This is a genomic window from Erysipelothrix anatis (genome assembly GCF_009828745.1).
Lineage (GTDB): Bacteria > Bacillota_I > Bacilli_A > Erysipelotrichales > Erysipelotrichaceae > Erysipelothrix > Erysipelothrix anatis.
Window position 1 is genome coordinate 57,332 of record NZ_WTSX01000003.1, and the last position, 57,671, is coordinate 115,002.

General features: G+C 39.1%; 53 protein-coding genes (2 of these 53 running past the window's edge). 15 read left to right on the forward strand and 38 right to left on the reverse strand.

The window, feature by feature from the left end:
• The 3 genes in view from GVV19_RS02845 to GVV19_RS02855 are tightly spaced (at most 32 nt apart) and all read left to right on the forward strand, a layout consistent with a single transcriptional unit that may run on beyond the window.
• Positions 1-59 carry the 3' end of a PTS sugar transporter subunit IIC gene (locus tag GVV19_RS02845; RefSeq protein WP_159635796.1) on the forward strand. It extends 1,249 nt beyond the left edge of the window, so the window shows 59 of its 1,308 coding nt (coding positions 1,250-1,308); the start codon falls outside the window, past its left edge; it ends in the stop codon at positions 57-59.
• 32 nt (positions 60-91) lie between these two features.
• Positions 92-994 carry an ROK family protein gene (locus GVV19_RS02850; RefSeq protein WP_159645363.1) on the forward strand — a complete coding sequence of 301 codons (903 nt, stop codon included), beginning with the start codon at positions 92-94 and terminating at the stop codon, positions 992-994.
• Positions 981-2,297, forward strand: coding sequence for a 6-phospho-beta-glucosidase (locus tag GVV19_RS02855; protein WP_159645365.1), 1,317 nt, complete (start codon positions 981-983; stop codon positions 2,295-2,297). Before GVV19_RS02850 ends, GVV19_RS02855 begins: the two co-directional genes overlap by 14 nt.
• 338 nt (positions 2,298-2,635) lie before the next feature.
• Here GVV19_RS02855 and GVV19_RS02860 read toward each other — a convergent pair whose 3' ends face one another.
• From GVV19_RS02860 to gnpA, 5 genes are all read right to left on the reverse strand, one after another.
• Entirely contained in the window at positions 2,636-3,679 is a 1,044-nt protein-coding gene (locus GVV19_RS02860) for a DUF1015 family protein (RefSeq protein WP_159645367.1), read from the reverse strand.
• On the reverse strand, positions 3,676-5,499 hold the full coding sequence (locus GVV19_RS02865) for an aminotransferase class I/II-fold pyridoxal phosphate-dependent enzyme (RefSeq protein WP_159645369.1): 1,824 nt from the start codon (positions 5,497-5,499) through the stop codon (positions 3,676-3,678). The genes GVV19_RS02860 and GVV19_RS02865 overlap by 4 nt, the downstream gene beginning before the upstream one ends.
• A 307-nt stretch (positions 5,500-5,806) precedes the next feature.
• The gene (locus tag GVV19_RS02870) at positions 5,807-8,101 is read right to left on the reverse strand and encodes an InlB B-repeat-containing protein (protein ID WP_159645371.1); all 2,295 of its coding nucleotides are present in this window, start codon (positions 8,099-8,101) and stop codon (positions 5,807-5,809) included.
• 207 nt (positions 8,102-8,308) lie between these two features.
• Positions 8,309-8,482, reverse strand: a complete 174-nt coding sequence (locus GVV19_RS02875; protein ID WP_159645374.1) for a DUF6903 family protein — start codon at positions 8,480-8,482, stop codon at positions 8,309-8,311.
• The gene (gene gnpA / locus GVV19_RS02880) at positions 8,460-10,640 is read right to left on the reverse strand and encodes a 1,3-beta-galactosyl-N-acetylhexosamine phosphorylase (protein ID WP_159645376.1); all 2,181 of its coding nucleotides are present in this window, start codon (positions 10,638-10,640) and stop codon (positions 8,460-8,462) included. The genes GVV19_RS02875 and gnpA overlap by 23 nt, the downstream gene beginning before the upstream one ends.
• A 172-nt stretch (positions 10,641-10,812) precedes the next feature.
• Here gnpA and GVV19_RS02885 point away from each other — a divergent pair, with 172 nt between their 5' ends.
• Genes GVV19_RS02885 through GVV19_RS02905 form a run of 5 tightly spaced genes read left to right on the forward strand, consistent with a single transcriptional unit; the run spans position 10,813 to position 14,391 of the window.
• Entirely contained in the window at positions 10,813-11,637 is an 825-nt protein-coding gene (locus GVV19_RS02885) for an AraC family transcriptional regulator (protein ID WP_159635859.1), read from the forward strand.
• Complete coding sequence (gene map, locus GVV19_RS02890) at positions 11,624-12,376, forward strand: type I methionyl aminopeptidase (RefSeq protein ID WP_159639579.1); 753 nt, start codon at positions 11,624-11,626, stop codon at positions 12,374-12,376. The genes GVV19_RS02885 and map overlap by 14 nt, the downstream gene beginning before the upstream one ends.
• A gap of 50 nt (positions 12,377-12,426) precedes the next feature.
• Positions 12,427-13,056 carry an ABC transporter ATP-binding protein gene (locus GVV19_RS02895; protein WP_159645378.1) on the forward strand — a complete coding sequence of 210 codons (630 nt, stop codon included), beginning with the start codon at positions 12,427-12,429 and terminating at the stop codon, positions 13,054-13,056.
• Positions 13,056-13,847: an ABC transporter permease gene (locus GVV19_RS02900; protein ID WP_159635868.1), complete on the forward strand. Its 792-nt coding sequence runs from the start codon at positions 13,056-13,058 to the stop codon at positions 13,845-13,847. The genes GVV19_RS02895 and GVV19_RS02900 overlap by 1 nt, the downstream gene beginning before the upstream one ends.
• The gene (locus tag GVV19_RS02905) at positions 13,837-14,391 is read left to right on the forward strand and encodes a glycoside hydrolase family 73 protein (protein WP_159639582.1); all 555 of its coding nucleotides are present in this window, start codon (positions 13,837-13,839) and stop codon (positions 14,389-14,391) included. The genes GVV19_RS02900 and GVV19_RS02905 overlap by 11 nt, the downstream gene beginning before the upstream one ends.
• 26 nt (positions 14,392-14,417) lie before the next feature.
• Here the strand turns inward: GVV19_RS02905 and GVV19_RS02910 are convergent, their stop codons facing one another.
• The 19 genes from GVV19_RS02910 to GVV19_RS03000 all read right to left on the reverse strand — a co-directional run bounded on the left by GVV19_RS02910 (position 14,418) and on the right by GVV19_RS03000 (position 34,554).
• Positions 14,418-16,175 carry an ABC transporter ATP-binding protein gene (locus GVV19_RS02910; RefSeq protein WP_159645380.1) on the reverse strand — a complete coding sequence of 586 codons (1,758 nt, stop codon included), beginning with the start codon at positions 16,173-16,175 and terminating at the stop codon, positions 14,418-14,420.
• 9 nt (positions 16,176-16,184) lie between these two features.
• Entirely contained in the window at positions 16,185-17,912 is a 1,728-nt protein-coding gene (locus tag GVV19_RS02915) for an ABC transporter ATP-binding protein (RefSeq protein ID WP_159645382.1), read from the reverse strand.
• Between the two features lie 239 nt (positions 17,913-18,151).
• Positions 18,152-18,859, reverse strand: a complete 708-nt coding sequence (locus GVV19_RS02920; RefSeq protein ID WP_159645384.1) for an MgtC/SapB family protein — start codon at positions 18,857-18,859, stop codon at positions 18,152-18,154.
• Positions 18,849-20,546, reverse strand: a complete 1,698-nt coding sequence (locus tag GVV19_RS02925) for an ABC transporter permease (protein WP_159645386.1) — start codon at positions 20,544-20,546, stop codon at positions 18,849-18,851. The genes GVV19_RS02920 and GVV19_RS02925 overlap by 11 nt, the downstream gene beginning before the upstream one ends.
• 8 nt (positions 20,547-20,554) lie before the next feature.
• On the reverse strand, positions 20,555-21,553 hold the full coding sequence (locus GVV19_RS02930) for an ABC transporter ATP-binding protein (RefSeq protein WP_159645389.1): 999 nt from the start codon (positions 21,551-21,553) through the stop codon (positions 20,555-20,557).
• A 22-nt stretch (positions 21,554-21,575) separates the two neighbouring features.
• A complete protein-coding gene (locus GVV19_RS02935; protein WP_159645391.1) occupies positions 21,576-22,589 on the reverse strand; it encodes an extracellular solute-binding protein in 1,014 nt (337 codons plus the stop codon).
• Between the two features lie 11 nt (positions 22,590-22,600).
• The gene (locus tag GVV19_RS02940; RefSeq protein ID WP_159645393.1) at positions 22,601-23,434 is read right to left on the reverse strand and encodes a glycerophosphodiester phosphodiesterase family protein; all 834 of its coding nucleotides are present in this window, start codon (positions 23,432-23,434) and stop codon (positions 22,601-22,603) included.
• 161 nt (positions 23,435-23,595) lie between these two features.
• Entirely contained in the window at positions 23,596-25,746 is a 2,151-nt protein-coding gene (locus GVV19_RS02945; protein WP_159645395.1) for an extracellular solute-binding protein, read from the reverse strand.
• 32 nt (positions 25,747-25,778) lie between these two features.
• Positions 25,779-26,375, reverse strand: coding sequence for a DUF2238 domain-containing protein (locus tag GVV19_RS02950; protein ID WP_159639586.1), 597 nt, complete (start codon positions 26,373-26,375; stop codon positions 25,779-25,781).
• Positions 26,372-26,938: a chromate transporter gene (locus GVV19_RS02955; RefSeq protein WP_159639963.1), complete on the reverse strand. Its 567-nt coding sequence runs from the start codon at positions 26,936-26,938 to the stop codon at positions 26,372-26,374. The genes GVV19_RS02950 and GVV19_RS02955 overlap by 4 nt, the downstream gene beginning before the upstream one ends.
• Positions 26,938-27,492, reverse strand: a complete 555-nt coding sequence (locus GVV19_RS02960) for a chromate transporter (RefSeq protein ID WP_159645397.1) — start codon at positions 27,490-27,492, stop codon at positions 26,938-26,940. Before GVV19_RS02960 ends, GVV19_RS02955 begins: the two co-directional genes overlap by 1 nt.
• 91 nt (positions 27,493-27,583) lie before the next feature.
• Complete coding sequence (locus GVV19_RS02965; protein ID WP_159645399.1) at positions 27,584-28,930, reverse strand: MATE family efflux transporter; 1,347 nt, start codon at positions 28,928-28,930, stop codon at positions 27,584-27,586.
• Between the two features lie 288 nt (positions 28,931-29,218).
• Positions 29,219-30,010, reverse strand: a complete 792-nt coding sequence (locus GVV19_RS02970; protein WP_159635901.1) for an ABC transporter permease — start codon at positions 30,008-30,010, stop codon at positions 29,219-29,221.
• Positions 30,010-30,963: an ABC transporter ATP-binding protein gene (locus GVV19_RS02975; RefSeq protein ID WP_159635904.1), complete on the reverse strand. Its 954-nt coding sequence runs from the start codon at positions 30,961-30,963 to the stop codon at positions 30,010-30,012. The genes GVV19_RS02970 and GVV19_RS02975 overlap by 1 nt, the downstream gene beginning before the upstream one ends.
• Positions 30,964-31,107: 144 nt before the next feature.
• Positions 31,108-31,767 (reverse strand): MBL fold metallo-hydrolase, encoded by a 660-nt coding sequence (locus GVV19_RS02980; RefSeq protein ID WP_159645402.1) that lies wholly within the window; start codon positions 31,765-31,767, stop codon positions 31,108-31,110.
• Between the two features lie 10 nt (positions 31,768-31,777).
• Entirely contained in the window at positions 31,778-32,185 is a 408-nt protein-coding gene (locus GVV19_RS02985) for a hypothetical protein (protein ID WP_159645405.1), read from the reverse strand.
• A gap of 96 nt (positions 32,186-32,281) precedes the next feature.
• On the reverse strand, positions 32,282-32,821 hold the full coding sequence (locus GVV19_RS02990; RefSeq protein ID WP_159645408.1) for an SAP domain-containing protein: 540 nt from the start codon (positions 32,819-32,821) through the stop codon (positions 32,282-32,284).
• A gap of 86 nt (positions 32,822-32,907) precedes the next feature.
• Entirely contained in the window at positions 32,908-34,098 is a 1,191-nt protein-coding gene (locus GVV19_RS02995) for a hypothetical protein (protein ID WP_159645411.1), read from the reverse strand.
• 39 nt (positions 34,099-34,137) lie between these two features.
• Positions 34,138-34,554, reverse strand: a complete 417-nt coding sequence (locus tag GVV19_RS03000) for a hypothetical protein (RefSeq protein ID WP_159639593.1) — start codon at positions 34,552-34,554, stop codon at positions 34,138-34,140.
• 149 nt (positions 34,555-34,703) lie between these two features.
• Here GVV19_RS03000 and GVV19_RS03005 point away from each other — a divergent pair, with 149 nt between their 5' ends.
• The gene (locus GVV19_RS03005) at positions 34,704-35,345 is read left to right on the forward strand and encodes an NAD(P)-dependent oxidoreductase (RefSeq protein ID WP_159645414.1); all 642 of its coding nucleotides are present in this window, start codon (positions 34,704-34,706) and stop codon (positions 35,343-35,345) included.
• Positions 35,346-35,361: 16 nt separating this feature from the next.
• On the opposite strand, the gene GVV19_RS10885 is transcribed toward GVV19_RS03005, so the two are convergent.
• Entirely contained in the window at positions 35,362-36,297 is a 936-nt protein-coding gene (locus tag GVV19_RS10885; protein WP_159645417.1) for a GNAT family N-acetyltransferase, read from the reverse strand.
• Positions 36,298-36,416: 119 nt separating this feature from the next.
• Between GVV19_RS10885 and GVV19_RS03015 the strand changes: the two genes are divergently transcribed.
• Positions 36,417-36,974 carry a TetR/AcrR family transcriptional regulator gene (locus GVV19_RS03015; RefSeq protein ID WP_159645420.1) on the forward strand — a complete coding sequence of 186 codons (558 nt, stop codon included), beginning with the start codon at positions 36,417-36,419 and terminating at the stop codon, positions 36,972-36,974.
• Between the two features lie 174 nt (positions 36,975-37,148).
• A complete protein-coding gene (locus tag GVV19_RS03020) occupies positions 37,149-38,945 on the forward strand; it encodes an oleate hydratase (protein ID WP_159645423.1) in 1,797 nt (598 codons plus the stop codon).
• Between the two features lie 62 nt (positions 38,946-39,007).
• On the opposite strand, the gene GVV19_RS03025 is transcribed toward GVV19_RS03020, so the two are convergent.
• The 3 genes from GVV19_RS03025 to GVV19_RS03035 all read right to left on the reverse strand — a co-directional run bounded on the left by GVV19_RS03025 (position 39,008) and on the right by GVV19_RS03035 (position 43,412).
• Positions 39,008-41,395: a BspA family leucine-rich repeat surface protein gene (locus GVV19_RS03025; RefSeq protein WP_159645426.1), complete on the reverse strand. Its 2,388-nt coding sequence runs from the start codon at positions 41,393-41,395 to the stop codon at positions 39,008-39,010.
• A gap of 191 nt (positions 41,396-41,586) precedes the next feature.
• Entirely contained in the window at positions 41,587-42,804 is a 1,218-nt protein-coding gene (locus GVV19_RS03030; RefSeq protein ID WP_159645429.1) for a cation:proton antiporter, read from the reverse strand.
• Between the two features lie 2 nt (positions 42,805-42,806).
• Positions 42,807-43,412, reverse strand: a complete 606-nt coding sequence (locus GVV19_RS03035; RefSeq protein ID WP_159645432.1) for a TetR/AcrR family transcriptional regulator — start codon at positions 43,410-43,412, stop codon at positions 42,807-42,809.
• A 503-nt stretch (positions 43,413-43,915) separates the two neighbouring features.
• On the opposite strand from GVV19_RS03035, the gene GVV19_RS03040 reads away from it, so the two are divergent.
• Positions 43,916-44,494 (forward strand): pentapeptide repeat-containing protein, encoded by a 579-nt coding sequence (locus tag GVV19_RS03040; RefSeq protein ID WP_159645435.1) that lies wholly within the window; start codon positions 43,916-43,918, stop codon positions 44,492-44,494.
• Here GVV19_RS03040 and GVV19_RS03045 read toward each other — a convergent pair.
• A complete protein-coding gene (locus tag GVV19_RS03045; protein WP_159645438.1) occupies positions 44,491-45,240 on the reverse strand; it encodes a MerR family transcriptional regulator in 750 nt (249 codons plus the stop codon). The genes GVV19_RS03040 and GVV19_RS03045 overlap by 4 nt on opposite strands.
• 57 nt (positions 45,241-45,297) lie before the next feature.
• Between GVV19_RS03045 and GVV19_RS03050 the strand changes: the two genes are divergently transcribed.
• Positions 45,298-45,885, forward strand: coding sequence for a GNAT family N-acetyltransferase (locus GVV19_RS03050; protein ID WP_159645441.1), 588 nt, complete (start codon positions 45,298-45,300; stop codon positions 45,883-45,885).
• Between the two features lie 101 nt (positions 45,886-45,986).
• Positions 45,987-46,157: a hypothetical protein gene (locus tag GVV19_RS03055; protein ID WP_159635965.1), complete on the forward strand. Its 171-nt coding sequence runs from the start codon at positions 45,987-45,989 to the stop codon at positions 46,155-46,157.
• A 38-nt stretch (positions 46,158-46,195) separates the two neighbouring features.
• Here GVV19_RS03055 and GVV19_RS03060 read toward each other — a convergent pair whose 3' ends face one another.
• Genes GVV19_RS03060 through GVV19_RS03085 form a run of 6 tightly spaced genes read right to left on the reverse strand, consistent with a single transcriptional unit; the run spans position 46,196 to position 53,711 of the window.
• The gene (locus tag GVV19_RS03060) at positions 46,196-47,545 is read right to left on the reverse strand and encodes an FAD-dependent oxidoreductase (protein WP_159645444.1); all 1,350 of its coding nucleotides are present in this window, start codon (positions 47,543-47,545) and stop codon (positions 46,196-46,198) included.
• Between the two features lie 3 nt (positions 47,546-47,548).
• The gene (locus GVV19_RS03065; protein ID WP_159645447.1) at positions 47,549-48,982 is read right to left on the reverse strand and encodes a DUF4127 family protein; all 1,434 of its coding nucleotides are present in this window, start codon (positions 48,980-48,982) and stop codon (positions 47,549-47,551) included.
• On the reverse strand, positions 48,979-49,662 hold the full coding sequence (locus GVV19_RS03070) for a hypothetical protein (RefSeq protein WP_159645450.1): 684 nt from the start codon (positions 49,660-49,662) through the stop codon (positions 48,979-48,981). Before GVV19_RS03070 ends, GVV19_RS03065 begins: the two co-directional genes overlap by 4 nt.
• Positions 49,637-50,209 (reverse strand): hypothetical protein, encoded by a 573-nt coding sequence (locus tag GVV19_RS03075; protein ID WP_159645453.1) that lies wholly within the window; start codon positions 50,207-50,209, stop codon positions 49,637-49,639. The genes GVV19_RS03070 and GVV19_RS03075 overlap by 26 nt, the downstream gene beginning before the upstream one ends.
• Positions 50,169-52,307 (reverse strand): hydantoinase/oxoprolinase family protein, encoded by a 2,139-nt coding sequence (locus tag GVV19_RS03080; protein WP_159645456.1) that lies wholly within the window; start codon positions 52,305-52,307, stop codon positions 50,169-50,171. The genes GVV19_RS03075 and GVV19_RS03080 overlap by 41 nt, the downstream gene beginning before the upstream one ends.
• A 24-nt stretch (positions 52,308-52,331) precedes the next feature.
• Entirely contained in the window at positions 52,332-53,711 is a 1,380-nt protein-coding gene (locus GVV19_RS03085; protein ID WP_159645459.1) for a transporter permease, read from the reverse strand.
• A 219-nt stretch (positions 53,712-53,930) separates the two neighbouring features.
• Here GVV19_RS03085 and GVV19_RS03090 point away from each other — a divergent pair, with 219 nt between their 5' ends.
• Complete coding sequence (locus tag GVV19_RS03090) at positions 53,931-54,719, forward strand: MurR/RpiR family transcriptional regulator (RefSeq protein WP_159639610.1); 789 nt, start codon at positions 53,931-53,933, stop codon at positions 54,717-54,719.
• A gap of 25 nt (positions 54,720-54,744) precedes the next feature.
• On the opposite strand, the gene yhfZ is transcribed toward GVV19_RS03090, so the two are convergent.
• The 3 genes from yhfZ to GVV19_RS03105 form a co-directional block, all read right to left on the reverse strand.
• Positions 54,745-55,668 carry a GntR family transcriptional regulator YhfZ gene (gene yhfZ, locus GVV19_RS03095; RefSeq protein ID WP_159639611.1) on the reverse strand — a complete coding sequence of 308 codons (924 nt, stop codon included), beginning with the start codon at positions 55,666-55,668 and terminating at the stop codon, positions 54,745-54,747.
• A 69-nt stretch (positions 55,669-55,737) separates the two neighbouring features.
• Positions 55,738-56,955: a phosphopentomutase gene (locus tag GVV19_RS03100; protein WP_159645462.1), complete on the reverse strand. Its 1,218-nt coding sequence runs from the start codon at positions 56,953-56,955 to the stop codon at positions 55,738-55,740.
• Positions 56,948-57,671, reverse strand: the 3' portion of a protein-coding gene (locus tag GVV19_RS03105; protein ID WP_159645465.1) for an alanine racemase. 431 nt of this gene lie beyond the right edge of the window; only the last 724 of its 1,155 coding nucleotides appear in the window; its start codon lies off the right edge, out of view — the gene reads right to left on this strand; its stop codon occupies positions 56,948-56,950. The genes GVV19_RS03100 and GVV19_RS03105 overlap by 8 nt, the downstream gene beginning before the upstream one ends.

A 57,671-nucleotide genomic window follows, 5' to 3' on the forward strand; every position in this document is an offset into this window, starting at 1 on the left:
TAGCTTTATCAGTAGTTATTTATATTCCATTTGTAAACTTAGCAAATAAAATGGATTAACGTTTCCACAAACGTAGAAATAGGAGATTTTTATGAAACGATTTTTAGGAATAGATGTTGGCGGCAGCTCTATTAAATATGGCGTCTACAATGAGAAGGGTATTGCTTATGTTGACGAACAAGGTCAGTGTATTACACCCAAAACGTCTCTAGACGATTTTGTTAATCAAGTTGTTGATATTATTAAAGGGTACCCAGATCTTGACGGTGTCGGACTGAGTATTCCCGGTGGTGTCAATACGGATACCCAATCGATTATTGAGGGTGGCGCGGTCCCTGTAATTGGGGGATCAAACTTGAGTGACATTCTTAAGGCACGCACAGGATTTGAGATTGTAATCGAAAATGATGCAAACTGTGTGGCCTTAGCTGAAAAATGGATTGGTAATGGTGTTGATGCACGGAACCTTGTCTGCATTACCATCGGCAGTGGTATCGGTGGTGGAATCATCTTGAACCATGAACTCTACACTGGCAGTAATTTCTTTGCTGGAGAGTTTGGATATATGATTCATCGTGAATTCGAAGATTATGCAGATATCGAAATCATGAGTGCAACCAGTGCTTCGATCCCCATGATTAAAATGGTCGCAAATGCCAAAAATGTTTCTTACGAATCGTTAGACGGTAAGAAAGTCTTCGCAATGCTTGATGCACGCGATCCAGATGTTGAAGCTATCTATAAGCGCTGGATCCGGGCTCTGGCAACCGGTGTTCTTAACATCGGCTTTGCCCTTGATCCCGATACAATACTGATTGGTGGCGGTGTAAGCGCAGTCCCACGAATCGTTAATGATATTCGCGATCAAGTGGCCCATATGAACAAATACTCCAAACATTGGCACATCGATGTTTGCAAGCAATTCAATGATGCTGGAAAAGTCGGTGCTGCTTACAATATTATGATGAAGGTGACAAAACATGAAAAAGCTTAAAGTCGTTACAATCGGAGGGGGTAGCAGTTATACTCCTGAACTCGTTGAAGGTTTCATCTTACGTTATGATTCACTTCCAATCACAGAATTATGGCTTGTTGATATTGAAGAAGGTAAAGAAAAACTTGAAATTGTTGGAAAACTTGCGCAACGCATGGTTGAAAAAGCAGGTCTACCTATTAAAGTCATTTTAAGCCTTGATCGTCGCGAGGCATTGCGAGATGCGGACTTTGTAACCACCCAAATGCGGGTCGGTCAAATTGATGCCCGTATCTTGGATGAGCGAATTCCAATCTCACATGGCATGATTGGACAAGAAACCAATGGTGCAGGAGGCATGTTCAAAGCCTTTCGAACGATTCCTGTCATCTTGGACATCGTTAAAGATATTCAAGAGCTTTGTCCAGATGCATGGATGATTAACTTTACGAACCCAGCGGGAATGGTTACCGAAGCAATCACTCGTTATACCGATTTTAAACGTACTATCGGTTTGTGTAATGTGCCTGTCGATATGAAGTTCCACTTTGCGAAGATTCTTGACGTCGACTATGATGCTTTGACGCTACAATTGAGTGGTTTGAACCATCATGTCTTTATCACTGACATCCTCCATAACAACACTAGCGTCTTCGATGCAGTCATCGAAAAATATATTCAAAAAGGTTCTGAAACCCTTGAAATGAAAAACTTCAGTACCTTAGCGTATACGCCTGAATTTATCAAAGGACTGAACGCAATTCCATGTCCTTACCACAACTACTACTATTTCACGCAAGAGCAATTAGCAAAGAACATCGAAGAGTTTAAGAACGGAACCGTTCGTGGTGAAGTTGTTCAAAAACTAGAAACAGAATTATTCGAACAATACAAAGATGTGAATCTTGCAGTGAAACCAAAACAATTAGAATTACGCGGTGGTGCGCACTATTCTGATGCAGCATGTAGTTTAATAGATTCAATTTACAATGATCGTAAAGACATTCAGTACGTTAATACGTTAAATAACGGTGCCATCTCGAATCTTCCTTCAGACACTGTTATCGAAGTAGCTGCAACCATCACAAAAGACGGACCTGTTCCAATTCCTGTGGGAACCCTACGCCCTGCGATAAATGGAACAGTTCAAAACATCAAGGCTTTTGAACTAATGACTATTGAAGCAGCCATCACCGGAAATACAGACCTTGCCATCACGGCACTTAGCAGCAATCCCTTGTGCCCAAGTTCATACAAGGCACGTGAAGTTGTTCTTGAGATGTTAGAAGCTCATAAAGCTTACCTACCTCAATTCTTCAAATAAAAAAAACTCTGTTTCGTCATTACGACAAACAGAGTTTTTTATTACATAAGATAGCCAATTATTATAAGGTTGTCATCACATTAGTTTTCCACGTATCGTGAACTACTATTCCCGCATGTGATAAACGTTTAGCATTATCATTATGTTTTATTGTGCCATCAGATATCATTATGCCCACCAACATATTGCTATCTGTGAATTCTTGAACCGCGTTAAAGTCCCAAGTACCTTAACAATGATTCTTTCATAGTATAGCCAGTAACAACCGCTTTGCGGGCTTGACGTCATCACTACCCCAAAATATGTCACCAAATGACTAAAGTGATATCTTCAAAGAGTTACTGATATTCATTAAAAATCAAGAATGATGGAAACTTTGGATCAAATGCAGTTGATTTGGGAGGCATGATTGCTCGCTTACTCGAGACAAACAAGACTTCCTCTTTGGAGATAGGTGCAAGCTCTAACTGGACCGCTTGAATATTATGTTTGCATTTATCTTTGCATGATTTAGAACTAATATAGTACTCTAATTGACTTGTATCATAGATTCCAAATGCTTGTGACAGAATCTGTGTGTTAAGTCTATAAACATCATTGTTCCAAAAATCATCGGACTCTAGGTCGATCAATTTAACATTGACGCTTTCAGTACCACGGCTCACACGGACCATTCCTTTGGTTAATGGGCCACTAGCGTCAGATACTTCAAACTGATTCTGAATGAATGTCATCGCTTTTGAGAATAAGGCATCATCAACGTAAGGAATCATACGATCAATACTATTAATCTCAATATCATCGATACTCATCAAGCAACTGAAAATTGTACCTTTACGACGCCATAAAGAACTTGTATAGAGGCGATGATGACCATCCCCAACAATCAGTGTCTCTATGCTGCTAAGTCGTTGCATGATTCGTTTAGCATTGGGTTCCTTGAAAATGTGAACGGCCATTGCTTCAATTTGAACAGTTTCATGGTCGAATGTTTCCACAATATCTTTCAGTTGCAGGTCCGTTGGACTCATCAAAAACACCGGCGCAGTTTCTGCATTATATGCTTTAAGATTGCTGAGCATCCCCTGAATGATGTCAGGTAACACAAGTTCGTGAGTAATCAAATTACCATCTGTATAATCACTCATATCTACATTACATATGACACAGTATTTTCCATCTCTTTCAACGATGTAAACAACATTCTCATAAGCAACAATTGCTTGTTCATTTAGAATATCTTTCTCATCCTGATTTAGAAAACGGGTTTTTTCATCAAAATTAATGCAATCATCGGTTATTTTCGCAAGATTGATGAAGTCAGGTCCATAAACATGGCCACTTACGTTCAGATGACTCTTTTTTAAAGGTGAGAGTTTCATGAAGCACGCTCCATGATTGTACGCAATCCTTCCACAAGAATCTTGTTTTCTTCAGGACGTTTCACCGCGATTCGAATAAATTCTTTTTTGAAGCCAGCTTTTGTTGATAAGTCTTTAATAAAAACATTGTGCATATCAAGAAGTTCTTCAGTTACACTTTGTGCTGTATGATTACCTAAAATTTCAATCATGATGTAGTTCGCTTGAGATGGATAGACGTTGAGGTTTGGAATTGTATTCAACTGATCCACATAGTCGCGACGAACCGCTCTAAATTGAACCATCGCCTGTTTGAAGTCTTTCTTATATTTATCAACAATTTGCATATAGTACTCACCAAAGGAGTTGATGTTCCAAATGGACACATCTTTTTTAATATGGGCGATCATCGATGTGTCTGCTGTCGCAAGAATTCCAAGTCGGAATCCTGGAACGCCATATGATTTGGAAATACTCTTAACCAAGTACAGATTTGGGTAAGTATCCAATATATCTGATTTCAAGAGCGTACCCGCATCATCACTTTCTGCAAAATCGATAAATGATTCATCGAGAATAAGTCGGATATTTTTTTGCTGACACCATGCAAGTAGTTTGATTACATTATCATGGGTTATATAGTTTCCTGACGGATTATCAGGGTTAATGAGTATTAGCGAATCAAGATTCTTATCTTCATAGAAATCAATCAGTGTTTCTGTATCGTATTGGTAATCTACAATCGAGCTATCAAATGGTATTACATGCATATGTCCACAGCGATTGGGATACTCTTCAAAAGTAGGTGTAATAACCCCAATATTACCTTTTAGTGTTTCCATAAGGGATTTAATGAGTTCAGCAGCGCCATTTCCGATGACGACGTGTTCTGGACGCAAGCCAAAATGTTTTGCTGCTAGCAATGTATTAACACCCATACCGGATGGATAATCACGAACCAGACGATCAAAATTGGCTTTGACTTCATCCAACAGACGCGCATTTGGATAGAATGGATTCACCAGATAACAGAAGTCGATTAATTGTGGATAACGCCAGTATCCACCATAACGTTTCTGCATTAAATCAAGTTTCTGACGGGCAGTTTGTGCAAACATTACCTGAGCGATATCAAGATCTTGAACATCATCAATTTCATACCATGTAATGCCATCGTTAACTACAGCCTTGAACGCAACAGTCGGTAATTCTACAACAAACTTAAGCACATTTTCATAGTATTCATTGACGCCAGAAGCTTTCATGTAAGCTTCCATAAACGGAACATATACATCTTTTGAAAATTCTTTACTAAACTTATAAATGTTGATTGTTTTGTAGTAAGTATCGGTATGTTGATAATTGAATGCTTGTTTACCAATGAAATCCGTAATTGTTTTTGTACTATCAAGTGTTACAACGGTTCCATCCATCCATGCTTCATACTTCGATACGAGTGCACTATTCGGATTCGGATCATCAAGAATGACGTCAAGAAGTGCTTCATCAAAGATTAAGTCGGATTCTAGAAGAATCGTGTCCGACTCCATCAACAACTCATGGGCTAAGTACAGAGAATAGATATTATTCGTCTGATCATAGATTTCGTTTGTGATAAATTGAATTGGTGTTTTAATCTCAAATTTGTTAATGAATGATTCTAGTACATCGTTTTGGTATCCGTCCACAATAATGATACGTTCTAAGTTCTTAGTATCCAATTGACGAAGTACACGTTCAATCATTGATGTGCCATTGACTTCTACCATACATTTTGGATGAACTTCAGTAAGGTTCCCCAAACGAGACCCCATTCCAGCTGCGAGTATTAATGCTTGCATAATTGCCTCCATGCAAAGATTTGTATCTTTGTTCAAATATACTGTAATTCTATCACAAATGAACATTACATTGAAACCCTTGTTTCTTGACCGTCCATTTTCTTGTGGTCAGCGTGCACATTTTCCGGCTGAATGTGTAACTTTCATGACATCTGTTTTATTGATACTTTTCTTCACAAAATATGAGCTCCAATGGAATTGGCTACATTCTCACGTCTGGTGTTGCTGTGTTGCTCATCGACGTTCGCATCCCAAAAATTTCCAAGAATCTATAAAAAAACTGAAACCTTTCGGCTTCAGTTTATGATTATTGTTTTATTTTCTTATGACGGAATGAAAGCATTGTAAGTCCTAGAACTGCTACAACACCCCCGACAAAGATTGCCAAGTTGTCTGCATATCCTGTCGCCGGTAAAACAGCTTCTTCTTGGTTCCATTTTGCATACAGAGTCATTGTATTTTGGACGGTATCAGTATCAAAGTTCCAAACTGTTTCAAATGTTGGACTTGTGTACCATCCTGCGAATGTGAATCCAGTACGGGTTGGATCACTCGGTTTTACGACTTTTGCACCGGCTTCTAAATTTTGTTGCGGTGCTACTGCTGTTCCACCATTACTTTCAAACGTTACATCATAGGTGTTTACACCTGGATTTTGATTCCATTTCGCATACAGTGTCATTGTATTTTGGACGGTATCAGTATCAAAGTTCCAAACTGTTTCAAATGTTGGGCTTGTATACCATCCTGCGAATGTGAATCCAGTACGGGTTGGATCACTTGGTTTCACGACTTTTGCACCGGCTTCTAAGTTTTGTTGCGGTGCTACTGCTGTTCCACCATTACTTTCAAAGTTCACATCATAGGTGTTTACACCTGGATTTTGATTCCATTTCGCATACAGTGTCATTGTATTTTGGACGGTATCAGTATCAAAGTTCCAAACTGTTTCAAATGTTGGGCTTGTATACCATTCTGCGAATGTGAATCCAGTACGGGTTGGATCACTTGGTTTCACGACTTTTGCACCTGCTTCTAAATCTTGCTGTGCTGCTACCGCCGTTCCGCCATTACTTTCAAAATTCACATCATAAGTATCCACTGCTAGTTCTTCCCATTTTGCGTGCAAGGTTATTGTCTTATCGACATAGTCTTGGTCAAAATCCCATGATGTTGTGAATGTTTCATCAGTAAACCATCCTTTGAAAATTGCATTAGCCTTAGTTGGATCAGCGGGCTTTGCAATTTGGGTTCCGATGTACACTTGAAGCACTGGTGCCACCGTGTCACCGCCATGACTATCAAAATAGACATCATACTTAGCATCAAAGGCAGGAAGATATGTTGGTTTTATGACATTCATATCTTTATTAATATCAAATCCATCATAAGCATAGGAATGCAAAACAAGCCCTTGATCCATTCGGTAGAAATCGGTATCCATATAAGATCCAATATCTTCGATTTCTCCCATATCGTATGCATCATACAGTGCTGAATTCTCAGCAAGTCGTTCTGTGACTAAATCTATTTTCGCTATATACAAATCAATCCGTTGAATACTTCCAACGATTGAGGTATCGGTATCAAAATCATAAAAGAAGGTGTAGCGTTCGTCATCGTCTATTTTATCAACATCATCATAATAAATTCGGTCAGCTTCAAATATACGACCATCCGCAAGCGTTGCTTTGACTTTGAAGGGAATCGTCGTTACTTCATCATCACCCAATGAACTATCAATAAAATACGCTAAATTATCCAAATCAATTCCCACTGTTTTTTGGTTTGCATTCGCTTTTTGGAAGGTATTGCCTTCTGTGCGAATTACATAAGGAATGTTTTCATCTTCAATTGTGATTGCATAAAACAAAGTATCATCCAGGCTTTCAAGGCGCACTGGACGTCGTATGAAACGATCTGGTGATTCTGCTTCGATTTCATAATCCATATTTCGATTCAGCCCTGCCAACCAATTTAAATTGACAATGAGTGGATCTGCTTCATCCAAGTATACGGTGACGCGTGACCCTGTGTATTGTTCGGACACTGAGACTAATTCTGAAATGAAAATTGTTTGATACGTTTTTAATGTATTGTGGTTGAGCGTTTTCGCTGTTGCTGGATCACTGTCACCCCAATAGGTATCACCCAATTGTTCGTACGTTCCGGTTTCAGTTGAATACTCGGCTGCAAAAATACGAATTCCACTTCCATAATCATAAAATTCTTGAGGAAGTGTTGTTAGATTTTGTATGGTCTTTGGGGTTCCTGTTTCGCCCATTGTTCCTAAATCCACGACGATAGTTAATTCGGCTAAATTTTCGAATTTTTCAATTCCCTTATAATCGAATATATAGTAATTCTTTTGATCTGTTGTTGATTGGTAGCTTGGCCCCACACTGTGAATCATTTTTACGTATTCATCAACTGCTTGATCATCGACAAGTAAATCTTCTTCCTGATTATCACGTGCTGTCGCATAGACAACATCTAAAATATCTTTTGAATATGTAGCACTCCCCGGTCGCGTTTCAGCACCGATTGGCAATGCCATAATATACAGTAAAACAACTAAACTAATGCTTAGTATTTTCTTCATATTTACCCCCTTGGTTATTAGACCTATTTTACCAATTTATACCTTAAATTAATGTGAGATTCTCTCGAAATTCTTAGATGTAAATCCATCCCTCTTGATGATAGATTACCGCCGTCATTTGCGGTATTACCAATGTAAAAAAACATAAGAAAAAGGACTAAGTGCAACACGTATTGTGCACTCAATCCTCATAGCATTAATACAGTTTTATGATATTTGATAACGCTTATTGTAGCGGTAGAGAACGCTTAAGAGAAGTACCAAACCAATGAGCATGATGCCCAAACTTTGAATCCCAACCGTCTTTTGACCAATTACGACACAGGATCCGCCAACAATAAACATCACAAATTGAAGACTATATGATAATACTGTTTTCATCAAGGACCTCCCAACGGAGTTCTTCACTTCTCAGAATCATACTGTGGGCATTTCCATTACCGTCATAAACTGTTGTGCGTTGCTCATCGGCGGTATTATTGATGATTGCAACTTTCCCAATCGCTGGGTACACATTCACTTCGCAATTAAAGTTTGTCGAGAACCAACGGTGTAGTTCTGTTTCTTTTCCTGCGGCATAGAATAAGCTACGGTAGAGAATGCGCGCATTCTCCGAAGAGTATGGAAGACCTGATAAATAGACACCGCGACCGCGACCGTATTGATTCGCCGCAATCGTTACATTTTGATCTTGGATATCGATGACTTCAGTCTCTTTATGGGTTGCATAAATATTCGTTACAGGTTCACCACTTTCGAATGGTTGCGTTTTGTCTTCTGTGATGAAGTGTTTTTCCATGGCAGTATAGAAGTATTTGTTTGATGAAAGTGTTAGACCACGTTCCCGCTCAACCCCTAAGATATCTGCAAGTTGGAAGAATTTTCCAGATTTATCGTATGCACTGGGTTCACCCACACCGACGAACCCATGACCTTCATGAACCCATTGGCGGATGATACTTACAACTTCTGGATCATTCCAATTGCTTCCGCCACTCATCGCAGTTCCTGCTTGACCGGCATTGATCACAACATCAATGTCCGCTAAGGCACCTTGCTTCACATCGTCGAAGTTAATAAATTTCACATCCACACTCATGCCACTAAGAGCATCCATCATGCCGTAGAAAGAGTATGTTTGTTTGTACCACAATTCATGCGCAACCATAAAGGCTTGCCAGGTTCGTAAACGACCCCATGAGTTTAAAATTCCAACCGTTAAATTGGCATGTGGTTTTACGTCTTCAATGTTTTCAATAATATCTCTAAATTGATCGGCAATCCGTTCGACATAATCGACAAATTTCGGAAATTGGTAAGCAAGACTTGGATAACCACCATAGCCAATACGATTCACAGGTTTACGCATGATTGCACGACGTGCACGTAACCAATTATCTGATGCTTCAATTACAGGGTCATTTCCTTCACGGAAGGTATCTGGGAAGAAGTAAGGCAGGAAACGACCCTCAGTGTATTTAACATGTGGAATATCTGCAATAACACGAAGGCTCGCACCGCCTCCGACAGAACCAACAACGGCATCCAAACCAATTGAAGCAAAATAGTCACCATACGGTTCGGTACCAATCCAGTTGTCACCCAGGAACATCATCGCTTCTTTACCATGGGCATGAACCATATCGACCAGTTCTTTTGCTCGACTTGCGACAAACCGCTGTTGGAAATCAATGTAATCAAGGTAACGTTGGGTTGGTTCGTTAAAGGTCGAGTTGTACGTTCCTGCTTGGATGAAGTCTTCGGCAAGCAAACGATAACCATGTTCCGCTTCAAATGCTTTCAAGGCTGCTGGTGACACACTAGCGCCATAGCCAAACCAATCGACAAACTTATCTTTTTTCATATCGTTAAAGAATAAGGTGAAATGGTAGAAGAAGGTAGTAAACCGGACCACGTCTGTCTTAGGATTGTTTTTTAACCATGTCTGCAATGTTGCTTTCATGAATTCCCATGATTTGGGACCTCGAGCATCAAACGGTATGTCTTTCGGAACATCACCCCAATTATTCGTTAAGTGATTGTACATTTGTGTTGGATCCCACATTACAAAGGCTAAGAAGTTGACTGTGTATTCATGGAAGGGTTGCACATTATTGATTGTGACGGATTGTGTCGTTGCATCATAAGTCCATGCATCCACAGGGAGTAATTCACCCGTTGTTCGGTTATGTACTTGCCACCATTCTTTCGGATCTTCTAGGGTATTGGGTTGAATTTGTTCGGTGAAGAACCCTTTCAAAATTTCAATCGTCATATGGGTCGACGTTGCAATGGTTCGTTCACTCATAACAAAGATTTGTTGGGTTTCATCCAAGTGTTGAAGGGCAAACTCGTTATAGTTTCGTGCTACAAAATATGTTGTATAGATTTTTGCATCCAAATCTTTAACACGTTCTTCTAACTTCGTCCCATCACTATCACGGATTGCATCAGCTCCCCATCGTCGCATCAATTCTTTCGTTTCATCATAAAATTCATGTTCGCCAGGTAATGTAAGTCGGCCTTTTGTTTCGCTCATAATAAACTCCTAATCTCTATTTTCGTTCTACACCCATCATACCCAATCTTATTGAAGCCCGACAATGCGTAAATTGTGGACAATTTACGGTATCTTGCTATAATTTCATTTTCTTAATAATTGACATTCGGTTAAAAACATATAGACTAAGAAGTAAGGAGCCTCTTCATTCATGAACAAAAAAAATCAGACCGTGAAACCTAAGCTTTTAAGCATTGAGCAGTACGCCTATGAAAAAAACTGGCACTCTATTTTGCATTCCCATTCATTCACCGAACTCTTTTACGTCGTATCGGGAAAAGGAAAGTTTCTCTTCTTTGATGGATACACTGTCAATGTTCAAAGTGATGATTTAATTATTATTGACTCGAATATAATGCATACAGAGATGAGTAGTAATGAAGATCCACTAGTTTATATCGTATTGGGAATCCAAGGGATGACCTTTATTCCCAACGAGGATGAATATCGTGGTTATTCTATGCATAATTACCAAGAATATAAGCATGAAGTGCTTTTCTATTTGCGCTCACTATTACAAGAATTTAAGTCACCGGATGCTTTTTTAGAATCCGTATCTGATCATCTTCTTAATGTTCTCATTATAAATATTTTGCGACGCACACATTTAAAAATGTCCATCAAACAATCACAAACTGAGGGCAAAAATGAATGTATCTTCGTGGAAAACTATATTAATACGCATTATAAACAGGATATTACGTTAGATGAACTTGCCGACTTAACGTTCTTTAATAAGTTCTACTTATCCCATATCTTTAAAGATCATTCAGGATACTCACCCATCGAATTTTTACTCAACAAACGGTTGAATGAAGCAAAGAAACTGCTCTTGCGCTCCAACCATTCGATATCCGATATTGCTACCGCAACCGGATTTAACAGTGCCACCCATTTTTCTGCATATTTCAAAAAGAAATTAGGGATGTCACCATCAGCATTTAAACAACAAGGAGAACACCATGATAACACTTAAATCTGCCCGTGAAATTGAAGGAATGGAAGCATCTGGGCAACTGCTTGCACGCGTTCACGAAGCGCTACGCACCTTTATTAAACCTGGAATTACAACGCACGATATTGATCAATTTGTCCAATCGATGATCGAAGAGAACGGCGGAACCGCTGCCCAAATTGGCTATCAAGGCTACAAATATGCAACCTGCATTAGCGTCAACGATGAAATGTGCCATGGTTTTCCAACATCACAAGTTTTAAAGGCTAATGACCTCGTTAAAGTTGATTTTTGCATTGATTTGCACGGATTCTTATCCGATTCATGTTGGGCTTACTGTGTTGGAGACAATGCACCAGAACCCATCCAAACACTTATGGATGCAACACTGAAGGCACTTGAATTAGGCATTGAACAAGCTGTTGTAGGAAATCGTACGGGTGACATCGGTTTTGTCATGGATGAATATATCCAACAATTTGGCTATAAAATGTCTTTAGAATTTACGGGTCATGGTTTGGGACCTACCATTCACGAAGACCCAATGGTTCCATTTACTGGTCAAAAAGGGACCGGTACGCTTCTCAAAAAAGGCATGGTCATCACGATTGAACCCATCGTAAATGTTGGCACTCACTATGCAAAACTGGATTCAAATGGATGGACCGCACGCACTGTAGATGGCTCACTAAGTTGCCAGTACGAGCATACACTCGCCATTACAGATGGTAAACCTCATATTCTCACATTACAAAAGTAGGATCTCCTACTTTTTCTTTTTTTTGCGTTATAATTGATGTGGAGGATTTTATGATACATACCAAAAATTTAACCTTTAAAAACATGTTGATGTACCCAGACATCACAATTGAAGCACAGTCTATGAGTTTCATCATCGGACCCAGCGGGGTCGGTAAAAGTACTTTTTTCAAACTTTTAAACAGTACTTTGTCGGTCGACGACCACCAAATATATTATCATGACCGTGATATTAATACCTTAGACCCTATCGCACTGCGTCAAGATTTACTCTTATGTGGTCAATCAGTTTTTCTCTTTCCTGGAACCATCCGTACTAATTTTAATCAGTTCCGAGAGCTACGACATTTAGCACCACTAACTGATACTGAAATATCAGCATTTCTTAAAATTGCCGAAGCACAATTTGATCTCGATAAGAATGTTGATGTTCTCTCTGGTGGTGAACGACAACGCGTTTACATTGCAATCTTTGTGTCACTTGCGACGACGGTCCTTTTATTAGATGAGCCGACAGCTGCATTAGACAAAACTACAGGTTCAAAAGTTCTCGAAAATATTAAAAAATATATAAAAACCAAGCAAATGACCGCACTCGTTATCAGTCACGATCCTGATTTGGCGCGTGAATACGCAGATGCATTGATTGACTTTAGTGCTGTGAAACGAGGTGAAAACTAATGAACTCTGGAATAATTCAACTCGATATTCTACAATTTTCAACTGTCTATGTATTACTCATACTCGTTTTAGCAATTATGAAATATGCAAAAATCGACCAAAGCAAACTGCTTTTCGTAGCAAGTTTACGGATGTCGATTCAACTCTACCTTGCAGGGCTAGTCTTAACATATGTCTTCGGTAATCCCCACCCTTTATTTGTGGTCGCTTATTTAGTTGCAATGGTTATCTTTGCAAGCCACCGTATTCTTAAGCAAAATCAACGCTTGAATAGAGCCTTTCGTCGTCGCATTGTCATGGCCATCGCAGGGTGCGGTACACTAATTCTTGTCTTTTTTGTCACACTGGTCGTTCGTACCGATTTCTTCAACCCACAATATACGATTTCCTTAGGTGGAATGATTTTCGGAAACTCGATGACAGCTGTGAACCTAGGTCTTAAAGCCTTCACACAAAACCTTGACCAAGAACGTGCAAAATCCGAAACACTCCTTAATGCCGGTATCGAACCTAAAGCAATTCTTATGCCACATGTAAAAAATGGTTTAGAAATGGCATTCATCCCAACGTTAAACTCCATGCTTAACATGGGAATTATCGCATTACCAGGGATGATGACAGGGCAAATTCTGTCGGGTACATTACCACTTACGGCTATTATGTACCAAATTGCAATCATGATTTCGATTGCAACGAGTGTCACCTTGACTGCCTTTGTGGCTCTATACTGGGGATACCCTACTTTAATCTCGCAACGCAAACAAATAACTTGGTATCAACATGAGCAGTAAACGACGCAAACAACAACCAAGTATGATTGGATGGGTTCTACTCGTTTTCGTCTTATCCATGGGTTTCATGATGATTCGCAATCATTTTTCAGAGCCCGAGATATCGTTTCAAGAGCAGTTTATTGAAACCTTGAATGTCAATATGACCCCGCATCCGACATTTAAAAGTGTTGTCTACGCGCAAGCTATTCTTGAGTCCAATTGGGGCCAAAGCGAACTGTCTACCGAAGCAAATAATCTCTTTGGGATTAAGGGTGACTATCACGGGGAATCCTATATTGTTACCACAACTGAGTTCGAAGATGGTGCCTTTGCCTCAATGGATGATACCTTTCGACGATACCCCGATTATCGAACATCCATTGCGGACCATGCTGAATTGATGTATCTTTCCCGCTATGATGGGGTTCGTGAAGCACGAACTTATCGCGAAGCCGCTCAAGCTTTACAGGATGGTGGTTATGCGACCGACCCAAATTACGCTGCGAAACTCATCGAGATTATCGAAACCTATCGCTTATTTGAGTATGATTTGACACAATAAAACCGCACATAAGGTGCGGTTTCTTTTTAATCAATCGTAGTTTCAAAGACGAATTGGTTATTGTATAGTTCGGCGTAATGATTTCCATCTGCGAGTAAGGACTCATGAGTTCCTTCTTCGATGATACGACCATTCTCTAGAACTACAATCTTATCTGCCTTGAGGATCGTTTTTAAGCGGTGCGCAATTACAAAACTTGTGCGCCCTTCAATAACAACATCCATTGCTTGTTGAATGTCAGCTTCGGTTACAGTATCAACATTGCTTGTTGCTTCGTCTAGAATTAATAAATCTGGATCTACCAACATCGTTCGCGCAATACTAATCAATTGTTTTTGACCAACACTCATACGACTGTTGCTTTCGCTTACAATCGTATCATAACCATCTTCAAGCGTCATGATAAAGTCATGGACATTAGCCTGTTTCGCAACGCGTTCAATGGCTTCCTGGGATGCCTGAGGATCTCCAAAAGCAATATTATCGCGAATTGTACCTGTAAACAACACAGAATCTTGGAGTACGATACCGACATGCTTCCGTAGAGTTGGTAATGAGATATCGCGAATATCGCGACCATCAAATTCGATTCGCCCCTGACGGACATCATAGAAGCGATTTAGAAGATTCATAATCGTTGTTTTACCAGAACCTGTATGACCAACAAGTGCGACCATTTGTCCCTTATCTGCTGATATATTAATACCATGAAGAACCAATGACTCATCATAACCAAACGATACATCCACTAAATTAACATCACCATGAATGCCATCGATCGCCGTTACTGTACTGCGATCTTTTTCATCTTCTTCCTGAAGTACTTCCATGATACGTGATGCACCAGCAAACGCCAACTGCATTTGTGTATATTGGGATGCAATCTGTGATAAAGGTTGGTAAATCATTCGTACATATTGTGTAAATAAGAAGATGGTACCCGCAGCTTGTGCTATAGGGAGGCGACCAACCGATGTCATCCACGCACCATAGAAGATTACAATTCCAGTACTTAGCATCGAAAGACCTTGAAGTGTTGGGAAGAGGACGTTTGAATAAAACTGTCCTTTAAACGTTGCTTCAAACAATGCTTCATTTTTCTCATGAAACTGTGTACGCGATGCATCATGCAAACCATTCGCTATAACCAGCTTTTGGCCTGAAAACTGTTCGTCAACGTAGCCGTTCATTTCCCCGACACGTTTTTGTTGTAAGATTACAAATTTCTGTGCCTGCTTAATAATGAAGATGGCTGCACCGATAATCAAGGGTGACATGGACAAGACTACAAAAGACAATTCAACATGATTCATGAACATCATTATTATTGTTACAACAAGCATAAATGTATTAACCATTATTTGATGGATGGATTGGTTTAACGTGTTTGAAATATTATCCAAGTCACTGGTAAATCGTGACAAAATGTCGCCATCATTCGATTTGTCAAAATATTCAATTGGAAGTCCTTCGAGTTTTTCAAAGAGATCTTTTCGCATATCATTGGTTGCATCTCCTGAGATTTGCGACATTAATACGTTTTGAATCAAATTGAATACCCATGATGCAACCGCAAAGATGATCATCAGCATAATAACTCTAAAGAATCCTGATTTGTCTTGGCTACCCATGATATAGGCACCCAATTCATTAATTCCTTCACCAATAAATTCTGGTGATTTAACCGTTAAGAATGTACTTACGATTAATGCTGCTATCACAACCCACAGTTTGAGACTGTGGATTTTGATATATTTCCAAAAATACCCTAATGTGCTTTTCATAAGTACCTCCTATTCTTCTGACGCAAATAGGTTTTTCCCTTTTTGCGATTCAAAAATACGTTGATAGATTTCCGACGTTTTCATGAGTGATGCATGAGTACCTTGAGCCACCAATTCACCATCATCAAGAACGAGAATGTTGTTAGCGTGAATGATTGATGAGATTTTCTGAGAAACAATAATTTTTGTTGTATTGGGTAAGTCTGTTTTTAAAGCTTCTTGAACTTTTTTCTCACTCTTCGCATCAAGAGCACTGGTACTATCATCAAGAATCAATACTTTAGGATTACCAACTAAACCACGAGCAATAGACAAGCGTTGCTTTTGCCCTCCTGAGAAGTTAGCACCCCGTTGGTATACTTCTGACTCAAACCCTTTGGGCTCTTTCGCAATAAACTCAGACGCTTGGGCTATATCCGCAGCCCGTTGCATTGCTTCAAGACTTGCATCTTTTTTCCCTTGGCGAATTGTATCCGCAATGGTTCCTGAGAATAATGTTGGTCGTTGTAACACAAGTGCAACATCTTGACGCAAGACCGCTTCAGATACAGCTTTTAAGTCTTGATTTCCAATGAGCACACGACCCGATGAGGGGTCATAAATACGTGCCATCAATTGGACTAAGGAGGTTTTTCCAGCACCCGTAGCACCGACAATCCCCAAAGTCTCACCATGTTTAACACTGAAACTTATATGTTTCAAGGTATCAGGTGCATCTTCTGCGTAGGCAAAAGACACATCTTCAAAGACAACATCCCCTGTAGCAATTGGTTCAGATTCACTCACGTAATCCATATCACGTACGGTTTCCATTACTTCTTTAATACGTCCTAAAGAAACAAAAGCACGTGATGAGAAGCTTACCATCATTCCACCAATCATTAAGGACATCATTACCATAACTAAGTAACTAATAAAGGACACGGAGTTTCCAATAATGCTTGGATCAACCTCCGCACTACGTCCTACCAAAATCATAACAAGTGCAATACCAGTATCCATAATGAGGAAAAAGGATGGCATCATAATTGAGAAGATATAGCCAATCTGAATTGTTTCTTTAGTGAGGATGTCACTTTCTGCGTTGAATTTAGTTTTCTCTGAATCTTCTTGGACGAATGATTTTACGACACGCATACCAATGAAGTTCTCTTTTGCAATCGCATTGATTTTCTCAATTAACATTTGGATTTTTCCAAAGCGTGGTCCCATTTTTCCAAAAGCTGCACCGACAACAAGGCCAACGAGAGCAATCGCTAAAATAACAATCCACCAGAATTGTGGTAAAACCGTCATTGCGAGAATGAAACTACCAATAAACATAACTGGGATACGTGTTAAGGACTGCAACATAATCATGATCAAGTTTTGAACTTGTTGCGTGTCATTAACAAGACGAATCACGAGATTGCTTGCACTAAATTTTTCAATATTACTGTAGGAAAATTCTTGTACCTTTTCAAAAATTTCCCCGCGTAATTCACTCCCAACACGTTGTGCAATTCGTGCTGCGATGACGGTATTTAGAATCCCTGCTACAAATCCAAGCAATGCTAAACCGATCAGAATTACACCCAATCGTGTAATTGTACTTGTGTCCTGTTGAACAATTGCTGTAATGATTGTTGCAAGGATGTTTGGTTGGATTAACTGTGCTGCTGCAGAGGTTCCAATTAATACAAATGAGGCAACAAACCACCATTTATATTTTTTTATGTATTTCCCTAAAATATCCATACACATTTTCTCCTCTTTAATATCATTTCGTTGGGTAAGTCTCGAACATTATACAAGACTTATTTTTTATTGTATACAGAGATGCAACGTGAATTTTTGATTTTTAATTTTCTGAAAATGAACATTAATGAACAACGTTCGTTTACGCTACTATTTGAGCCTTATATCCACTGAACACGCATTATTAAAGAACTTCCGAAACTTTTTTCACAAATGAAAAAAGTGCTAATGCACTTTTTTTAAAACTGTAACACTGTTAAAACGCCCAATGTATTTTTAAGTGATGAAACGAGTTCATCGTGATCAATTTCTTTATCCAATTGGATAATAAACTGCGTATTATAAATCCGTTCTTCGCCATCGCGCAACGTGGGTAGTTTATTGGATTCAATTTCAATAATTCGCGCATGCGCCGCTTCAAGTGAATTCACAAATTGTTGGAGATTAAAGCAACTGGTATAGGATATATAGATTTCAATAGTAGAAACGCCGTTTTGAAGCACTGACATCCGAGACAATACTTTAAAGATAATGATTTCAAAAATAACGGACCCGATTGCCCCTTCATAGAACCCAATACCAACCGCAATCCCCATACAGGCACTAAACCAAATTGTAGCTGCTGATGTTAATCCTTTAATACGATTTCCACCCATAACCAAAATTGTTCCCGCACCAAGAAACCCAATACCACTAATTACTTGTGCTGGCATTCTTGATAAATCCGTGCTACCTGTTAACTCACTGATGTACTGGCTGGTGAGTATTACTAACGCTGATCCTACAGCAACCACACTATGTGTTTTTAATCCAGCGGGGCTGCCTTTTCGCGAACGGTCCGTACCAATCATGGTCCCAAGAACCATCGCTAACCCCAATCGTAATAAAATTGTAAAGAAGGAAAACTCATGCAACGCCTTCATGATTGCAGTGACACTATCGATCATCTTTTTGTGTTAAGTAGAGCGTAACGGAAGAAATAATCATTAAAACAACAGTATAGACAAAGGACATTGCAATAGCATTGGTTGACGCAATATCATCACTCGCAGCTTTTACAATAACACCTAGTGGCGAATAAAGCGGATGATAAAGGAAAACCGTTAGATCATACTCCGCCAGTAAACTGTTAAAGTTTAGTGCGATAACCGAAAGAAGGACTGGTAAGATGATGGGAATAATAATTCGACGTAATGTGTAGAATTTACTTGCGCCCATCGACTGTGCAGCTTCTTCTAAACTATCTTCAATACTATAGAATGCTGACCGAATCATTCTAAAGGAGAACGGTAGTTTTACCACAATGTAGCCCAAAAGAAGAATGACAAGTGTACCGATTAAGACTTTATTTCCAACAATTAATCGTGACTGATCATAGGTCAACATGAGTCCTAAGGCAATAAGTGTAGATGGTAAAATCCAAGGTATTAGCATACTGTATTCAAAGAATGCATTCGTCTTTGATTTACCTTTGTGGACAATTCGCGATACGATCACTGCAATTGCAGTTACGATTACAGCTGCACTAATTGCGTAAATCACACTAATGAGATACGGCTTGAATGCTGATGAATCGACGAAGAGGCGTTGGAAATTTTCGAGTGTAAATGCACTGAACGATAAATTTCCCGTTGTGATTGCTAAAGAATTGGAGAATGCAAAGAGAATAACAAGAACAACTGGAAGTGTATAGATAAAGAACAGAGCATAGGCTGTAATGTGTGCTAGGATGTTAAGTCCCTTATTTTCGATTTTTTGTTTCTGTAATTTCGTCTTAGTTTTAGAAATCGAAATATAGTTTTTACCTTTTTCAAGTTTATTTTGAATCATCAATAATAGAATCGTTGCCACACCCAAAATAACAGCAAGTAAGGCTGCCAGTTCTTGCGAACTTGGTGTTTTGGCGAATGCCATGATCATCGGGTTAATGGTTTGAAAATTTGGTCCACCCACAATCAATGGCGCTGACATGGCACCTAAACCTGTTAAAAATGTAAGAATTGTGACTGCAAAGAAGGTTGGTCTAAGCGTTGGCATCACAACTTTCATTAGAATGCTGGTCCCTGATGCTCCTAAGTTTTTGGCAGCTTCAATTGTATGGTAATCCAAGCCACGAATCGCATTTCTTAAGAAGATCATATGATTCGAAGTGACAGAGAATGTCATAACAAATACAACCGCAAAATAACCCGTGAACCAGTTGGCATTCATTGCAGGAAACAGTCCAGTCAAAAGATTTGTAACGATTCCCGTAGGACCATAAATGAATTTATATCCACTTACTAAAACAACCCCACCATAAATAAGTGTACTCATGTATCCCAGGCGAAGTATTTTTGCCCCTTTGATTTCAAAGTATTCTGTAAAGAGAACTATTAGTGTTCCAACGATATTTACAGTGATAACTAAGGTGAAAGCTAGAACAAAACTATTCATCAGTGCTTTCATAGCGCGTTCCGAAGTTAATATTTTTCCAAAAGCATCTGTGGAAAACTGTCCGTTTTTGAAGAAAATACTTACTAAAAGATTTGCATTAGGGTAAATTACAAACGCGATTAAGAACCAAGCAATAACAAGTTTAACTGCAAGGCTACCCAACTTTAGATTATGAATTTTTTCTTTTATTGTCTCCATAATTCCCCCTAAAACTGCATAACATCATCAGGATTGATAGCGAAAGTAAGCACTTCGTTTATAGCATATTGGCGATCGGTCATATTTTTTTCAATATGTTTAAACTCTTGACCATATGCTGATACAACATATGTACTAACTTGCCCATTAAACATTACTTCTTTAATTTCACCTTCGAATTCAAAGTGTTCATTTTGACTACGATGAATTCGTTCAATACGAATATAACCTGGTTTTGTAACATCAAGTTTTGATGTTTTCGCAGAAATTGCCTCAATAAAAGGGAGATCGAGTTTATTGATAGCACCAATAAACTCACAGACAAATTCAGTTTGAGAATTATTGTATATTTCGAAGGGGGTTCCAACTTGCTCAATCTTTCCATGATTGAAAACAGCGATTCTATCAGATAACTCTAATGCTTCATCTTGATCATGTGTTACATACAGGGTTGTGATTCCCAACTCCCGTTGTAATCGTTTGAGTTCCTGACGTAATCCCACGCGAAGTTTTGCATCAAGATTTGATAACGGTTCATCCAAACACAGAATCTTTGGCTCCATGACGATTGCACGTGCTAACGCAACACGTTGTTGCTGTCCACCTGATAATTCTGAGACATTTTTATAGAGCTGTTCCTCTTTTAATTCGATTTTTTGAGCTACATCCATAATTTTTTGATGGATAACACCTTTAGATAGTTTTTTGACACGCAACCCAAATGCAATATTCTCGTACACGTTCATCGTTGGAAAGAGTGCGTAACTCTGAAAAACCATTCCGATTTGACGCTGTTCTACTGTTTGCTTTGTAATGCGATCTTCTGCGACATAGATATCCCCTTGCGATGGTGATAAGAAGCCAACAAGTGCCCGTAAAGTTGTCGTTTTACCACAGCCCGAAGGTCCTAGAAAGGTGAAAAATTCACCCTCCTCAACCTCTAGGTTCAGATTTTCAATAGCAACGAAGTCACCGTACTTAATTTCTATATTCTCAAATTTAATCATAGTCTTCCCTTCCTAATTCATACTATTGAACAAATTCTAATTCAGCTTTTTCCACCCATTGATCTATATTTTTTGTTACAAACTCCCAGTCAATGTCTTGTGCATGGACTGAATTCATAAATTCTATGACGTCTGCGGAAGCATTTTTCATTGCTTCTGGATGAGCAGGAATTGTTCCAAACTTTTCACTCCATGCTGCTTGTGTTTCTGCTGATCCGAACCAGTTTGCGAATTCTGTTGCAAGTTCTTTTTTCGAGTCATTTAAGATTGCTACTTGTTCCACAACATAAGGTACTCCAATTTCTGGTGAAATAACACCAAACTTGTAATCACGTTCTCCTTGATGTTGCATTACACCTGATCCCCACATCATTGTGATTGGGCGTTCTCCGGATATTACATTTCCAATATAATCTTCACCTTTAATTTCAAAATGTGCATTTTGAATATAAGCTTTTGCAACCTTCCAACCTTCTTCAGATACTCCTAGGACTCCACTTGGATCAGCGTAACGAACGAGTATGCTTGAGTACAATGTTTTTCCTGTACCCCCGCCTAAACTGAATACATTGTATTGATCTTTGTATTTCGGATCTGCAAATTCAACAATATCCTTAGGTACATCGTTACCCACAACGCTTTCATTGTAAATAAAGACTAAGGGTTGAACTACGATTGGATAGTAGTGTTTTCCATCACCCAACGATGTATCCACATCACTCGCCCATGCTGGTGTATATTCAACAAGCATATCTTGTGCTTTCAACTTTTCAAATTCAATCGTATTCAAACCATAAACCATATCTGCAATCGCGTTGTTTTTTTCTGCGATAAGACGGTTTGTAAGGTCACCAGCTGGTATTGGAACAATCTCAACCGTGAATCCTGCTTCTTTTGCTTTTTCAGTGAGCCATTCGCCACGCCCGTCACTCGCCGAGTTCGAATAAATAACGAGTGAATCTTTTTTCTCAGCAGTACTACCACATCCTGTTAATACCAATAATGTTACGAGAATGCTTACTATTATTTTTTTCATCATAATCTCCTTTATCTGTTTTTGATGAAATTCTGAATCAATGCAGGCCAATCGGTTTGAATCATATCAAAACCAAGATCAATAAAGTGTCCCCATACGGATTCATAATCGCCAGTTTCAATTGCACGATTATCGTCGCGCTGTGCCGAAAGAATCGTTTTATCGTCCAACGTAATTGTATTAATCCATAAGCTGTATCCTTCAGCTTTTAGGGTATTGAGGTATGCTTTATCTGCTAAAGTATCGGTGTCTTTTGTTACAATCATTTCAAAAGCAATTGTATTTAATTCCATTGCCTTCACAGTTTCAACATCATCAACACTTTTGGTAATCGGCATGTACATAATCGATGGCCCTTTTTCTTTGAGCGTTGTGAGTAAGGATGTATCGACTGGTGACTTGATAATAATTTGTGATGCCATTGATGCCTTATTGATATAATCAATAATCTCTTCCCAGTAAAACCATGAACGATCAATGTTAATTAAGCAATCCGGTGTTTCCTTTACAAACGCAAGAACATCATCAAGACGCTCCAGTTTGTAATGTGTTGGTGTTGCATTTGATCCACTGATGTACAGAGTTTCGATTTCTGCAGATGATGCTTCACGAATATCTTTATCAAATCCAAGTACTGTTTTCTCAAGACCATTATGGAATGCGTAGAAAACACCATCAGAACTTTTGATTACATCAATCTCAAGGATATGAGCACCGTGACGTAATGCATTTTTATACGCAAGAATTGTATTTTGAGCAATATACCCACCATTCAATCCTCGGTGAGATGCAATTAAGACCCCATGCTTTTGGAGCATTTGTTTTAAGTAATTATTTTCGGACATAAGCTTCCTCCTACATCAAGATTACCAACGAAATTGGAACGTGTCAATTCTAAAATTGTTAAAACGCTGTAATTAATGAAAGGGATTACATTAATATTCAGTTAAATAGCGGTTTATTGATGATTGTGTGATTTGAACGTTCCAATATAAAAGAGAAGGCTTTACCTTCTCTTGTTTAGTGTTTCGATTGCGCGTTCTAATGCATCATCAAGTGTTGACACACCTAAAATATAGGATCGAATCGCTTCCCCCAAAATCATCTCGTAACTGAATTCATCGATGCCAATATCACTTAACGATTCTTCTCGACGTTTTCCTTTGGCAAAATACTCAGGATATTTCTCAATCCAAGGATAAATACGGAGCACATCAACATTCTCATGCACTTTGTTCGTTAAGATGCTACCCCCAAGATATGTAATTAACGCTGATATCTCAGGACTGTATAACCACTCTAGAAACTTAATACCTGCAGCTTCATGGGTGGTGGTCTTTGTAATACCAATAACACCCCCACCAAGCATCGGTTGTCCACCTGGGATATCAGCATAACCAATGCGATGAATACCTTCTTCTGATTCAATCAGTGAAGACGCGTGATTAGAATAGACAGTCCCCATTGCAGTGCTCCCGCTTGTAAGATTATTTAAAACATCGCTCCACCAATGGTTCGTATCTCGGTTAGAGTACTTTTTCGATTGTACATATGCCTCAATGGCCGCTCGCATCACCGGATGTTTTAAATCATACATCTTGATATCTACTTGTTTCTTTTGGCTATAGTCCCGAACACGCGGGATAAAATCACTTGCCGTTACGATATTTGATCCATAGACCAGAGATGTACCGTAGTGAGTTTTTGATTTATTATTAAATTCCCGTGTGAAGAATTCGCTGATTTCGTCGTATTCTTCGTAGGTCGTAGGAACCGTTAAATTGCGTTTATGCATTTCATAAAAACTACGTTTGATGATCGCATCTTCGAACAAATCTTTCCGGTAGTACAAAACTTGAACTGATGCATCGAGCGGAACGGTATACATGATGCCATCGATGTGAGTATAGTCATCCGGAATATAACGTGGAACACGTGCTTGTAGTGTATCAATTTTCAAGTTTTCAAGTTTCTTAAAAATGTGTGCACCAACGCGGGTCATCCACCCCATATCTATTCGGATTAGATCATAGTTTTTTACTGAATCAGGGGTCGATACGGTCTTCAAGAGCTCATCATATGTAAGTTCCACAATATTAACACGAATGCTATATTGGGTCGTAAAATCTGCGACAATGGCACGAATGGCGTTAGTCGTCGGTGATTTCAACATCAAAACATTAATTTCTTCAAATTCATGGGACGCTGTTAATGTTTCGTATTTGAATCCGTCATCAGCAAGTATTAGATGACTTACTGGTGCTTCGAAATCGAGTTGTGTTACAATCTCAGCAGCTTTTTTTCCAAGTTGCTGATAATTTACATCCAAACGATAGGCTGCTTGGGGATCTAGAAGTCCTGTAGCTCCAACTGTATATATATTGGGTACCGTTGCATGATTCGTAAATCGTGTGAGCTTTATGGCATTTTCGACAACATCCTCGTCCATCGCAATGATAGCATCATACAAATGGTGTTGTGACAAAATATCCAAAGTTCCCTTCATTAACAAAAGGTCATCCAGACGTTTATGTGTTATTGCAACGTCTTCATCTTCAAGCACTTCATTTACACCTTCAAGAAATTCGCGATACATTACTTTCGATTGACCTGTTACAACAACAATATTGCGACGTTGGTCTTGCAATGCTTGGCGGGCAAGGGCACGCCCTAAATCACGATAATCAAAACTAATTGAATGAATCAAAGGATGTGTTGATGTTAAATCACGGTTCAAAATCATAACAGGAATATCCAACGCCTCATACTCTTCAAGTCGTTTTAATATGCTATATGCTATAACGCATGACGCTCCAGAAGACGCGATTTTTTCTATAATACTCAATTCAATGTCGCGATTTCCATTTGAAAAATAAACATCAAACTCAAACTCAGTCTTTGCGATTTCGAATTCGATTCCTTTGTAGATTTCATTATATTTATGGAGCATTAAACTTGGAAGAACCAAGCCGACCTTACGTGCGCTTCCTTTTCGAAGCTGTTTGGCCTGTACGTTCATAACAAAGCCCAGCTCTTTGGCTGCCTGTTCAACGCGACGAATTTTTTCAACACTGACATTACCGTTTTTATTTAAGACGTTTGAAACTGTTCCATGCGAAACGCCTGCGCGTTTTGCGATATCTTTGATCGTTGCCATCGTTTCACCTCATAGTTTAATAATATGCGATTTTAGCTTTTTTTAACAGACTTCTGGTGATTTTTAAAAATGTAGACACACGCAGTGAGTGATCCCGCCATATTTACAACAATATCTTTCATTGTATCCCAAAGCACTTCATGACCACTTCGGTCCATGTACCGTTGTAGGTTCAAATCCATCAAACCATCAGCAGTATACTCATAAAGTTCCCAGAAAATACCCAAGGTCATCGCAAAACAGAAGACAAATATCATGATGACGATGATCGGTGCTGGTTTTTCTTTCATAAAATGGCACCATACTTCATAACCAATCAACGTCAGTAATGCCCCACTTGAGAAATGAAGCATTGAATCGTAATGTTCGAAAGTGGAATAAAAACCAAATCGTTCACCGGCATAAAGCGTTGCAAGGATGAAGAGAAAATAGAGAATATAGATACTATCATCAAGATTTTTGAACCATGATTTTTTGAGATACCACGGTACGATGATTGCCACAAGTCCGATTGTAAACTTTGATAATGGCAGAAGATTGGACATAAAATCAGTACTGTATGTCACGATATTGTAGGCAAAAAGTCCTACTCCCATCATCATTAATAATTTCGCTATTTTTTGTTTCATACTAAAACTCCTATCAAAACCAAAAAGATGCCGACTCCGCCAGTTAAAAGCATCACTAACGTGGGATCCCACTTTAGTTTTCGAATAATCATAAATGCGCCAATAAAAATAAATGCGTTGGTCAGATCCAGCGTGTCAAATGATACAGGATTCCCATTCCACATCGCATTCATGAAAATAGAGACACCTGCGACGGCGATTAACGCGACAACTGTTGGGCGCACAGCATCTAATGTAGCTTGAATTGCACGAACTTTTGAATAATTAAAGTATATATACGCAAGCACGGACACAATCACAATGGATGGAAATACATTTCCCAACGTTGCAACAATTGCTCCGGGAATACCCGCAACTTGAAGTCCCACAAAGGTTGCGGAATTCAATGCAATCGGCCCTGGCGTCATCTGTGAAATTGTAATAAGATCTGTAAACTGTGCAAGCGTTAGCCAACCATGTTTGTCAACCACTTGAGCTTGAATTGGCGCCATAGCAGCATAACCCCCACCAAAGCTTACCAACCCAATCTGCAAAAAACTGATAAACAATTCCCAATAAATCATCATTTCTGTGTCCTCACTGTCATTTCAAAGACACCCATTAAACCCGCTACAACGATCAATATTAACGCATTAATTTGGAAGAGCAATGATAAGACAAACGTTGCAATCATAATCATGAGATACATACTATTTTTGGATTGAATGATTTGATTCCCTAGCGTTACAACAACATCAAGGATAACCGCAGCGACTCCTGCTTGCATCGTATGTAAGGCAGCCGCAATATAGCGGTTTGCCTTAAAGGCATCATAGTATTGCGAAATCACAGAAAGTAAGATTAGGGGCGGTAAAACTGTTCCCAATGTACATACTAACGCTCCTGAAATACCAGCAATTTTATATCCTATCAAAATAGATGCATTCACCGCGAGAGAACCGGGTGCTGATTGTGCGATGGCAGTCATATCCATCATTTCATCATTACTAATCCAGCCCAAGTTATCCACAAATTTCTTTTGAAGCAATGGGATGATGACATACCCGCCACCAAAGGTAAATGCACTTAAGTAAAATGAAGATGAGAATAGTTGCCAGTACTTTTCAATTCGTTTCATGATATCGCCTCGATTTCTTTACTAATCATATACTTTTTGTGCGTTACCTTCAAATTGGGTACATAAAAAAAAAGAGCAAGATGCTCTTTCTTTAAACTCGTTGTGGCTCTTCTTGTTTGGCGACATTAAGGTTTACACTGACCTGGCGCCAAATCCATACGGAGGCAACCATCGTAAGCACTTCCGCGCCAATCACGGCATACCAAATACTCGAGGATCCAAAAATTAGTGGTAACACAACCAGGAAAACCATGAGTGGTACTGTTGAACGCATGAGTGATAAATTCGTGGACGACTTTTGATAATCCAATGCTTGAAGCACTGTTGCAAGCACGATATTAATAGCTGCAAAGACAAGATTCAAGAAATAGATATTCGCAATTGCACTTGTGTTGGCAATTAATAGAGCATCATTGGTGAACAGACTAATAACAACAGGTCCGGCTACCCACATAAGGATGGTGAGTGCTAACGCCAACCCCACATTAAACCAAACTGTTGAACGCGTTAAAGATACGATTCGTTCATTTTCACCACTACCGGCAAAGAAGCTAATCGCAGGCTGAATTCCCTGAGAGGAACCCAAGAAGGCCGTTAATGCGATTAATGCTAGATACCCTATAATAACATAGGCCGATAATGTTGCTTCTCCCATGCCTTGATGGGTGATTGAAAGGTTATAGAAGAGTGTTACCAGACCAATCGAAAAGTTTGTAATGAAGGCTGCCATGCCTTTTATGGTTATATCCCAGACATCTTTGATTGTAAAAGCCATGAACGCGAACGATAAGACACCTTTCTTTCGTAAAAAGTGCGGCAGTAAAATCATTACACTGAACACTGGCCCCAGTGCCGTTGCAAGCGCAGCACCTGCCATCCCCATATTTAAGGGATACATAAACACCCAATCCAGTAAAATATTTGATAATGATCCCACTATTAGTGCCCACATTGCGAGTCGTGGAGCATTGTCATTTCGAGCAAACGTACTCAACGTAAAACTAAAGATTAAAAAAGGTGATGCCGTTATAAAATAACGCAAGTAAACCATCGTATCGTAAAGAATCAGATCTGTCGCACCCATAAAACGCGCCAGCGGCTCTAAAAAGAGGTTACCTAACACAACAACACTAACTGCTAATACAAGTGTTATCATATTGGCCTTATTGAAGATTTTGTTAGCAGATTCAGTATCATTCTTACCCAAAGATGAGGAGATAACAACACCCGCTCCCACTGAAATCAACATGGATATCGCAATCATAATTTCAACAACCGGAATCGCTACCCCTGCAGCCGCAAGGGCATCAGGGCCTAAACGACGTCCAATAAAAATTCCATCTATAATAAAATAAATTGAATTGAAAATGAGTCCAATCATTTGTGGAATCGCAAATTTCCAAATAATATGCCTATTACTAATTTTCGAATAATTCATAGTTCCTCCTTGAGCATATAAAAAGGCCAAAGTAGCATTTACTTTGGCCTTGCATGCGTTTCTTTCTGACACACTGCGACTCGGCAGTCTTCCGGATGTAGTCTCCTCGTATTTTAGCACACTGACGGTAGTTGTCAATCGCAATGAACAGTGTGCATCATTCGAAATTCGTGCTAATTTTCCGTATAACTATCCCCTTTAAACCAAAAGCACCTACCTCGGGGAAAGTAAGTGCCTTTATGTTTGATTTAGACTGATAAATCGAGAATTAAGAGAGATAAAGTAATGTTAGTTTTGTGCTAAACGCATGAAGCGTTTAAAGCCAACATAACCCATTATTATTGTGAATACAACCATACCCAACACACTGAATACAAGTGGCATAGACGCTACATCCACATACATCAATGCTCGAAGTGCCTCGTTAATATACACAAGCGGGTTTACAAGAACAAGCATCTGGAATACTGGTAATGCGGACAATGCATCCCATGTAAAGAAGATTGCACCTGTAAATACCATAGGCATTAAGAATCCTGGGAACATTGCAGCAATTTGCATCGGCTTCACGATTGTTCCTACTAACAACCCTAATGTTGCGGAAGCAAATGATGCAAGAATCAATACACCGATAAGTCCAATGATTTGTCCGAATGTGAAGGAGAAGACAAGGTATTCGTTCATGAATATGAGTGAAATTGGTAGTACGATTAACGCACCGATCCATGACTCGATGATACCAACAATCATTTTCGCTATCGCAATGTATCGTGTATCAATTGGTGCCTGAAGACGGTCTTCAATTTCTCGGGAATTATTGAAGTCCATTGTTAAGGGAACTGCAGTACCATGGATACCTGTAAGGAGTAAACTCATTCCAACCATGCCAGGGAACATATACTGCGGAAAGTCTGCGGATACGACACCTATTTTCGGAAGCACATATCCATAAATTAAGATAAGAATAAATGGTAACATTCCAACTCTAAATATAAATTCATATTTGTCACGGGCCTGAATCACTAAGTCACGTTTGACCATTGTTGTGATAATTTGACGGTTGCTAATTTTTGTTTCCATTATTTTGCTCCTTTTGTTGTTAAGTGTACGAAGACATCATCCAAAGTAATGTTGCTGAGGTTGAAGGATCGCATTTTTAAGTGGTTCTTGTTAATCCACTCAAGGACTGCTTCTGATGCTGCAGGTTTGTCTTCAAGATAGAGTGTTAAGCTTGTTGGCGATGTTTCAGATGCTGAACTGACTTCGGGTAGGTCGGCTAGGGCATCTTTCAGTTGTTGTTCAATCGCTTCAAACTCAACATTGATAATCTGGTTACCAGGTGTTAATTGCTTCAATTCTGCCGAGGTACCAATCGCTTGGATGACACCATTACTGAATATCGCAATACGATCAGAGAATCGTTCGGGTTCTTCCATATAGTGTGTTGTCAAGAACACTGTTGTTCCCTCACGATTGAGTTCCAACATTTCTTCCCATAAAACTTCACGGTATGCAGGATCAAGACCTGTTGTTGGTTCATCTAAGAATAATATTTCTGGCTTATGAACCATAGCTCTTGAAATCTTCAAGCGTTGTGCCATCCCACCTGAGAAGCTCTTCACGTATTCGTGTTGCCAATCTTTAAGTCCGAATTTTTCCAATAAGAAATCCGCACGAGATTCAGCCTCTTTGCGACTCATTCCGAAGTACAGCGCATGGTAGATAAGATTTTCACGTGCAGTGAGACCTCGATCTAAATTGTTGTGTTGTGCCACGATACCAATTTTGCTTCGTGCTTCGATTGCGTTGAGACGCAATGGTTTACCGTCAATGAAGACGTGTCCATCTGTAATTTCTTTTTGTGTCGTCAGCATTCCAATTGTTGTCGATTTTCCTGCTCCGTTTGGTCCTAAGAAACTAAAGATTTCTCCACGTTTTACTTCAAAGCTAATCCCTTTAACAGCTTCAAAGATTTCTCCATTCTTTTTGCGGTAGTGCTTCACGAGATCGCGTACTTCAATAATGTTGTCCATAACTTCCTCCTGTCGTTTACGTTTGTAAACACATCTATAGATTACAACTGTAAACGATATTTGTCAAGCCTTTCGGTATAATTTTTTTTAATAAATTTTCGCATGAAAAACACGAACCGAAAAGTCCGTGTTGATTGTAAGAATTTATGTATTGGTTGTGCTCGCGATTTGTTCTTTAATGGCTTCTATGATTTGTGGTTGCGCTAAACCCATGTGTCCTGAAACCATTGTCGTAATTTCCAATGACGCATACTGGTCTAAAGTCGCAATGTATGTTGAGACATCCAAATCTAGTTCCGGAACGATGTGTGACACATCATCACCAAGATTATCGCCAACGTTAAGAACTTTTTCAATACGATCATAAACACTGATTCCATCAACAGTATGGCCTGGCGTATGAAATAGATAAATACCATCATCTTCGAACCAACAATCTTTAAAGAATGTCTCAGTAGGCAGACACTTCGGTGGTTGTGTCTGTAAATAATCGGCACCTTCGGCAATTAATGCATCCCAAGAATCGCTGAGGATTGTGGCCGTTTTATGGTGCGCAACAATACGATCTGCTGGAATGGCATAATTACCCAAAACATGATCCCAATGATAATGACTGTTAATGAGTACCAACGGTTTTGATAATGATGAAAGTATATCCAACAATGGTTCAAGTGCAATGTGGTCTATACCACTATCAATCAAATAATTACGATGCTCCCCTTTAATCAAATGAAGATACAAGTCCCATTCTGGATACTGGAATTTGAATAAGTGGTGGCGATTACTGAGTTCAATATGCTCCATGCCTCCCTCACTATGCCTCAACACGATAATTGAACGTATAGGTTTTGCAGACATTATCTTTGGCTGCATACACCGTTCCTTCATATGAACCTTCTTCAGCTGTATCTATAAAACGGAACATCATATCTTGGGGTTGATCACCACATGGTACTTTATTAAATGATGCGACATCGTAATCTGAAACATTCGGCTTTAGAATTGACTCCACCGTAATTGTTGGGCGCTCAAGATCATTTGGCATATCCTCTTCCTCAAACGACAACTGACCAATCTTGAAGGTAATGTCATCTTTAAAAACAAGGATCGGCTCGTGCTTTGTTTTGGGTTCATTTATAGCATGTAAGGTGAACCAAGAACCTGCTCCAACTAGAACAAGCAAGACGATTAGTGCAATGGGTTGATATTTGTGTTTTTTCATTATGTACCCTCCGTTTTTTACAGTCTATCAAAAAAATAGGCTAGGAGCGAATTGAAATTTGCATCTTTTATGGAATGTATGATTTTATGTGATGCCTTACATCTTAGGACCATGTTTTTGAATAATCGCATCATAGGCCGTCACGACCGCGCGACCCGCATCCGTTATTACATATTTCCGTAATGGAAAGGAAGTTTCTAACGTATTCTCACTGACATGATCACGTACACGTTCTAAAACATCCTGCTTCTTTCCTTTTTTATCCAGATTATTTTCCTCTAGAATCCGTTTTAAAACTGGAATACTTAACATATCTAACGATTCTTTAGCACTGGCTTTATAGGCATATCCCTTTTCAACTAAGAGTTCCAGACTTTCATCACTATTGATACCATATTTGTATTCAAAATAGTTGGGAATCATGCTGAGATTATTAAAAGTTCCAAGACCAATTCGCCACAACATAATAATATCGCCAGGTAGCAATCCTTCTGGAAGGCGCTCCATGTTCTTCTTTTCAACCTTCGAATATGGAAATTCTTCCGGGTATTTTTCCCATCGCGCAAGATCGCGTTCTGGAGAAATATACGGATACTCTGGGTAATTGTCGTAAATTGGATGTTTGATTTTTGTCATTGTTTTTACCTCACTTTAATCCTATTTTATCACAGCCCCAAACCAAGCGAATCTCGAATGCATAAAAAAACACACTAACTGAAGTGTTAGTGTGTTCGTAGTGATTTAAGTTTTAATGCCATCCGTTCGAGCATGCCTGATTCTTTCATATACGTAATCAAGTGAATGCTGACGCCAATCAGTGCGATTCCTGCGAGCACCATCGTAATGACACCAAATTGATAAGCAATTCCAAAGAATAATCCTGCAAGCAAGATGGTCTCAATTAAGTAAAGTGGTGGTGCCAACATTTGGTTGCGTCGGGAGACAAATTCCAATACTGCTACCGATACCACAATGATTAGAGATACGACAGCATTAAACATCGGAACACTGATGAATTGTGCCACACCTTTGTTGATTGTATCATCCGTAAATCCATTGATGATTGCACCAACATCTAAAGATTCAACACCAAATTGTTTTAATACCGTGTTTTCATCAACATACTCAGGTAGGGTGACACCAACATATTTCAATGGATCTTTGATTTTACTTGGCACTTTTAGCAAAATATGACCATCTTGATTCGGCGTAAAATCTAAGACATAGGAAACGTTGAAGTTTTGTTTCATATCGTTGACTACGACGCGAGTGGTAATCAACCCTACACTCATGACCGCCATCACAGCGAATGTTGCAATCAAGCCATTTCGTGTATATTTACGAGCTCGTTCATGAGTCCATAGTTGGCGCAAATCGAAACGACCTTCACGATGTAAGGCATAGAGTAAGGCAATAAATCCTACAATTTCCAGCGCTAAGACCCAACGAATAATAGTATCTTTTTGCATGACTGTCGGTGTTGAAAACATGCGGGTTAAGAACATACTATTCGGTGTTGTCATCCACATTGATACAAGAATAATTAAGGTTGTGACAGCAGCTAATAGAGCATGATCGTGTTTCACAATATAACGTTTCATCAACATCACAACAATTTGGAAAACAATAAATGGAACAACAAAATATAAAGCATCCACTATAATCAGCGGGTTAAAAATCGATGTTACAAACCCTCTTAAATCAATCATTTGCGTTGCTTTTGCATATGAATATGCTAAATTCCCCACATAGGGGATGCGATCAAAAACGGCCGTCAACGCCCGATAAAAAAGCGCTGAGCTTGAGCCAATTAATGTCACGGCTAATCCAATTCCGGCCACCATTGCCAATATCCAAAAACTATTAAATAAGACATTTATCCGTTTAAACAGATAGTTTTTTGAATCACTCATAACATCCCCCTGTCATGCACATTCGTGCAATTTGAATGATTAATGCAGATCGCGACTTATTGTATCGACAGTTGCTTTTGCATCGCGTAAGCCGACACCATATTTGTCGATAATGTACTTAATTGCACGAACCTTTTGCATTTCTTTGATTAACCCTGTGACGTAGACTTTATCGTCAGCATCCAATTCAAATGCACCTGTAAATTGTTGGTTTGCACGCTGTTGATTGCGTTTCATTGCATTGAATTGACTTTGATTAAAATCAGATTTCTTTTCTTCATGTGAGTGCAAGTGTCCATCACGAGTCGTTGTATAACTCGTATGGCTTGAAATGCCATCTGGCTTTATATTTTTCGAGCGATCGTATTCTACAAAGGCATCATGAGATTCTCGTTTCCGTGATACAAGCAACAATATAATAATCACGACTAAGACCACTATTAATATCCATTCCATGTCAAATCCCCCTTATAGATACAGTTTACATGATTCTATACCGTAACGCACCTGCTTCCCTTTAAAAAGTTACAAAATTGATGCTAGGCATCCGAGTATGTTGGAATGACATGGCATGCTACAATGGGCATACACATGGGGGTATTATCATGAAATTTGTAGTAATTGGCATCAATGGTGCAATTGGACAACGATTTGCGCAAAAAGCTTTAGCGACAGGACATCACGTCATTGGATATGCTCGTGGTGAAAAATCTGACCACATTTCTCATCCTAATCTTACTTACGTCTACGGTGACCTTCGTGACCTTCAGATGCTGGAGCGATTGGTTGTTGAGGCTGATATCATCGTCAGCACCTTAGGACCTAAACTAAAATCGAAGCGTTCCGATAAAACAACACCAATTGCGAATGCGCATCACGCAATCTTAAAACTCATGCACGTACACGGTAAAAAACGACTCATCACCATCGGGACACCATCCGCTTCGAGTCCCAGCGATCCGAATACATGGTTCTTTAAAATGGACCACTGGATTGCGAAACATTTTATGCCGCAAGCATTTTTAGAAATGAAGCAACTCAGTCATGTCTTGCATCATTCCAATTTGGATTGGACGCTCATTCGTTTTGGTCGCTTAACAGATCAGGAAACATCCGACTATACACTTGCCTCTGGTTCAGAAGCAATGAAAGATCGCGTAAGTCGTGACGGTGTAGCCCAAGCATTGCTTGATGTATCCCTTCAAGACACCCATCTCAAAAATTCTCCCGTCGTCTTCACACCCTAGCACAAATAAAAGCCATCTATCCGATGGCTTTTATTTGTGCTAGGTGGTCAAGAAGCGCAGATACAATTGCTTCCATTTCAACTTCATCCGTCTTGGTGAAGCGATTCAATTCTGGGGAATCAATATCCAAGACACCAAATGGTTTCCCATCAAGATACATTGGGATCACAAGTTCACTCTTCGATGCAGCATCGCATGCTACATGTCCTGGAAATGCATGTACGTCCGCTACGTTCATCGTCTCATTGGCCTCTAATGCCGCTGCACATACCCCTTTACCCGGATAAAGATGAACGCATGCTGGTTTCCCTTGGAATGGTCCTAAAATAAGATGGTCTTCTTTGAATAGATAAAACCCCACCCAGTTGATACGATCCATATTCATATTTATCAACGCAGAAATATTTGCGAGGTTCGCAATTAAGTCAGTCTCTCCTTCGAGTAATGCTTCAGCTTGTTTTGTAAGTAGTGACATATAAACTCCTTCTACAACATGTGTTTTTCTCATTTTATAATTAATCAGTGTTACTTTACCGCGAATATGCTCCTGTTTCGCATAAATTTCATACCCCTGTTGTTCGAAAAATAAGCGTGCGCTCATTGATGCGTCAACTTCGAAGTAAGTTTCAGATTTTGACACCCCTTCAAGTTTTGTCAGTAATGTTTGTGCAATTCCTTGACGGTGGTATTTTGGATCCACATACAACATATCTATATAATTATCCACAAGATTCGCAAAGCCGACCAAGCGGTTGTGATCAAAGGCAACAATCGTATGGGAGGTCGCGAAGCGGTGATGCCACGTATCACGATCAATTGTATCTATACTGCCAGTCCACGCATCCTGTTGCGCTTTGTTATAGTCTTTTCCTGTTGATTCATGGACCGCATCAAAGAAAACACGAATCATCGACTCAAGCATATTTCGTTCATATTTTCTTAAATTTATCATAGTTTATGCCCACCTTGTAAAAACGTAATTTAAGTGTACCACAATTAGAATGTACCTGCTTTCTTTCATATTTTTTTAAGATGCGAATGGTATAATTATAATTAACGGGAGGCACACTTATGGCCCAACAATACACCAAATGTTTAATTCGCGATGCCTTCATCGCTATGCTCAATGAAAAACCATTAAAGAAAATCACTGTCAAAGATATCGCGATTGCTTGTCAAATCAATCGCAATGCATTCTACTACCACTATAACGATGTATACCAACTTTTAGAAGAAATTTTTGACGATGAACTGAATGCCGTAATCCAAACTTACAACGATACCTTATCATGGGAAGAAAGTTTTATTTTGGCTGCAACCTTTGCGCTTGAAAACAAAACGGCAATTTACCACGTCTATGACTCGATGCAGCGCGATTCTTTACTCAACTATATTTATCGCGTCTCTGGTAACGTCATGCAGCAGTATGTTCATGATGCGAATGCAGATATTGGTGCAGATGAATCTGATGTTAATCTGATAGCGTCCTTTTATAAATCCGCACTCACCACGCTCGTCATTCGTTGGATTGAAACCGGAATGAAAGAAGACCCGCATGAAGTTGTTGGACGGATTGGGTATCTGTTTGACGGTAACATTCAGAACTCATTAGAACGAAGCATCAACTAGACACCACAACCGATATGCCTAGTATTTATACAAAAAAGATGGACTGTCCGAAACTTAGACACCCATCTTTTTTTGTATAATGCATCACGTTTCTAAAACACGTAAACTATCAGTGTAGGCAAAATAAGACGCCACATGGTCAAGGCGTATTTTGCTAAGAAAGAAGGAATAACAATGGAATTAAAAACACATGACCCACGATTAACGTTAACAAACGGATCGTATCATTCACTCGTGAATGCACGCAAACCAATCGGAATCGAAGATAAAAGTGCTTATCTTATCGGTACTGGAATTGGTTCATTAGCAGCTGGATGTTTCCTCATCCGAGATGCACACATGAACGGAAGTAAAATTACTTTCCTCGAACAACTCGATTTACCGGGTGGTTCATTGGATGGAATTGTTCGTCAAAACGCAGGATATGTTTCCCGTGGTGGTCGCGAAATGGGACACCATTTCGAAGTCCTATGGAGTCTCTTTAGTTCACTCCCTTCAACCGAAGATCCAAGTGTTAGTGTCCTCGATCATTTTTTCTACACGAATTATGACGACCCTAACTACAGCAATTGCCGTGTCACAAAAAACCAAGGAAAACGCTATGACAACGGTAAATTTAACCTTGGACAAAAACTAGCAAAAGAACTTGCAGATTTTGTCATGATGAGTGATGCATCACTCGAAAACAAAACAATTGATGATGTCTTTTCGAAAGAATTGCTTGATAGTGATTTCTGGGTATACTGGCGTACAATGTTTGCCTTCGAAAACTGGCACAGTGCGCTCGAAATGAAACTCTACATGAACCGTTTTATCCACCATGTTGACGGACTTCCAGATCTTTCAGCGTTACAATTCTCAGAACATGATCAATATACATCGTTTGTTTTACCAATGGTTAACTATTTGAAAGATCACGGTGCTCAATTCCGTTATGGCGTCAATGTTGAAAACGTTGAGTTTGATCTTAGTGATGCACGAAAAGTTGCTAAAAAAATTGTTGCATACGATAAATCTGGTAACGATATCTCAATCGACTTAACTGAAGATGACTTCTTATTTATTACCAACGGTTCGATGACCGAAGGTTCCGGATATGGTGACGATGATACACCTGCTCCATTCGAAACTGAAGCTAAAGGTGTTTGGACCTTATGGAAAAATATCGCAGCACAATCACCAGAATTCGGCCGTCCAGAAAAATTCTGCAGCGATCCCGAAAAATCAAACTGGGAATCATGTACAGTAACATGTCATGATGACCGTGTTCCTAAATATATCGAGGCTATCACAAAACGTTCGCCTTACGGTGGAAAAGTCGTTACCGGTGGTATCGTATCAGCAGTGGATTCGTCATGGCTTATGAGCTGGACGATTAACCGACAAGGTCAATACATCGGTCAACCAGAGAATGATGTCGTTGTATGGGTCTATGGCCTCTTCTCAGACGTTCCTGGCGATTTCATCAAGAAACCGATGCGTGAATGTACAGGTAAAGAAATCACAAAAGAATGGTTGTACCACATCGGAGTTCCAGTTTACGACATTGATGAACTCGCAGAATCATGTACCGCTGTTCCAGTCATGATGCCATTTATAACATCACAATTTATGCCACGCGCTACCGGTGATCGTCCTTATGTTGTACCAAAAAATTCGATTAACTTCGCCTTTTTAGGTCAATTTGCTGAAACATTGGATGACCCAGGACGAGACACAGTCTTTACCATCGAGTATTCAGGACGTACTGCAATGGAAGCCGTTTATGTTCTTGCAGGCGTTGAAAAAGGTGTTCCAGAAGTTTATAATTCACGTTATGACTTACGTTATCTTATGTATGGGGCTGTAAGTTTACTGGACGGGGAACAACCTGAACTCCCACTTCCAAAACTTGTTAAACACCAAGCATTGAAGAAAATCAAAGATACAGATATTGAGCTAATGCTTAAAGAATACGGAATCATTGATTAACCAAATACATAAAATGAAAGCTCTCAAGTTTATCCACTCGGATAGTCTCAAGAGCTTTTTTGTTATGCTTTTTTACGTTTTGAATAGATAATCACTAAGAACCCACTAATTACTATAAGAGCACCCACACCATAAACATAATGTGTATTTACTTGGCCTGTTGCCGGCAATGTCGCGAGTTGCGAATCATCTTGTGTCTCAGTAGGAGAGACAGGTCTGATAGGTTCTACCGGATCAATTGGGTCAATTGGATCAATTGGATCGATTGGGTCGATGGGATCGATTGGATCAATTGGATCGATGGGATCAATTGGATCGATTGGGTCGATGGGATCGATTGGGTCAATTGGATCAATTGGGTCGATTGGGTCGATTGGGTCGATTGGGTCGATTGGGTCGATTGGGTCGATTGGGTCGATTGGGTCGATTGGGTCGATTGGATCAATTGGATCGATTGGATCGATGGGATTTTCGGTATAGATTGCGTAAACTGTCATACTATCTGTTATAACCGCAGTCTCCGGGTTAAATCCGTTCCCTGTTCCGTCAGGATTCGTATTCCACTCTTTAAAATGATGGCCCACTTTATCTGTAGCAGGAACGCGTGAAGCGTCAAGTGTCGTGTTATAATCTGTCGAGACTAAGGTCGTGTCACCGTCAACATCGAAAGTAACCGTGACTAATGAAGGACCATATTGAGCCTTATATTCGGTAAAATCGTCGAGTAAATTGGTAGTTTCAGTTTTATTTCCATTGTCCGGATTCCATCTTCTAAACGTCTGATTACTGTCACTTGCAGTTGGAACACCATCTAAAAACTGGTTATAATCCTTTGCTGAAACTAACAATTCATTCATTTCTGTAATCGTAAATTGATTGAACATTTTAATAATTTTCGCACTATCTTCAAATGCACCACCTGCCATTGCATTTTTCGAAGGACCAACGGTATAGCGTTTGTCTCTTGCATAATCATAAGATGTTAATTTTGGATCCTCAGTTTTAATAACCAATGGACTATCAAACCCTTGATTCATTACAAAGACGCGATCCATCGAGATTCCATGTTGCAGTTGCCAGTTTGTCATATCAATGAAATGCAGGTTTAAGTCATAAGCAAACATAAAACTAATGTCTTCCATTGCCGCAGTATTCCATTGGGAAGGATTAATCCCCGAAAGATTTTGCATACCAGAAAATGCAGATCGCGCATAAACAACATTGCTGACATCCCATGCTTCAACATCGAGGGTTGTAAAGTTTGAATCTTTGAACATATTGTTTATTATCGTTACATTGCTCATATCAAAGTGCCCAACATCTACAGTTCCAGGAACATTCCACTCACCCGGAATTTGTTGTGTAACCTTGGTTCCTTCGAACATCGAATCCATTTGAACTGCACTTTGGGTATCGAAATTAGAGACATCGAGAGACCATAACGATGTCGCATTCTTAAACATACCTGAGAAATTTGTTACCTGAGCGGTATTAAAAGACGTTAAATCTACAGTTTTTAAAGCGTTTGTATTCGCAAACATCCCTTGCATTGTAGTGGCTGAACTTGTATCAAATGATGACAAGTCAAGATTCGGGATTGCAGAATATGTAAACATTCCAGAAAAGTCTTCAACATTTGACGTATTCCAATTATCAACATTAAGGGACGTAATTCTCGTTGTATTGTGGAACATCGATTGAACAGATACTAAATTTCCTGTATCCCATGTACTTAAATCAAGTTCCCAAAAACCAGAACCACTAAACATAAATTCCATCGTTCTTACTTGTGATACATCCCATTGTGATAGATCAATCGTTTTAATACTTTGGATTCCAAAGAACATGCTATTCATGCTTGTAACCTGTGATACATCCCAATTGGAAACATCCAGATATTCAATGGCAGATGCGTTTGAAAAGACGCCATCCATGGTAGTAACACCCCCGACATCAAGCCCACTCAAATCAACATAGGTAAGTCGTGAATGACCGGCAAAGGCACTTGATATGTTTTGAGTATCAAGCCCCACTTTATGAATTGTTGATGGATCATTTTCTGCTGGTACTGATTCAATGATGATTGATTCATAGGGACGTGTATCAGTTGAAGATTTCATTTTGAACATATTTAGGTTCAATAAACGCACTTCAATATCGTCCCCCTCAACATTTACAGTTGATGGAATGTATATATTTTTTAAGTCCTTGTTAGTAAGATCTGTTAATGTCCAAACACCTTCTACTGACTTGTCGATACTCCAATCATTTTCATCAAACTGTCGCATCGCATCGGTTCGATATATTTCCAAATCTTTGGTCTCATGGCTCACATGCTGCAATTGTTGCGCTCTATCATGTTTCTCATTTGACGCTTCTAAAGCATGAACATTTGTAAACCCGAACGCAATAATTAATGATGTAATTCCGAATGTTTTTATCAGTTTCATCGTGATACCCCGTCTTTTCTTTTTATAGTCTTAACACTATCACGAATGTTAACATTCAATTAAAACATGTCATAAAACATTGCTCTCAAGTTATCAACACCATAAGTAAACAAAAAATGCTCACCTATCCAAGAGTCTACGGATATGTGAACATTTATAGATTATTACCTTAACATTCAGAACTAAGCTGCTTAAATTTCACCTGACATTTCAAACGCCTTTTTAGCAACAATGACTGCAATAACTTCATTAATTACAGCTGCGGCTGCAATTGTTCCTTGAATAATCATTGCTGAATTGGGATCAAATGGCATGATTGTTGTAACGGCAATCCCAGTGAAAACAAGAGAGACTCCTGAATGGGGTAGTAATGTAAATCCAAGATATTTTTGAACGGTCTTTGGCATGTGCATAAGTTTAGCACCTGCTGTAGCACCAAAGTATTTACCAATTGCACGTGACACGATGTACACTAATGTAAATATTCCTGCACTAAAGATTAAATGATAATCTAGAGGCATTCCTAAATCGAGAATTACAATGATTAAAGCAACCCCAATAACTGGTGAAAGTGATGTAAAGAGTGCTTCTTGTTTTGATGATTCTAACATATTTGCAAACCCTGCCGCGAATGCCATTCCCAATAACATAAAGTTTACAAGAGAGTCTTTAAAGATGACTCCATTCATAAACAGCCCAACAGCGGTAACAATCGCAACGGCAACCATTACCGTATAAAATGAGTGTTGATTACTCTTAATTTTTCTGAGAACAAATCCAGTTCCAATACCCAATATTAATCCGATAGCGATTGGAACAACAATCATAATAAAGAGAGTCGTTCCTAATGACATCGTACTGCCACCACTTGATGCACCAATCAAGGATACTGTTGTGAAAAAAATAATGATTCCGATGATATCATCAATAGCTGCAAGTGGTAGTAATGTGTCTGTTATTGGCCCTTTAGTATTAAATTCTTTAACAATAGACAACGCGGGAGCAGGTGCTGTTGCTAAGGCAATCGAGCCCATAACAATTGCGACATACAATGGAATACCCATCACTTTAAACACGATTCCAAATGCTGCTGACACAACTACAAATGTTACGATTGATTGGATAACTGTTGTCACAATGACCGCTTTACCTGATTCTTTTAACTTACTGATGATCAGTTCACTCCCAATCATCACCCCAACAAATGCTTCTAGAAACGCAATCATAACGTGATAACTATTTACGTCCATCACTGATGCATTTACAATGCCAAGGGCATGCGGACCAACAGCCATGCCGGCAATGAGCCAACCAAGAATTTCTGGCAATCCCAGTTTTGCAACAAGTTTCCCTGTCGCAACTGCAATCGCAATAGCTATAATCAATCTTAATATTTCAATAATTCCCATATCTATTGTCCTCTCTTAACGGTTCCAAACATCATCATGTTAATGACCAATTCGATATCTTTGAAATGTTGATCAACATCTACCGAATCGACTTCATGGAATTTTGCATCGAATGCATCGTTCACTACCAAATAATATTGCAAGACATCTTCAATCGATAAACCATCTTCTAATGTTGCGTGTTCTAATACAGCACGGAAATAATTCAAGTTAAAGTCGAGCAAATTTTGTTTCACACTACGAATTGGCTCCCTTAATTGTTCGGGAACGTTGTAGCGTGTATGAATGAACAATCGCGAATGATCTGGATATTCTTTTCCAAAAGCATACCGAGCGTCTAGATATTGACTCAAACCGTGCTCATAATTAGAAATTTTTGAAGTGTGATCAACAATATATTGCATGAGTAAATTGTACGTTTCTTGAACACTGTCGAGATAGAGTGCTTCTTTACTTTCGAAGTAGTGATAGAGATGTCCTTTACTAATTCCATTGTTCTTGCAGAATTGATTCAATGAGATTTCAGTATAGCTGCCTTGTGAAAATTCAAGAATTGCAGCATCGATGATTTCTTTTTTACTTATCTTTCCTTTTGGTGTTAGTGACATGTGACCTCCGTAACAGACCAACCGGTCTGTTATCACTTTATCATGCCGCCCATTGAATTGCAAGTGACACATCTGTGAAAAGATAAATTGCAGTGTTTACCTCAGGTTTATGACATTGGCGGTACCTTTGGGCAACATAATTACTTCCCAGTTTGGACAGAATTCACCGTGCAAATGAGAACATAAAAACAAGAAAAAAAACTCGTTTCTTTACTTAAAACGAGTTTTTTGACATCGAATGGATACAATATCGCGGCGTCCTACACCTATAAGTCATCAATATATTTAACTGCTTTTCCATTGTTACATTGTTTCGTTATTAACATTTTGCACGTCACCATCGTTTTAAAAAAAATGTTCAAAAAAAATATTTTTCCTCAAGTCCACTTCATAGTTACAATATTTAACGTCAAAAATAAATATCGGATTTTTAGCTTTGAAAGTGCCTTGACACTTCGTATTTCCTTTGAGAAACTAGGTTTACTTTGAGCGGAGGAACAACCATGAATTACATAGAAGAACAACATTTTACAGATATCGAGATGTGTGATGAATCACTCGATGATCAGCGTTACATTGACTGTACGTTTGAGAACTGCAAATTTGAAAATATCGAATTGCATAATACAGTGCTCTTGAACTGCACCTTTAAGAAATGTACAATCATTAATCCGACATCTAATTTTGGTGAGGTAAACAATGCCTCATTTGAAAACTGCAATCTTATCGGTGTCTCGTGGGGGATGTTCACCGGACCAAGCAAACATCGACGTGTTCTAAATACAATCACGAATACCTTTATGAAGTATAATTCGTTCATTAATCTATCTTTGAAAAAACAGAGTTTTGTAAGCAATAGTTTTCAAGGAAGCAGCTTTGAACTTTGCGAACTTTCTGAGGCATCGTTTAAAGCATGTTCATTAGACGCAACAACATTCACGAATTGTGATCTGAAGAAAGCTGACTTTAGAGATGCGCGATACTATGTCATCGATATTACAAGCAATCAACTCAAAGGGTCCAAATTCAGTTTTCCTGAAGCCCTCACATTACTCGAACAAACAGGAATCATCATTGATTAATACGATGCAAAGATAAGGATTGTGGATTCAAATTCTGGTCCCATTGTGAGTTCATCTCTAACTTGTAACACATATACATCAGATGTAATCGTCACATTGTGAGCATTGCATTGTTTCAAAAACAAACGAATTGGTTTCTCAAGATTATCTAAATCTTCGGCGATTGTAAGCGCAACAATCGGATGTGGTTCACCTTTTTGGTTTGTTGGTGTGAAGATTTGTGCCGTCTCAGTTTGAAGCTTAACACGGATCCCTATCATCCAGCTGAGTAAGAGTGTCTTTGTCTCGGGTGCTTCCTGCATCTTCGAGAGCACCGTATAGAAATTTTCATCTGTCACAGGTGTATGATGTGTATAAATTTGATTCATATTCCAAGTATCATAAAACAACTTATTCATCGGATTGGTTTCAAGAAATTTCTGAAATTGATCGCGATACTCTAACATAAAACGTGTTTGTTCTAAGTCATGAATGGCTTGATCAATACGTTTTTTTAATGTTATCTTATGATTCTCATAGGAGGCATGATCGCGCAGCATCATTTTAATTTCTGCAAGTGAATACCCCATCTCACGATATGCTTGAATCATGATAAAAGTATTTGCTTGAGCGGGTGTATAGATGCGATACCCATTCTCTTGTCGTGATTTAGGGCGAAAGAGATCGATGGCATCGTAATGGATTAATGTATCTTTTGTCGTTTTCATGAGCGTTGCGAATTCTGAAATTGTAAGTTCTTGCTTCATAACTTCTCCTTGACTAAGGGGTTACCCCATACTTTATTATACATGGGAGGTGATATTATGTTAAAGAAAATGAATCTAACTACAGACTCTGTTTTTGAGGTTGCACACTATATTTACACCGCTGACCCCAGCATTTTTGATTTTATTTTTGGTAACACGTTGCGTGCATTAACCGCAATATCTAAACTTGTTCGATTGGATGATAATGCGTTTTCTCATAAACACATTTATCTATATTTTGATAAAGGAATACTTCTCGGATGTATTTCTATGTTCCATACCACCGATATTGATTCTCAACGCGAATGGCACGATTTGTCTTCAGTACTGAATTCTTTTGGAAAAATTCGGGTTATTGGCGCTTACATGATCTTACATCGTATTGTTGATATCAAATATCTTGATGGCATCTACATTCAGACTGTTGCTATTAATGCAACTCATCGCGGAGACGGACACGGTTCAAGAATGGTTCAACTTGCGCTTGATACCATCCGTTCTCACTCTAATGACGCAGTTTATTTGGATGCATCGCTCGAGAAGCCACATGTTAAACATTTTTATGAAAAATTGGGCTTTCAAGGAATCGGAACACGAATGGCCCTATTGGGTCCCGATGGTGTTACGCGTATGAAATTTCAGTAAGCGTGCTAGTTGAACCAATAACGAAGCAACCTAAACACCATGGGTGACCGATCCTATACTTCCTACTGTATAATATATTCAAAAGAGAGGGAGTATCTTGCATGAAACATAAATATTTAGGTGCCGTTCTTGCTGTTATTCTTGGCGATATCATTCTGTTTTTTCTGGATGTATTTGATCCTACAGACGCGATGTCGTACATTCTATATTTTGTTGTTCCAGTTATAGTAGTCCTTTTATCAAATTACAAAACAAATAAGAGCCCGCGGTGATGCGCAGGCTCTTTTATATAGAGATGAATTTTGGCGAATTATTGATCGCGGTCAACAATTCCACCCATTGCAACAATGTGTTGCTTAATTAGCGCATAGTCTAATTCATGAGGGTTCAGCGCTTGAGATGCTGCTAGTGCAGCAATGATTCCTGCTGATTGTCCTAGTGCCATACACGTTACACTGACACGACTTGCAGCATGTGCCGCATGGGTAGCACTGATTGGGCGACCCACAACAATTAAGTTATCCACATTTTGTGGTAAGCACATGTCCAAATCAATTTCAAAATTTCGAACAATATTTTCCTCAAGAAATTCCATGATTGAAGAATCGGGCGAATGAATATCAATTGGATAACAACCGACAGCAATTGATTTATCCTGTTTTGCGCCACTTAGAACATCGTATTCATTTAACTGTTTTCGACCTACGATATGGGTTGATTCGCGAACACCGATATCCCCCACGTCCTTAATGTATGCATCTTTGAACGCAGGAATTTCTGCCTTTAACCATTTAAACAATGCGAGTACTTGTTGGTGTCCTTCAATTGTTGCTTGTTGTAATTCTTCAGGATTTAAACTTGAAAGATTCATGATTCGGGTTGTATTCATTCCGACTTCACCTTCTTGAACGCCTTCAAAGAATAAGAGGCGATCACGTTGAATTGGGAACGTCTTGCTTGAGCGAACTTCATCAAAGTAACCTGAGATGGCAACATAATTCATTCGTTCTCCATTACGAATCGCATCACTTACCGCAAAGTTATCTGGATTCTTTGCAACGTCATCACGAACACGTTCAAGATCTACATTACCGACATTAAAGCACATTGTCATTGGCTGACTTTTGTGATCAGATTCTCGACCGATGTTGACTGCTTCACCACTCAACCGAGTTACATCGGCATCTCCGCTAGCATCGATAATAACGGAAGCACGATAACGCGTTGCCGTTCCAAACTCATTTAATGTTTGGATTGCTTGGATGCGAGCACCCTCGCGCTCAACTGCAGTAACACTAGTTCCTGTCACTATTTCAAGATTTGATTCAGCGTACAACTTATTGGCTTGAATAATTTGCATTGCCTTAAAATCAACCGGTGTTAAAGAGTAGGCAAAATCGATGGGATCATCGACATGACCTTTACTACCACCAATAGCAATGAGATCATCAATGATCTCTTGAGGAATTCCACCTACGATTGGTGTTTTTGATTCACCAAGAAAAGGTACAAGTGGTCCCACCAATGCATTAGTATTAGTCCCACCAAACGTTGTTTTGGACTCTACTAACAACGTTTTGGCACCACTACGCGCGCTGGAGAGGGCAGCAATAACACCCGCACTTCCACCCCCAACAACAATTACATCATATGTTTTCATAAACTAAATCTCCTTCATTGCCACTTCAAAACTTCGGCCCCACGGTAGATACGCTTGAAACTCAGGTGTATCCAAAAATGAATACTTTCGGGCCTCTGCATTTAATAGCGTCGTTAGATAGTCATTAATGGTGTCGCTATAGTTCTCAGCCCACACATCAAATCCCAAGTCACGCATTTTAGCATTCACCAGTAATCTAATGTCACCCTGGTAGAGTGCATCATCGATAACTCGGTGTTTAATATAAGTAGGGTTCGTATCATAATACATCGCGACCACTAAATCCAGCACTAACGTACCAATCGAATTACTGCCCGTATTCCATGCACTGTATCCTTGCAATGTTGCATTGTTGAGTTTATTCAACAAACGCTCAAGGCTACGGATATCACCACCATTACCATATTGAACATCTAAAACAAACAGATTTTTATCATTATACCGTTCATAATATTCTAGTTGCCCGGTTGTGAGCGATGGTGTTGTTTGCTTCGGTTCGAATGCCAAATCAATTGTCTGACCTGTTGCTGGAAGTGTGAGGAACACATACGGTGTTTCTTTTTCTGTTGGTGTCATATTTGCAACTTTAAAAGCTCCTGCAATATTCTCGATGATTGTACGATCTTCAAATTTAGCAATATATTGCGGATCGACGAATTTGACATCAACGTTAAAGCCCTTTGTATTCTGATTAAGATCTCGAGCAACTAAGAGTGCTACCATCTCATCCGTTCCATTTTTAATAGAAACGCAATCTTGTAATGCGTGTGTTTCAATCATATTAAGCAACACTTCTTGTTCTCGGACATGAAGTCCGAACTCGTGGGTATCTTCTTGAACAAGTGAAACATAGTCAAGAATTCCCTCATTCGCTAAGTCAACACATGCTTTATTAAAGTGATGATTGCGTTGTCGTGCTGCCAAATAATCAGCGAGAACGGTTTCCGGAATACGTTGTGTTACTAATTGAAGTTGCGCTTTAAACTGCGGCTCACGAGTGACTCGATGTACTAACTGGGAGTATTCAAAGAGATCTTCCCAGATTTGAAGTTGACTGGAATCGGTGACAGTTGTGGTAAGACGTACGATGACTGAGTAGGCCAGAATTTTAATGTTTGGATTGAGGTCTTTAACATCACGAAGAGTTTGCAACAGTGCGTCATAATCTTGCTGAGTCTTTGTGGCATCCATTGTCCGGGATTGCACAAGCCCCCCAAAAAGTAACGCATCAATCGAAATAACGAGTGTATCCGCTTCTGCACAATGATCCAATAAATACTTACGAATTGCTATCGTATCCCCTGCATGAGTAAAGTGTCCCAAATACGATTTGGGAACCATATCTACCTTAACATCATGAATATTTCGTGTTGCTTCAAGAATAAAGTCAGTATGACATGGTCGATCATCAATTGGTAAAATTAGAATTTGTTTCATAGTGCATCTATAGCTGCTCTAAACGATTTAATGGTTTCAACAAACCCTTCGTACTCATTACCTGTAACAACTGCTCCAATCATGATTGCTTTGAAACCAAGATCCTTAATGTTGGCAAGTTCTTCAATACGAACTTTCTTTTGAGTTGGCAATGCAGCTGGAATATCAATGGCGTCGATAATTTGCTTATAATGAAGTAAATCACGCATATTTAGTGGCTTTCCATAATCGTCCGGATGAACGATGCTCAATTCGGCAACTTCAGCACCAATTTGTGACCACATTTTGATTTCATCCAACGTGTATGCATAACTACATGCAAACATCCGGGTAAGTTTGTCTTGATTCACTACTTGAGGTGTTGCATCATGAAGGTAAAGTGACAAGAATTCGAAATCGTGTGCTAACACGTTTTTCAAATCGTCATTAACAACTTCTGGGTTACCACCAACTACAACGCCAACTGGTACTGGTGAATTCGTAATTACTTTTTCAATAAATTCACGTTCTTGAGCAGCACTTCCAAAATCTGTTCCGCTCGCATGGTGATGCACATTAAGATGAATTTTCACTGCATCCGCACCATTTTCCCATGCAGCTTTTACATACTCATAGTCATTTTTAGGACAACTGACCACCAATTTTAAACCTTCTTCATTTAGCAAATCGATAAATTTCATAATCTTGAACCCTCTCTTTTAAATACGTAGCTAGTGTTTCTTTTGTATACGAACCTTCACGAATGGCAATAACATACTCGGCAATGCGTGGATGTATCGGACAGCCACTTTGCAGTTGCGAATAATAAATAGCAGATACTTCGGAAATGCGATGACGTTGGCGATACTTTAAAGTATCATACCAAACCCCTTGCATTTCGATTACGTGATACACTTCATGCATAAAATGCAGATTGTACGCTTGCGTTGTATCCATGATTTGTTCGTACTTTTGTATCCATTCGTTGTTAATTGTGATTGTTTGAGTATTTGGATTGTATTGTGCATGAATCGATGCTGGATCTGTATCAACCATTTCAGTTCTAATGTTTTGTGCTTCAAGAAGTGCTGTGGGATCAATTTGCGTTTGCATTTTAACCGCCTCAGCAATTTGATCCATCACACGTTGACTGTTTTGAGTCATGTTCAATTCAAACCAATAAATATAGTCCGTTAAATCCTGAACTTTAACCTCTTCTTGTAACCAAGAATACAATGCGTTCATCATCTTCCAGTCCTTCCAAATCCATCCATGAAATGTCCTCAATTTGTTCTTTATTCATAAGTCCTGAATAGTTAAATGTTCGGAATTTGGCGAACATGTGTAACTCAGGTACTGTTTGACCAGCATCACTAAAGGTAGAATATTCATCCATGATAAACGTCATTACGTCTTTAAATTGTCCTTTAGTACCGTAGACAATTTTTCCATTTGGACGTCGGAACTTAACGACACCATCTTTGGTGAGAATAACTGCAGATGTTGCTTTTCTCTTGAAGAGCCCTAATGCACGTTTCTCACTATGGTTAACTTCAACCCCAACGATTCGTTCATTTTCAACGACGATGTTTGCCTCAGCTGTTTCGTAGCCAAGCGATTGAATCGCTATTTTTTTAAGTTCTTCATGCGATTGTACAACGACAGCCGCATCGTTATTTTTTATTTCATTGGTACCTGATGCGTTCGCAATCAAGACATTATTCAAGGTATCCACTTCAATCGAAACTTCAATGGTTTCGCGAAGGGCTCCCATTTCTAACATTTTATCGATGATATCTGCGCGAATTCGCTTAATATCATCTTCATTTGGATTAACCACACTGCGTTCAATCTGTTCCGTAATCATTGCTAGTGCTACACCTATTGTAGAAATATAAGGCGCGTTATTCACAACCTTGCTCTTTAGGTCATATTTCTTACCTAAGTAGTGCGTAATAACGCCTGCACTTCCGCCACCACCGTATAGGGTAATGAACGAACGCTCAAGTTCATAATCTGCAATGAGCTGTTCAATGATTGCCCAAATTTGCTCAGATGCACGGTCCATGCATTGTGTCGCAAGTGTTACTGGATCCATCTTCAAATACTTTGCAAATGCTTCCCATGCCTGGGTATATCCCTTGCTCGTAGCACAGGAGTAATCCTCAGCATGAACACATTGAAGGTAGTTTGCGGCACCTGCAACCGTGAATGCATACGTTTTCCCACTACTATCTTCACAAACAACATAGTCATCAGGATCTTTCGCACGTGGTTGAATCATTTTAATAGTAAAGGTTTCCCCTTCAGGAATATCAAAACACTCATACGGTAAGTGCGCCAAGTGCGCAGACCGTGGTCCAACTACAATGCCTTGATTTGTATGGCGAATCATCGTACCACCGGCAATTGCGGTCGTTTGGACATCTACTGATTTTAAGTATGTCTTATGACCTCCGACACTAGCATTTTTTATCATAACTTGGCCATCTTTAATGACAGAAATATCCGTTGAGGTTCCGCCAATTTCCAAGAAGACGCCATCAGATATTTTCTCATGCATAATGGCTCCTGCAACACCTGCAGCAAGTCCCGACAACATTGTTAAGATTGGACGTTTGCGAACTTCATCAATGGACATAACGCCACCGTCAGCACGCATAATCATCAAATCACGTTTGATTCCTAGGTCTTTAATGACCTTTTCTGTCATGTCTGATGTTTCCATCATTTTTGGAATTAATGATCCATTAACAACTGCTGTTCGTGTGCGCAATTTAAGTCCATAAAGTTGAGAGATTTGGAAACCTCCTGTAGCATAAAAACCTCGTTTTTGTGCAAGTTCGATAACACGAATTTCATGTTCCGGGTGTTCAATTGAGAATGCTTCACTCGCAACAATAACTTCTGCACCTTTCGCAATCAACGTATCAATTGCTTGACCTATCGTCGAATCAGAAACGTCTGAAGACGGGATAAACTCATGAAAGACTTCCAAAAACTTATTGGGTGCAAGTTCAAGTTTTTCTACATTAGTCTCATTGCGAGCAGACGTACCATCACCCATCCCCACGATACCAATCCGCGCAACATCACCTTCTAGTAATGCATTCGTAGCTTGAGTTGTACCGTGTGAGATAAAAACGACATTTTCTGCATCGATGTGATACTCGTCCAAAAGTTCACGCACAATGTTTATAATTCCTTTTGCAACACCTTCTTCACTGTCATGAGTTGTAGGGGTCTTTTTCAATGCGATGACGTCCATTGTTTCGTTATCAATTACGACTGCATCGGTAAAAGTACCACCAACATCAATTCCTATTCTTACTTGTTTCTGATTCATATAAGCCTCTTTTCTAAAAATTTATTAGATTACCAATGGAATTTTTGCAACAAACACTGCATAACTTAAGATAAGCAATGACATGAGCATTCCGTAAAGTAATACTTCTTTTAAGATATCGTTAACATCTACGTTGACAAAGTCTGCAACCCAGATATTTTGTGAATTCGTTGGATCTCCAAACCCTTGCATATTTCCATTTGCTCGTAATGCCCAAATGATTGCCATTGGACTGAATCCTGCAGCACCAAATAATGCCGGTAAAGCTCCACCAATACCATATGTATTTAAAGGTCCACGGTACAATGCAAGCAATGATCCTAATGTAAATCCAATGACATATGTTACCGGATTTTGTAGGTATTGAACTAAGAATTTAATAGAAGGTCCCACGACTGTTTGAACTGTTTGGTATTGTACCCCTTTAATTAAGATACCCAAACCAATCATCAACAAGATAACACCAGCAACATCTTGAGTTCCCTCAACAAAACTTTGTGTTACTAATTGGAATACGTTCTTAGCTTTTGTAGTAAGGAGTAAGTAAACGATCCCTATAACAATTGCAATTTCTGCAGGAACTGCATATTTCATCAATTGTGCGCCAATTAAAATTACAACTGGAACGACAGGGGCAAACATTGCGAGTGTTGAAACATTGTTGCCTTTACCACCGATGTTTGAGTCGGTTGTCCATGATTTAACGGATTTTGTTCCTTTGATATTTTTAAAGATGTAGATAAGCGGTACACAGAACGCAACAATATAAATTGGTAATGACATTGAAATCAAGGCTTGTTGTGCTTGAGCTGCATTGTCTCCAAATGATGGCGCAAGTAATGGAATAAATGCTGAGTAGTTCATTGGATTAAAGACACCACCGGAACTAAATGAGAATAGGAAAATAGTCGCAGCATGTAATGGTTTAATACCTGCTGAAAGCATAATTGGTAGGATAATTGATCCAACTAAGATAATGCTTCCCAATCCCCCAATAGCCATAAAAATGACCGAAACAACAACGTAGAATACTAATGCGAGTACGAGTGGGCGGTCCCCAGCATATTCTGCTGCAGTTTTAATAATTTTTTCAACAACGTTTTGTTTCATTAACATTTTTGAAAATGCGGATGCAAAGATAACGGTTGCGATAGCCCCAGCCATCATTTTTACACCATCAGTAATAACAAAACTGAAAATACCTGGTGTCATTTTTTCGACGCCGTCGACCATAACGGGATAATCAAATAACCCTGCCATTGGTACCACACCAATTGATGCAACCAACGCAACAAGGAATCCCATCATTGGCAATGCAATAATTGTAGGGATTTTCTTTTTCATCATCATTGCGATGAAGAACACAATAATTCCGAAAATTAATAAAAGTCTAACTGTATCCATTTTTTCTCCTCCTTAATGGATTAGTGGTAGCGCTTACCATCTACGACAAATATATCAAATATTAATCTTAATAAAACACAGGCCCATACACTTGATAAAATTTACATCTCTTTTCACCTATTTAGTGCACATTGCATAGGTTGATTTACACATATTTTTATATTCTTGTAAATATTTACACAATTGTATATGATAATACTAACGAAAAGAGGACCCATTATGGACAATCTCATCTCATATTTGGAGTATAACTTATCCGAATTTACACAATCCGAGCAAATTATTGCACGCTTTTTCTTATCAAAAAAAGATTTAGACCACACAGGAATTGTGGATGTATCCGAACGCCTTTTTGTTTCAACAGCAACTATTAGTCGTTTCGTAAATAAAATCGGGTTCGAAAACTATAAATCATTCTTATATGAATTCCAAAAGTCACTCGAATCCAACAAAAGTGATGGAATCGCAATCAATAGTGAAGCACGTGACTTATGGAACGTCCACAACACTTACTATAAGTCGTTATACGAAAGTGTGGCAACAATTGATTTGAATTATCTTGCGAATCGATTTATCAATAGCAAAATGATTTATACCTTTGGTTTTGGTAAAACACAAGAAACGACGAACATGATGATTTATCGGATTGAGAATCTAATCCAAAACATTCGTAGTATTCCCCATTTTGAGCATCTTATGTACACACTTACGAATGTCATGAGTTATGAACACGTATTAGTCATCTTCTATCAACACGAATATTTTCGAGATGATTTAGAGAAAATCATCATGATTGCGAAACAGCGTTTTGTTCCAATTATTGTTGTGACATTGTCGGCTCAAGTCGACAATCAAAATTATGCCGAAGTCATCAAGCTTTATCCTCATGAAGATGATACCGTTGTTAAGTATTCCACAACAATGTATACTCCGTACCTACTCTTTATAGATATGATGTACCTCGCAATCCAACGGAAGAAAAACCAACAACAGTTTAATTACGTATAAAAAAATAGCACCTAGCGTGCTATTTTTAGTAACTGGGAATCAGCGTACCATTAATAATATCTTGTTGAATCTGAGTTACTGCATCTACACTAATTAGAGCGTTCATCACTGCGCCTAACTCTTTCCGATTACGATTTATAACGACTACCGCAATACGGTTATCATTATTCTTAAGATTCAATGGAATTGTATTCAGTGCATTCAATTCAATAGCACGGTCTTCTTCATTCCACACGGTAGCGTCAATGACGCCATTTTGAATGGATTCTATCAATTGATTATACTTAATCTCTACAAATTCAACGCGCTTGCCTGCACATATTTCACGTACAAATGACGATTGATCAATCGAATCATGATCAATTCCAATACGCATTCCGTCCTCAATATCACGATACGAATCTTTCGAAAAAAGAATAATATGACCGGATAGATAACTACGGTCCGAGAATTCTTTAATTATTTCAATACTCGTATCGTGTTTTAGAAAGGCAAGGGCAGCATATTTTGACATAATTGCGAAATCATAACGCCCATTAAGCATCATTTCAATCCGCTGTTGTGCCCCACGCATATAAGCCATGTTGACTGGAATATTAAGCGTGTTTTCCATCGTTGTTAATAAAGCGGTACTCAGCCCTTCATAGGTTCGAGAATAGGGCAGCGGCATTACCCCAACCAAAAATGAAATTCCAGCAAATTCAAGTAATAACTTCAAATCTTTCTGAGATAAGAATGTTCCTAATTGACCACGAGATTCCACCGCAATTGCACCACTATCGACCAACTGCTTAATTGCATTTTGAATTGTACCTCGGGCAACCTCAATCATTTTTTCGTACTCAGAAATTGTGAGAATTTTAGAACCGATATCTCTACTTATAAAGTCCTTTGCTAGATATTCAATCGCTAAGGCGTTTTTTGTCATCAATTTTCTTCTTGGTGTCATAAAACTTCCTTTCTTTAATATATTATAACAAATATGTATGACGCTTCCTATGTAAAAAAAAGCACTTTCTCAGTGCTTTTCAATCTCAGATAAGAAGGATGTTCCAAACTCAATCTCTGTCCCAAAATAATCAGCAACAGTTTGACCAACATCCGCCATTGTCCGCCGCGTTCCGATATCTATTAGACCTTCATGACCGATTCGTTTGATGAGTAATGGGACACGTTCCCGTGTATGCTTACTGTGTCCTATGGTTGGGTCATTACCATGATCCGCCATTACAACCAGAATATCTTCAGGTGTTAATTTGGACATTAAAACCCCCAGTTGTTCGTCCGCTATGTTTAAGACATCGATATAACGTTCCGGATTTTCACCATGACCCGCCAAATCTGTTTCCTGAATGTTTAAGAAAAAGAAGCCTTCATCATATGTATCCAAATCGTTAATTAAAGCATTAAGTGTATCCGCAGTATCGACACATGGATAGTTTGTACCCAACGGATTGTGAACAATATTTTCGACTTTACCGTAGAAATGGTTCTCAATTCCAATACGTGCCAGAGCAAGCGGTACCTGTTTCGTATGGTCCACTCCATACCCAATATGAACCACATGATAGTTAGCGTCATAGACACCAGATGCTGGTGCATCGACGCCAATAAATCCATCTTTCGTAATGATATTAGCTTTAATGCGCTCAATCGTCACATCAGACCCACCAAAGGCAATAACACGCGGAACTTTAACATGTTTTCGGACAATATGTCCCACTTCCTGGATCATTTCGAATCCACAGGTGTCCATCGCTCCCACAACATTAATCGCTTGTCCTAAATCAGTTTCCATATTATCACCAATAATAATCATATTGTTAACGTTGAGGACTTGTAATCCATCTTGTTCAATGCGACTGACATTAAAACCAGAAGCAATGAGATCTTTTTCAATGTCATCCAAATGAATTTGGATATGTGTAAACAATGGTTTTTTAGGGTTAGTACCAGATATTTCTTGGTGCCCAAAGTAGGAGTCAGCACCAAAGTGTTTCAACTCACTGCTTCCGAAAATAGCATTCGAACTCTTTACAAAGTCAACTACATCTTTATCTAATGCATTCATGAGTCCCAAACTTTGTAAATGAGGCCATGTCTTGGTGTGCGGATACTCGAGCAAATGAAGGCATGTATTGGAGCCAATATCATTCGGGCGCACCTTAACAACATCATCCATTGCTCCAATCCCAAAGCTATCCAAGACTACTACGATGAATCGTTTCTTACTCATAAAGTTTCCCCAATCCATCATAAACTGCCATAATGCGGGGAGAATTTGAATGAATGCCTTCGACAAGTGCAACTTTACTACGTGTCACGAACATTTGAAAACGAAAGGCCATGATAACCGTCGCACTCACTTCGTGTTCATGTTCTAGTTCAAAATAATAATCAATACTATCATCATCCACCGGAATCACTGTATCCATAACTTCAAGATCATGATGATAAACAAGCGCATTTTTGACATGTGAACGACGATAATGCCCACCACCATAAGCATAGGCTTTCTGTCTAAAATTATGCGAAACTTCACTTAGATAGAGAACTGCTGGCAACTCCTCCAAATCACGATATGCGTGGGCTGGAGTGGTACCGGTCAAACCATGTCCTGGTTCGCCCATTGTGCCTTTACCTTCAGCCATAATTTTTAATGTTGATACCGAGGTTGTAGAAGGAACATTAATTTGCTTAATTTCAAGCCCTTGGGATTCCATCATCTCAGTGGCGGTAATCACGGTTTGATAGTTTGGTGTTGCTTGTGTCTTGTGGGTTTGGGTGTCGTAAAGATAACAGGGAAAAGCAGTAGCACCAACAATACGAATATGCGGCAATTGTCGCGTTGCTGCAATGAATGCATCAAGTTCAGTTAAGTCTACCCCTGACATTTGACCACTGTAATACAAATCATTTTCTGATGCCACTTTTACGATTACATCTTGAATC

Coding starts and splice junctions, on each gene's coding strand:
- GVV19_RS02850 (WP_159645363.1), top strand. CDS start 92: ATGAAACGATTTTTAGGAATAGATGTTGGCGGCAGCTCTATTAAATAT.
- GVV19_RS02855 (WP_159645365.1), top strand. CDS start 981: ATGAAAAAGCTTAAAGTCGTTACAATCGGAGGGGGTAGCAGTTATACT.
- GVV19_RS02860 (WP_159645367.1), bottom strand. CDS start 3,679: ATGAAACTCTCACCTTTAAAAAAGAGTCATCTGAACGTAAGTGGCCAT.
- GVV19_RS02865 (WP_159645369.1), bottom strand. CDS start 5,499: ATGCAAGCATTAATACTCGCAGCTGGAATGGGGTCTCGTTTGGGGAAC.
- GVV19_RS02870 (WP_159645371.1), bottom strand. CDS start 8,101: ATGAAGAAAATACTAAGCATTAGTTTAGTTGTTTTACTGTATATTATG.
- GVV19_RS02875 (WP_159645374.1), bottom strand. CDS start 8,482: ATGAAAACAGTATTATCATATAGTCTTCAATTTGTGATGTTTATTGTT.
- gnpA (WP_159645376.1), bottom strand. CDS start 10,640: ATGAGCGAAACAAAAGGCCGACTTACATTACCTGGCGAACATGAATTT.
- GVV19_RS02885 (WP_159635859.1), top strand. CDS start 10,813: ATGAACAAAAAAAATCAGACCGTGAAACCTAAGCTTTTAAGCATTGAG.
- map (WP_159639579.1), top strand. CDS start 11,624: ATGATAACACTTAAATCTGCCCGTGAAATTGAAGGAATGGAAGCATCT.
- GVV19_RS02895 (WP_159645378.1), top strand. CDS start 12,427: ATGATACATACCAAAAATTTAACCTTTAAAAACATGTTGATGTACCCA.
- GVV19_RS02900 (WP_159635868.1), top strand. CDS start 13,056: ATGAACTCTGGAATAATTCAACTCGATATTCTACAATTTTCAACTGTC.
- GVV19_RS02905 (WP_159639582.1), top strand. CDS start 13,837: ATGAGCAGTAAACGACGCAAACAACAACCAAGTATGATTGGATGGGTT.
- GVV19_RS02910 (WP_159645380.1), bottom strand. CDS start 16,175: ATGAAAAGCACATTAGGGTATTTTTGGAAATATATCAAAATCCACAGT.
- GVV19_RS02915 (WP_159645382.1), bottom strand. CDS start 17,912: ATGGATATTTTAGGGAAATACATAAAAAAATATAAATGGTGGTTTGTT.
- GVV19_RS02920 (WP_159645384.1), bottom strand. CDS start 18,859: ATGATCGATAGTGTCACTGCAATCATGAAGGCGTTGCATGAGTTTTCC.
- GVV19_RS02925 (WP_159645386.1), bottom strand. CDS start 20,546: ATGGAGACAATAAAAGAAAAAATTCATAATCTAAAGTTGGGTAGCCTT.
- GVV19_RS02930 (WP_159645389.1), bottom strand. CDS start 21,553: ATGATTAAATTTGAGAATATAGAAATTAAGTACGGTGACTTCGTTGCT.
- GVV19_RS02935 (WP_159645391.1), bottom strand. CDS start 22,589: ATGAAAAAAATAATAGTAAGCATTCTCGTAACATTATTGGTATTAACA.
- GVV19_RS02940 (WP_159645393.1), bottom strand. CDS start 23,434: ATGTCCGAAAATAATTACTTAAAACAAATGCTCCAAAAGCATGGGGTC.
- GVV19_RS02945 (WP_159645395.1), bottom strand. CDS start 25,746: ATGGCAACGATCAAAGATATCGCAAAACGCGCAGGCGTTTCGCATGGA.
- GVV19_RS02950 (WP_159639586.1), bottom strand. CDS start 26,375: ATGAAACAAAAAATAGCGAAATTATTAATGATGATGGGAGTAGGACTT.
- GVV19_RS02955 (WP_159639963.1), bottom strand. CDS start 26,938: ATGATTTATTGGGAATTGTTTATCAGTTTTTTGCAGATTGGGTTGGTA.
- GVV19_RS02960 (WP_159645397.1), bottom strand. CDS start 27,492: ATGAAACGAATTGAAAAGTACTGGCAACTATTCTCATCTTCATTTTAC.
- GVV19_RS02965 (WP_159645399.1), bottom strand. CDS start 28,930: ATGAATTATTCGAAAATTAGTAATAGGCATATTATTTGGAAATTTGCG.
- GVV19_RS02970 (WP_159635901.1), bottom strand. CDS start 30,010: ATGGAAACAAAAATTAGCAACCGTCAAATTATCACAACAATGGTCAAA.
- GVV19_RS02975 (WP_159635904.1), bottom strand. CDS start 30,963: ATGGACAACATTATTGAAGTACGCGATCTCGTGAAGCACTACCGCAAA.
- GVV19_RS02980 (WP_159645402.1), bottom strand. CDS start 31,767: ATGGAGCATATTGAACTCAGTAATCGCCACCACTTATTCAAATTCCAG.
- GVV19_RS02985 (WP_159645405.1), bottom strand. CDS start 32,185: ATGAAAAAACACAAATATCAACCCATTGCACTAATCGTCTTGCTTGTT.
- GVV19_RS02990 (WP_159645408.1), bottom strand. CDS start 32,821: ATGACAAAAATCAAACATCCAATTTACGACAATTACCCAGAGTATCCG.
- GVV19_RS02995 (WP_159645411.1), bottom strand. CDS start 34,098: ATGAGTGATTCAAAAAACTATCTGTTTAAACGGATAAATGTCTTATTT.
- GVV19_RS03000 (WP_159639593.1), bottom strand. CDS start 34,554: ATGGAATGGATATTAATAGTGGTCTTAGTCGTGATTATTATATTGTTG.
- GVV19_RS03005 (WP_159645414.1), top strand. CDS start 34,704: ATGAAATTTGTAGTAATTGGCATCAATGGTGCAATTGGACAACGATTT.
- GVV19_RS10885 (WP_159645417.1), bottom strand. CDS start 36,297: ATGATAAATTTAAGAAAATATGAACGAAATATGCTTGAGTCGATGATT.
- GVV19_RS03015 (WP_159645420.1), top strand. CDS start 36,417: ATGGCCCAACAATACACCAAATGTTTAATTCGCGATGCCTTCATCGCT.
- GVV19_RS03020 (WP_159645423.1), top strand. CDS start 37,149: ATGGAATTAAAAACACATGACCCACGATTAACGTTAACAAACGGATCG.
- GVV19_RS03025 (WP_159645426.1), bottom strand. CDS start 41,395: ATGAAACTGATAAAAACATTCGGAATTACATCATTAATTATTGCGTTC.
- GVV19_RS03030 (WP_159645429.1), bottom strand. CDS start 42,804: ATGGGAATTATTGAAATATTAAGATTGATTATAGCTATTGCGATTGCA.
- GVV19_RS03035 (WP_159645432.1), bottom strand. CDS start 43,412: ATGTCACTAACACCAAAAGGAAAGATAAGTAAAAAAGAAATCATCGAT.
- GVV19_RS03040 (WP_159645435.1), top strand. CDS start 43,916: ATGAATTACATAGAAGAACAACATTTTACAGATATCGAGATGTGTGAT.
- GVV19_RS03045 (WP_159645438.1), bottom strand. CDS start 45,240: ATGAAGCAAGAACTTACAATTTCAGAATTCGCAACGCTCATGAAAACG.
- GVV19_RS03050 (WP_159645441.1), top strand. CDS start 45,298: ATGTTAAAGAAAATGAATCTAACTACAGACTCTGTTTTTGAGGTTGCA.
- GVV19_RS03055 (WP_159635965.1), top strand. CDS start 45,987: ATGAAACATAAATATTTAGGTGCCGTTCTTGCTGTTATTCTTGGCGAT.
- GVV19_RS03060 (WP_159645444.1), bottom strand. CDS start 47,545: ATGAAAACATATGATGTAATTGTTGTTGGGGGTGGAAGTGCGGGTGTT.
- GVV19_RS03065 (WP_159645447.1), bottom strand. CDS start 48,982: ATGAAACAAATTCTAATTTTACCAATTGATGATCGACCATGTCATACT.
- GVV19_RS03070 (WP_159645450.1), bottom strand. CDS start 49,662: ATGAAATTTATCGATTTGCTAAATGAAGAAGGTTTAAAATTGGTGGTC.
- GVV19_RS03075 (WP_159645453.1), bottom strand. CDS start 50,209: ATGATGAACGCATTGTATTCTTGGTTACAAGAAGAGGTTAAAGTTCAG.
- GVV19_RS03080 (WP_159645456.1), bottom strand. CDS start 52,307: ATGAATCAGAAACAAGTAAGAATAGGAATTGATGTTGGTGGTACTTTT.
- GVV19_RS03085 (WP_159645459.1), bottom strand. CDS start 53,711: ATGGATACAGTTAGACTTTTATTAATTTTCGGAATTATTGTGTTCTTC.
- GVV19_RS03090 (WP_159639610.1), top strand. CDS start 53,931: ATGGACAATCTCATCTCATATTTGGAGTATAACTTATCCGAATTTACA.
- yhfZ (WP_159639611.1), bottom strand. CDS start 55,668: ATGACACCAAGAAGAAAATTGATGACAAAAAACGCCTTAGCGATTGAA.
- GVV19_RS03100 (WP_159645462.1), bottom strand. CDS start 56,955: ATGAGTAAGAAACGATTCATCGTAGTAGTCTTGGATAGCTTTGGGATT.